The following is a 55,774-nucleotide window of genomic DNA, read 5'->3' as shown; positions in this document are numbered from 1 at the left end:
GACGCCGCCGCGGCCGCGCGGATCGCCCAGGAGTTCCACGGCTGGGCCCCTGAGCTGACCGCGCTGATCACCGACGGCGACACCCCGCTGGTGCACCGCCCGCACCACGCGTTGCCGGACGGGCACCGGTGGGCGCGGGTGCCGGGGGTGACCCTGCTCGGCGACGCCGCCCACCTCACCGCCCCCAACGGCGAGGGCGCGAACCTGGCCATGCTCGACGGCGCACAACTCGGCCAGGCCCTGGCCGCGCACCCCGGGGACGTCGAGGCCGCGCTCACCGCCTACGAGCAGGCCATGTTCCCGCGCGCCGCCGACACCGCCGCGGACAGCGATCGGCTCCAGGAGTCCCTCTTCGGCGAGGACGTGCCGCACGCCCTGCTGGCCGCCTTCCAGGCAGCCGAACCGGACTAGGCGGCCCGGAGCAGTTCGATCACCCTGGCCCAGCCGTCGCCGCCGTGGCCCTGGGCGACCGCGCGTTTCGCGTAGTCCCGCAACAACTTCGGCAGTGCGGCGTCGATGCCGCGGACCTCGCTGGCGTGCACCAGGTGCTCGATGGTGGCCGCCTGCACGTCGATGGTCGCGTCGAAGCCGGGGTAGGCCCGCTCGTCGACCTGCTGGGCGTAGGCGCGCACGAACCCGCTGACATCGCCGAGCCAGCGGATGGCCAGGGGCGTGAACTCGGCCGCGGTGGCGCCGTCGGCGGTGACCAGGGCGGCGGCGTGCAGCCAGCCGGTCATGCTCGCCCACATGATCCCCAGCAGCGCGGTGTCGTACAGCGAGGCCACGCCGGGGTCCGCGCCGAGGTAGATCGCCTCCCCGAAGGCGGACAACAGTTTCCCGGTGTCGGTGAAGGCGGTCCGGGGGCCGCTGTAGAGCAGCATGGAGGCCGGGTTGCTGATGCCGGGCGGGGTGATCATGATCCCGCCGTCGAGGTAGCCGATCCCGTGTCCGGCCGCCCAGGCCGCGGTCTCGCGGGCCTGTTCGGGGGAGCCGGAGGTGAGGTTGACCAGGGTGCGTCCGGCCAGCGCGGCCGGGTCCAGGATCTCGTGCAGGGCCGGGTAGTCGAGCACGCAGGCGATGATCACCGGACTGGCCGCCTGGGCCTGCGCCGCGGTGGCCGCGACCTGCGCGCCCTCGGCGGCCAGGGCGGTGGCCTTGGCCGCGGTGCGGTTCCACACGGTGGTCTGGTGACCGGCGCGCAGCAGGGCGGCGGCCAGTGCCGAGCCCATCTGACCCAGGCCCAGCACGGTCACGTCGGAGTTCGTCATGGTGTTGTCCCCCAAGGGTTTCGCTGACTGACCCGATCAGCCTCACACCCGGCGATCCCGATCGACAGTGGCAGAAATGCCGATATCCGCACGATTACTGCCATAGGCTGGCGGCATGAGCGTGGGAACCGTGGCGATCGTGGTCACCGACGACAACGCACCCACGCTGTGGGACGTCTACGAGGTCGGCCTGGCCTGCGTGGTCTTCGGCGTCGAGTACCCCGACCTGGCCGACCCCTGGTACGAGATGCGCCTGTGCGGCACCCGCCCCGACCTGCCCAGGGCCAGTCGTGGTTTCGTGCTCAACCCCGAGCACGGCCTGGAGGGCCTGCACGGCGCGAACACCATCCTGGTGCCCTCGGTCCCCGAGACCGTGCTGCACGGCACCGAGCCGCTGGATCCGTTGCTGGTCAAGGAACTCCAGGCCGCCGCGGACAGCGGCGCCCGGATCGCCGCGCTGTGCAACGGCGCGTTCGTACTCGCCGAGGCCGGGCTGCTGGACGGCCGCCGGGCCACCGCGCACTGGTCCTACACCGCCGAACTCGCCCGCCGCTACCCGAAGGTCGAGGTCGACGATTCGGTGCTCTACATCGACGAGGGCCAGATCCTGACCAGCGCGGGCGCGGCCGCCGGGCTCGACCTGTGCCTGTACCTGGTGCGCCAGGACCTCGGCGCGCACGTGGCCAACCAGCTCGCCCGGCGGCTGTGCGTGCCCGCGCACCGCACCGGCGGCCAGGCCCAGTTCGTCACCCGGCACGTGCCCGCCACCGACGACGACAGCATCGCCCCGGTGCTGGAATGGGCCACCCACCACCTGGACCGGCCGCTGACCGTGGCCGAACTGGCCCGCCGCGCCGGGATGAGTCAGCGCACCTTCTTCCGCCGCCTGCACGAGGCCACCGGCACCACCCCGCTGCAATGGCTGCTCAGCCAGCGCCTCGCACACGCCCAGGCCCTGCTGGAGACGACAGCGCTCTCGGTCGAGCAGGTCGGCGAGCGCTGTGGGCTGGGTTCCGGGGCGAACCTGCGGCGGCACTTCACCGCGCACGTCGGCATCGCACCCACCGACTACCGGCGCGCCTTCACCGCTTGACCTCAAGTTAACTGGAGGTAGTGGACTTCCAGTCATGACAACCAAAACGATGCGAGCCGCCGCGGCCACCAGGTTCGGCGGGATCGAAGTACTGGACGTGGTGGAGATGCCGCTGCCGGAGCCGGGCCCCGGTCAGGTCAGGGTGCGGGTGCGGGCGGCCGGGATCCAGCCCTTCGACCTGGCCGTGCGCGCGGGCTGGACCCCGCCGTATGGCGCGGTGACCTTCCCCCAGCCACTGGGCAACGAGTTCGCCGGGGTGATCGACGCGGTGGGGGAGCAGGTCACCGGGATCGCGCCGGGCGCGGAGGTGCTGGGCTTCTCCGTGCTCAACGCCCAGGCCGAGTACGTGGTGGTCCCCGCCGACGCGGTCACCCCCAAGCCCCCGGAGATGCCCTGGGAGGTCGCCGGTGGTTTCACCGCGGGCACCCAGACCGCCACCCTCGCCCTGGACCAGCTCGACATCAAGCTCGGCGACACCCTGCTCGTGCACGCCGCCGCCGGGTCGGTGGGCACCGCCGCCGTGCAACTCGCCCAGCTCCGCGGCGCCAGGGTGATCGGCACCGCCAGTGCCGCCAACCAGGACTACCTGCGCTCGCTCGGCGCCACCCCGGTGATCTACGGAGACACCCTGGCCGCGCAGCTGACGGACCTCGTCCCGAACGGGGTGGACGCGGTGCTGGACGGGGCCGGGGGAGTGGCACTGGACCTGTCGCTGACCCTGGTGTCCGAGCCGAGGCAGATCGTCACGCTGGTGGACCACGACAGGGCGGCTGACCTGGGAGTTCAGCTGGTCAACGGCACCAGGTCCGCCGAACGCCTCGGCAGGTTGGCCAAGCTCTACGCCGAGGGCAGGCTGCGGTTCCCGGTCCGCCGGGCCTACCCGATGCACCAGATCCAGGACGCCCACCGCGAGGTCGAGACCGGCCACGGCAGCGGCAAGGTCGTGCTGACCCTGGACTGAGGTCAGCCGCCGACGAGGCGGCGCACGGCTTCCCGGATCGCCTCCCGGTGCCGGGACACCCGCGCCGCCTCGTCGTGCACGCTCTCGGCCACCGCCGAGCCGAAGTGGGTGAACCAGGCCATCGCCAGCCCGATCACCAGGATCAGCAGATCCTCCGGATCCAGCCCGGCGTCCAGGGCGCCCGCCTGCTGCGCGGCGGCGAGGGGTGCCTGCTTGTAGGCCAGGTCGGCCATTCGCTCGGCCGCGGTCAGCGGCCGCTCCAGCTGCCGCCAGGCGTTGAGCCGCAACACGTCCTGGTTGACCAGCAGCGCGTCGAACAGGCGCACCGCGTAGTCCGGCAGGTCCTCAGGGGTGAACGGGACCAGGTCGGAGATGGCCGCGGTGGAGCGGGCCAGCACGATGTCGAACAGCTCGTCCTTGTTGCCGAAGTAGACGTAGATCAGCCGCTTGTTCGCCTTGGCCTGCTCCGCGATCCGGTCCACCCTGGCGCCGGCGATGCCGTAGCGGGTGAACTCGGCACTGGCCGCGTCCAGCAGACGGGCCTTGGTCGCGGTGGAGTCCGGTGGCATACCGCGACTCTACCCGGTCAACAGGGGTAACTAACCGGTTATGGACACACTGTGGATCCTGTGCTTACCTGTAACTACCCAGTTAGGTACGTCTCCTGAAGAGGTCCCCATGTCTGCCAGCACCTGGTTCATCACCGGCACCTCCACCGGCTTCGGCCGCGTGCTCACCGAACAACTCCTGGCCCGCGGCCACCGCGTCGCGGCCACCCTGCGCCGCCCCGAACAGCTCGACGACCTGGCCGCCCGCTACGGCGAGCAGCTCTGGGTGCGCCGCCTGGACGTCACCGACACCGCACAACTGCGCGCGGTGGTCGACGCGGCCTTCGCCGAGCTGGGCCGGATCGACGTGGTGGTCAGCAACGCCGGCTATGGCGTGCTCGGCGCCACCGAGGAGTTCACCGACGAGCAGCTGACCCGCCAGCTCGACACCAACCTGCTCGGCTCCATCCAGCTCGCCCGCGCCGCGCTGCCGCACCTGCGCGCCCAGGGCGGCGGGCATCTGGTGCAGCTTTCCAGCATGGGCGGGCAGATGGCCTTCGCCGGGTCCAGCCCGTACCACGCCAGCAAGTGGGGCATCGAGGGCTTCTACGAGAGCCTGGCCCCGGAGATCGCCCCCTTCGGCATCCGCACCACCCTGGTCGAACCGGGCGGCACCGCCACCGAGTTCATCGGCGCCGGCATGGCGGTGACCGAGGAGCTGCCGGCCTACGCCGACGGCCCGGTGGCCCAGCTGCGCGCGCTGCTCTCCGGTGATTCCGGCTACGAGTTCGGCGACCCGGCGCACTACGCCGAGACCATCATCGAGGCGGTCGCCAGCCCCGAACCGCCCACCCGGCTGCTGCTGGGCGCGGACGCCTACGAGCAGGTCACCACCGCGCTGGCCGCGCGGCTGGCCCAGGCCGAGGCGCAGCGGGAGACCGCGGTCAGGAAGCCGGCAGCGACCGGTCGTTGACCACCCGCTTCATCACCAGGGTGGAGTTGAGCCGCTGCACCCCGGGCAGCGCGGAGAGCACATCGTCCTCCAGCTGCTGGTAGGCGGCCAGGTCGGCGGTGACGATCCGCAGCAGGTAGTCGGGATCGCCGAAAAGCCGTTGGGCCAGCAGCACGTTCGGGATCCGGGTGAGCGCGTCCTCAAAACTCAGCAGCGTCTCCCGGTCCTCCTGGCGCATGGTGACGAAGACCAGCGCCTCGAAGTTCAGGCCCAGCGCCGCCGGGTCCACCACCGCGCGGTACCCGCGGATGGTGCCGTCGCGCTCCAGCGCCCGCAGCCGCCGGTGACAGGGCGAGACGCTGAGCTGTACCCGCTGGGCCAGCTCGGTGAGCGTCAGCCGCCCCTCTTCCTGCAACACGGCAAGGATCTTCCGGTCCACGGCGTCCATGTGGAAGATTCTTCCATGCAGCAGGTCCGCGGGGGCAATTGTTGGAAGCACCTTTGGCGAGTTGACGCATAGCTTTTCAGGCACAACCAGATCCCCCGCGGAAAGTGGAAACCCCGTGCCTGTCGCTTCGCTGCTCACCTTCTGGGGCGTGGCCGCCCTGCTTATCGCGGTGCCCGGCCCGGACTGGGCCTTCGCCATCAACGCCGGCCTGCGCCGCCAGGTGGTCCCGGCCGCCGGCGGCATCGTGCTCGGCTACCTGGCGATGACCCTGGTGGTCGCCGCCGGACTGGGCTTGTTGATCTCCGCCACCCCGGCGGCACTGGCCACGCTGACCGTCGTCGGCGGGGTGTACCTGGTGTGGCTGGGCTCCAAGATCGTCCGGAGTCCGGCCACACCACCCGGCGCGGCCGAGGTCCCCGCCGGCGGCAGGCTGCGCACCCTCGCCCAGGGCATGGCGGTCAGCGGCCTCAACCCCAAGGGCCTGCTGGTCTTCGTGGCCATGCTGCCCCAGTTCACCGACCCCGCCGCGAGCTGGCCATTGCCGCTCCAGCTCGCCGCACTGGGCCTGACCTTCACCGCCACCTGCGGCGCGGTCTACCTGGCGGTCGGCGCCGCCGCCGACGGCCTGCTGCGCGCCCGGCCCGCGGTCGCCCGCCTGGTCTCCCGGATCTCCGGCGTGGCGATGATCCTCATCGGCGCCCTGTTGCTGCTGGAACGCCTGCTCTAGCCGGCGAACCGGTCGGTCGCGGCGACCAGGGCCGCGGCCATGCCGCCGCCCGAGCCGTGTCCGGCGTGCTCGATCATGACCAGCTCGCTGCCCGGCCAGGCCTGGTGCAGCAGCCACGGCGTGCCGAGCAGGTTGGACAGATCCATGGTCCCCTGCACCAGCACGGCCGGGATCCCGGCGAGCTTTCCGGCCTCCCGCAGCGCGATCCCGTCGGCCAGGAAACTCCCGTTGGCCCAGTAGTGGGTGACCAGCCGGGCGAAACCCAGCCGGAACCGCGGGTCCCGGAACCGAGGGGACGGCGGCGAGGTGGGCACGATCGCGTCCTCCCATGCGCACCACCGCCGCGCGGCCTCGGCACACACCTCCGGGTCCGGATCGGTCAGCAACCGGTGGTAGGCGGCGGACAGATCGCCGTCGAGTCCGGCGGAGAACCGTTGCCACGCCTCGGGAAACACCGGGCCGAGACCGTGGGTGAGCAGGTCGGTCTCGGCCCGGCTGCCGGTGGCCAGGGCGAAGAACACCGCCGCGGCCACCCGTTCCGGGAAGGTCTGTGCGTAGCGCAGCCCGAGCACGCAACCCCACGAGGCGCCGAACACCAGCCACCGCCGCACCCCGAGCAGTTCGCGGAGCGCCTCGATGTCGGCGAGCAGGTGCGCGGTGGTGTTGGCCCGCAAGGCCGACTCGGATTCACCGGCGTGCGGGGTGCTGCGCCCGCAGCCACGCTGGTCGAACAGCACGATCCGGTACCTGGCCGGGTCGAGGTACTGCCGCCAGCTCGGCGTGCAGCCCGAGCCGGGACCGCCGTGCAGCACCACCGCGGGCAGGCCAGCCGGATTGCCGCACACCTCCCAGTACACCCGGTGGCCGTCGCCGACCTCCAGGAACCCGTGCTCGTGCGGCTCGATCTCCGGATACACCCCGACTCCCTCGGCTCAGGCGCGGGATTCCTGCTGGGAGAGCAGGAACTCCAGCACCGGCAGGCTGGACACCGGCACATAGTGCCCGGTCCCCGGCGACAGGTGCACCTTCGCCCGCGGCACGAACCCGGCCAGCCTGCTCTGCGTCTGCGCCGAGTCCAGCAGCACGTCCTTCCCGCCGATCCCGACCATCATCGGCAGGTCCAGCCCGGCCAGCTCCTCGTCGGTGGCCACCCGGATCTTGTCCCGGCGCGGCCGGAAGTGCCGGTTGACGAAGAGCAGGTACTCCTCCATCTCCGCGGGCAGCGTCGAGGTGCCCATGATCAGCCGGAACAGCTTGCGCCGCCCGGCTTCCCCCTGCAGTCCGTACAGCAGCGCCTTGGGCAGCCAGCCGAAGGTCTGCCTGCCGATGCCGCTGGGGCACACCAGGGCCAGCCGTTCCACCTGCTCCGGCCGGTGCACCGCCTGGTCCAGCGCGATCTGCCCGCTCAGCGAGGTGGCCACGAACGGGGCTCGCCGCACCCCCAGCGCCCCGAGCACCTCGCTCAGCCAGCGCACGTGCGCACCCGAGGTCATCGGCATCCGGTCAGGGTTGCTCAGGCCGGGCTCGCCGGGGATGTCGATGGCGTGCAGCCGGAAGTGCTCCGACCACGCCGCGGCCACCTCCAGCCAGGCGGTGGCGTTGCCGCCGGAACCGTGCAGCAGCACCAGCGGCGGCGCGTCGGCCGGGCCGCTGGAGATGACGAAGGTGTCACCGTCCGAAGTGGACACCGTCTCCTGGTCCGACGGTACCGGCCAGCGGGTCAGCAGGGCGCGGTAGCGCTCGGCGAGCAGACGTTGGCTCTCCGGGGTGCGGTAGATGGCGTTCATCGGGTCAGCAGGTGGTTGACGAGGTCGAGCAGCGCGGCGGTGTCGCCGACCGGCCCGTTGAGGATGATCTTCATGCTGGCTCGTTCCTGGTCGTAGTAGGTCTGCACGCGCATCGGCTGGGCGTGGAAGTCGCGGCCCTGCAGGGAACCGGTGATGGCGCCGCTGACCGCGCTCATCAGCTCGAAGCTGATCGCCTCGATCTGCACCACGGTGGATGCCTCGGCGTGCCGGTGCCGCACCGCGGTCTCCCTGGCGGGCGCTTCGGCGGTGCGGCCGGTGAACGCCTCCAGGTCGCGGCGGGCGATGCGGTACTGCTTGCCGATCCGGACCGCCTTGAGTCGTCCCTCGCGCACATAGTTGCGCACGGTCTTCACGTGCAGCCCGAGCACGTCGGCGACGTGGTCCACGGTGTACAGCTCGTCGTCCACAACAACTCCCTTGGTTCCCGTACGAACGCCACTGTAGCACGCGATAGGGAGTGATAGGGAAGAATGAGGCAGTCTTGGTGGCCGGATGGTGAATTCCGGCGGTCAGGCTGGTCCGAGTCAGCCCTGGACGTGGCCCTGACTAGGCACCGGAGGCGACAATGCGCACTACCGGCAAGACTGTTCTGGCTGGGGTTTCTTCCCCCCGAACGAGGCTGAGGACCATGACCAACAAGGACGACGCCGTCCGCACCGCGACCGGCCGTGACTGGACCGAGTGGCTCTCCCTGCTGGATGCCGCGGGCGCCGCCGACTGGGACCACAAGGGCATCGTCGCGCACCTGGCCGCGGTGTACCCGCAGGTCAGCAGCTGGTGGCAGCAGTCGATCACGGTGACCTACGAGCAGGCACGCGGCAAGCGGGCGGTCGGGCAGACCGCCACCGGCTTCCAGGTCGGCGTGCAGCGCAGTGTGTCCGCGGGCGCGGACGTGGTGTGGAAGGTGATCACCGAGCGCCCGGAGCTGTGGCTGGGCGGCCCGGTCCGGTTCGAGCCGGGCAACCGGTACGAGGGCGGCGGGGTCAGCGGCGAGATCCGGGTGGTCAAACCGGTGGACCGGGTCCGCTTCACCTGGCAGCCGGCCGACTGGGACACCCCGGCCACGGTGCAGGTCAGCCTGCTCGGCGAGCGCAGGACCGCGGTGCACGCCCAGGTGGAGAAGCTCCCGGACGCCGACGCCCGCGAGTGGGCCCGCGAGCAGTGGCGGGCCGCCCTGGATCGCATCGCCGCCGAGGCGGGCAGCTAGCGGCGCAGTTCGACCAGGTCGGCCAGTTCGGCGTCGGTGAGTTCGGTGAAGGCGGCCTCACCGGCGGAGAGCACCGAGTCGGCCAGGTCCTTCTTGGCCGCGATCAGCTCGGCGATCCGGTCCTCCACCGTGCCCTCGGCGATCAGCCGGTGCACCTGCACGGGCCGGGTCTGCCCGATCCGGTAGGCGCGGTCGGTGGCCTGGTCCTCCACCGCCGGGTTCCACCACCGGTCGTAGTGCACCACGTGATCGGCCCTGGTCAGGTTGAGCCCGGTGCCCGCGGCCTTGAGCGACAACAGGAACACCGGCACCTCCCCGTCCTGGAACCGCTGCACGAGCTGTTCGCGCTGGGGGACCGGGGTGCCGCCGTGCAGCAACTGGGTGGGGATGCCGCGGGCGTCCAGGTGTTGTTCGAGCAGCCGGGCCATGGTCACGTACTGGGTGAAGACGAGCACCGCGCCGTCCTCGGCCAGGATGGTGGCCAGGAGTTCGTCGAGCAGTTCCAGCTTGCCGGAGCGGTTCTCCAGCTTGGGTTCGGCCTCCTTGAGGAACTGCGCCGGGTGGTTGCAGATCTGCTTGAGCGCGATCAGCAGCGAGACGATCCGGCCCCGGCGTGCCATCGGCCCGTCGCTGTCCTTGATCGCGGCCAGGCTCTCCCGCACGGTCGCCTGGTAGAGCGCGGCCTGTTCCCTGGTCAGTGACACCGGCTGGTCGGTCTCGGTCTTGGGTGGCAGCTCGGGGGCGATGCCGGGGTCGGATTTGCGGCGGCGCAACAGGAACGGCCGCACGAGGCGGGCGAACCGGTCGGCCACCGCGGTGTCCTTGGCGCCCTCGATCCGCTTGGCCCACCGGGTGCGGAAGGCGGGCAGGCTGCCCAGCAGGCCAGGCGTGGTCCAGTCCAGCACGGCCCACAGTTCGGCCAGGGTGTTCTCCACCGGCGTGCCGGTCAGCGCGACCCGGGCCGGGGCCGGGATGGTGCGCAACGCCTTGGCCGTGCCCGAGCGCGGGTTCTTCACGTGCTGGGCCTCATCGGCCACCACCAGGCCCCAGGCGAACCCGGCCAGCACCGCGGAGTCCAGGCGCATGGTGCCGTAGGTGGTGAGCACGAACCCGCCCTCGACACCCTCCAGGCTGCGCCCGTTCCCGTGGTAGCGGCGGACTTCGACCCCTGGCGCGAACCGGTGGATCTCCCGTTCCCAGTTTCCCAGCAGCGAGGCCGGGCACACCACCAGCGTCGGTCCGGGGAAGTCCGGGCGGCGGTGCAGGTGCAGCGCGATCACCGTGATCGTCTTGCCCAGTCCCATGTCATCGGCCAGGCAGCCGCCCAGCCCGAGTTCGGTCATCCGGGCCAGCCAGCGCAACCCGCGCAACTGGTAGTCCCGCAACGTCGCGGCCAGCTCCACCGGCGGCTGCACGGGTTCGCGGCCGGTGTCGGGCTCGGCGATCCGTCCGCGCATGTGTTCCAGCCACCCGGCGGCCCGCACCGGCAGCCGCTGCCCGGCCACCACCGCCGACCCGGTGAGCGCGACCTCCAGGGCGTCCATCCCGCCGAGCACCGCGATGGTCGGCTTGTCGGCCTTGCGCCGCAGGTCCGGCGGCACCAGCGTCCACTTCTCGCGCAGCCGCACCACCGGCCGCCGCGATTCGGTGAGCTGCTCCAGCTCGGCCTCGGTCAACGGGTCATCACCCAAGGCGAGCCGCCACTGGAAGGCGAATGCCTTGTCCCCGCCGAAGAAGGACGGCCGCTCCGCGGTGGCCGCCACCTCCGCCCGCGCGCTCAGCCCGCGCCCCAGCTCCTTGGGCCAGTGCACCTCGATCCCCGGCACCCCGCCGAGCAGTCGCAGCACCTCCTCGTCGGCGAGCTGGATGTCCTCGGGCGCCTCGGTTTCCAGCAGCCGACCCACCGGCGGCCAGGCCACCGCGCTGCGCCGGATCGCGGCCAGCACCCCGGCCTTGACCTCCGGGCCCAGCCCGTCCACCCGCCCGGCCCAGACCTCGGCGGCGTCGGCGACCAGTGCCGGGTCGATGAGGCTGTGCACCTGCAGCACCGCGCGGAACAGTCGGGTGCGCCCGAACTCGATCCGCAGCGAGACCCGCACCTCGGGCGCGACCGGCGGCTCCGGCTTGGGTTTCCAGGTGGTCAGCTCGGACAGCGAGGTCAGCGCGGGCAGGGACGGCAGCACCGGCGCGGCCGCGTTCATGCCGTCGGCCACCGCGTCCAGGAACTCCCGGACCAGGTCCACCGGATCGCCGAACCCGGCCCGCTCCGGCATCGCCTCGGCGAAGCGCCGCACCCGTTCCTCATCCGCCGTGGTCAGCGCGCTGGCCCGGCCCGCGGTGACCAGTTGCAGCCCGAAGACCGCCACCGTGCCCCAGTAGGCCGCGGCCGGATGCGCCGCCGGATTGCGCCGGGCCCGGCTGAGCACCGGCAACGCCTCGGCCACCGGCAGCCACTCGTCCTCGGCCAGCCGCACCCGCCCGGTGCGCGGCGGCGAGCCCGGCCGGAACTCCGCCACCCACTGCCCGAGTTCTTCCTCAGTCAGCCGCACACCCGATCCCTACTCGAACTCGCCATGCCGCCCGGCCCCGGCGGTGAACCGCCGCGCGCCGTCCAGGGTGTCGGTGGCCAACGAGACCAGGCCGTGCCGCAGCTCGTTGCCGATCGCGGCCTCCTCGGTGAGGCCGTCCTGTTCCAGCACCGACAACCGGTCCTGGCGCAGGCAGGTCTGCGGGAACCGGGCCAGCCGCTCGGCCAGTTCCTCGGCCGCGGCCCGCGCCTGTCCCGGCGGCACCACCCGGTTGGCCAGCCCGATCCGCTCGGCCTCGGCCGCGTCCACCGGCCGCCCGGTGAGGATGAGGTCCATCGCCCGGGAGGCGCCGATCAGCCGGGGCAGCCGGACCGTGCCGCCGTCGATCAACGGCACCCCCCAGCGGCGGCAGAACACGCCGAAGGTGGCATCGGCCTCGACCACCCGAAGATCGCACCACAGCGCCAGTTCCAGCCCACCGGCCACCGCGTACCCGCTGACCGCGGCGATCACCGGCTTGCCCAGCCGCAGCCGGGTCGGCCCCATCGGCCCGTCCCCGTCCGCGCTGACCTGGTTGCCGCGCTCGGTGCCGATCGCGGTGAGATCCGCGCCGGCGCAGAAGGTGCCGCCCTCGCCCCACAACACGGCCACCGCCGCAGCCGGATCGGCGTCGAACTCCCGGAAGGCCGCGGCCAGCGCCGCCGCGGTCGGACCGTCCACCGCGTTGCGTTTGTCCGGGCGGGACAGCACCACCGTGCTGACCGGGCCCTGTCGCTCCACGCGCACCGACATGCGGAAACCCTAATGGCTGCCAGGTCGCCCCCGCCGCCACCCCTGGCGAATCAGGCGACGCTGTAGCCGCCGTCGACGGGCAGCACCACGCCGGTGACGAAGCCGGCCTCCGGTCGCACCATGTTCACGATCCACCAGGCGACTTCTTCGGGCCGCCCTGGGCGTCCGAGGGGCACCCGGCCGAGGTTCTTGTGCATCTCGGCGGTGTCCGCCTCGCCGTAGTCGTTGTTGGCGAGCATCGGAGTGTTGATGGGACCCGGTGCGACGGCGACGACCCGGATGCCCCTGGGAGCCAGTTCGACCGCCCAGGTTCTGGTGAGGAAGTCCAGGGCGGCCTTGCTCGCGCCGTAGGAGGACATCGGGACCCAGCCGCGTTGCCCAACGGCGGTGCTGACGTTCACCACCGTGCCGTGCGCGGCTTCGAGCAGGGGGAGTGCCTGCTGGGTCAGGGCGATCGGCGCGATCAGATTGACGGCCAGGTGACGCTGCAACACCGTGGGGTCGATGCCGCCGATCGGTGTCTGGTCGACGACGCCGGCGTTGTTGATCAGGATGTCGAGGCCGCCGAACTCCCGGCCGACCGTGTCGATCACCTGGGCGGCGGCGCCAGGAGCGGTGATGTCGATCGGATACGGGCGGATCGTGTCCCGATCGCCCGCCGTCCCGGTCAGCCGGGCTTGGGTGCGGCCGACGGCGAGGACCCGGCAGCCCTGGTCCGCCAGGGCACGGGCGGTGGCCCGGCCGATGCCGCTGCCCGCGCCGGTGACGATGGCGGTCCGGTTGGCGAGGCCGCTGTTCGCAGGCGTCATGGTTCAGTTCTCCGACCAGTTCTCAGTACGGATATACGAGAGAGTCGTACATTACGACAATGTCGTACGGAGGTATAGTCGGATCGTGTCCGCTCTCCATCCCGATCTCGGCCAGATGTCCGTGGACAAGGTGCTGGCCGCGCTCGGTCATCCGATCCGGCTGGCGGCCGTGCGGATCCTCGCCGCCCAGGGCGAGACCTACTGCGGGGCGATCGACGTCGGCGCCGCCCCGTCGACGATGACCACGCATTGGCGGATCCTGCGGGAGAGCGGCGTGGTCTCCCAGCGCGTGCACGGTCGGCGGCACTACCTGCGGCTGCGTTACGACGACCTGGACGTGCTGTGCCCCGGCCTGCTTGAGGCCGTACTCGCTACCGCAGCACCCGGTCCAGGTGGTAGCGCATAGTGTCCCCCGCCTCGGCCGCGCTGAGCTGACCGCAGGCCAGTTCGATGGTCAGCGCGTCGGCCAGCGACCAGATGATCCGCGCCTCCCGCTCCGGATCCAGCCCGGCCGCCCGGCCCTGCGACTGGGCGATCCGCACCACGTAGGCGGCCAGCGCGCGCAGTTCGGCGTTGTCCTGGAAGAGCACGTCGGCGATCTCCACGTCCTCCATCGCCCGGCCGAGGAAGGCCACGTTGACCCGGATCGCCTGCCGGGTGTCCGCATCGTCGCCGAGCACCTCCTCCAGTGCGGCCCGCAGCAGCTGCTCCGGTGACCCGGCCAGCCCGGTCAGTCGGTCCGCGATCCGGGTCTCCATCCGCTGCCCGGCCAGCTTGAGCCCGTAGAGCAGCATCGCGTCCTTGGAGCGGAAGTAGTGCTGCACCCGACCGACCGACACGCCGGCCTCGGCGGCCACCTCGCGCACGCTCACCGCCTCCAGCCCGGCGCGGGCGGCCAGCCGCCACAGCGCCTCGGCGATCTGCGCCTTCTGCTCCTCGACATCGGTCCGTGCCACCGGTCCAGCCTACCAATACGCTCGTATTGAAGATCCACGCGGTCTGCCCTACAGTACGACCGTATTGACCCGAGGGAGGAGTGCACATGGCCAAGAGCGTCAGCGCGATCGACGGTGCCCAGGGCGTGATCGCGATCGTCGGGATCACCCTGGGCGCGGTGCCGCTGATCCGCTGGTTCATCGAGGGACAGCACAGCGGGCCGTTCCGGTGGATCTTCGGCGAGCAGACCGGGACCATGGGCTATGTGGTGCCGCTGCTGGTGATCGGGGTCGGGTTCGGGCTGATCGCGGTGCTGGAACGCCGCAAGCGCGCCTGAAAAACCGTTTGGCCGGGGTCCAATAATCGGACCTGATGACGCTGATCGAGGTACCGCCCGCCTTCGCCGCCCTGCACCAGCAACACGACGGGGCCGACGGCCTGGCGTGGATCGAAGCCCTGCCCGCGCTGGTCGCGGACTTCCTGGACCGCTGGGAACTGCGCCTGGACGGCGATCCCGCGCACGGTATGGCCTCGCTGGTGCTGCCGGTGCGCCAGGCCGACGACAGCCTGGCCGTGCTGAAGCTGCAGCGGGTCAACGAGGAGAACATCGGCGAACCCGTCGGGCTGCGCGGCTGGGACGGCGACGGCGTGGTGCGGCTGCTCAGGCACGACGAGCCCACCTGCACCATGCTGCTCGAACGCCTGGACGCCACCCGCCCGCTCACCGTCCTTCCCGACGACGAGCAGGCCCTGACCATCCTCACCGACCTGCTCGGCCGCCTGGTCGCCCTGCCAGCCCCGCCGGAACTGCGGCGGCTGGCCGACATCGCCGCGGCCATGGTCGCCGACACCCCGGCCGCGGCCGCCCAGCTGCCCGACCCGGCCGAGGCCGAACTGGTGCGCGGGTACGCGGCCGCGGTCGCCGAGGTGCTCGACGAGCCAGGCGACCGGCTGCTGCACTGGGACCTGCACTACGACAACGTGCTGGCCCCGCTGCCCGGAACCGACCGCGAACCCTGGCTCGCCATTGACCCCAAACCCCTGGCAGGCGACCCGGGATTCGACCTGCAACCCGCGCTGAGCAACCGCTGGGCCGACCTGGTGGCCACCGGTGACCCGCACCGCGCACTGCGCCGCCGCTTCGACCTGATGACCGAACGACTCGGCCTGGACCGGGAGCGGGCCACCCGCTGGACGCTGGGCCGGGTGCTGCAGAACTGCCTGTGGGACATCGAGGACGGCAAGCTCCGGATCGACCCGGAACAGCGCACCATCGCCGAAGCGTTGACCCAATACCCGACCTGACCCACTCGACCCGATCGTGGCTGGCGTGCCACCCCGGCACAGCGCAGGCTCGGACCAGACCCACCCACCGAGCCCCGAACGGACCCCCATGCCAGAGCGCGACCCGGCCATCGTCTTCACCGAACACGGCGGCCCCGAGGTGCTGCACCCCACCGAGATCGACCGGCCCGAACCAGGCCCCGGCCAGGTCCGGCTGCGGGTGAAGGCCGCGGGCGTCAACCCCTTCGACAGCAAGGTGCGCAGCGGCGCCTTCCCCGGCCTGCCCGCCGCCTTCCCCGCCGTGCCCGGCTCCGACGTGGCCGGGGTGATCGACGCCCTCGGCCCTGACGTCACCGAGTTCGCCGTTGGCGATGAGGTGCTCGGCTCGGCCGCCACCGGCAGCTACGCCACCTACACCCTGGCCAGCCCGGCCAAACTCACCCGCAAACCCGCCGAACTCGACTGGGCCACCGCCGCCGGCCTGCCCGTGGTGGCCACCACCGCCTACCGGGTGCTCGCCCTGGTCGGCGCGCAACCGGGGGAGACGGTACTCATCGACGGCGCGGCGGGCGGGGTCGGCACCCTCACCGTGCAGCTGGCCAGGCACCAGGGCCTGATCGTGATCGGCACCGCGGGCGAGGCCAACCACGACTACCTGCGCGAACTCGGCGCGATCCCGGTCAGCTACGGCCCCGGCCTGGTGACCAGGGTCAAGGACATCGCCCCGCTGGGCGTGGACGCGGCCATCGACCTCTCCGGCCGCGGCGGCCTGCCCGCCCTGCTCACCCTGACCGGCGGCCCCGAGCGGGTGGTCACCATCGCCGACGGCCAGGCCGCCGACTTCGGCGTCCGGGCCAGCTACGGCGGCCCCGCCGAGGAGGTCCCCGAGGCCCTGGCCGACGCGGTCGCCCTGGTCGCCGAGGGCAAGATCACCCTGCCGATCGCCCGCACCTACCCACTCAAGGACGCCGCCGCCGCGCACCGGGACAGCGACAGCGGCCACGTCCGCGGCAAGCTCGTCCTGCTGACGGACTGACAAATCAGGTTGCCGACCCCGGGCGCCGCCGACACGCTGCACGCATGACTGCCGCCCGGGTCGAACTGCTGCTCAAGCAGCTCGACATCGCCTGGTCCCTGTTCGAGCACCACCTGACCGACCTGGATGACGCCGCCTGCCGGTGGGAACCCGCCCCCGGCAGCTGGTCCGTCCGCCCGGACCAGACCGGAACCTGGCACGCCGACTGGTCCGAACCCGAACCCAGTCCCGCCCCACCCACCACCATCGGCTGGCTCACCTGGCACATCGGCTTCTGGTGGACCACCACCCACGGCCACCTCTTCGCCAACGGCGCCCCGGCCCGCGCGGAGATCACCTGGCCCGGCACCGCCGAGTCCACCATCGCCTGGCTCCGCGGGCTCAAGGAGGACTGGCGGGCCAGCCTGCTCCCGCTCACCGACGCCGACCTGGACTCAAAGGAGCGCACCGCCACCCTGCCCTGGGGCCCGGACTTCACCCTGGTCGACATCGCCGGCTGGGTCACCGTCGAACTGACCAAGAACGTCGCCGAGATCGGCCAGCTCCGCCACCTGCACCAAGCCCACACCGGAGGCCTGACACCGTGACCCTGCCCGCGGAACTCCAGCACCGCCTCGACCTGGCGCACAGCCACCTGGTGCTCGAGGACATCGATCCCGCCGCGGCCGTCCACCTGGCCTGCGACCTCCTGGTCGCCGGCCAGGACGGCCCCGCCACCAAGATCCTCGCGGGGCACTCCGCCCGCACCCTCACCGCCGTGGACGCCCAGCCCCTGCTGGCGGACTTCTTCACCGAACTCGCCCACCCCGCCCCCGACCCGCGCCAGGCCGCCCGGCTGGTGACCACCGACCTGGCCGCGAAGCTGGCCGCGGGCACCCTGGACGCCAACCCCGGCGCGCACCGCCTGCTCGGCGCCATGGCCGAGACCGGCGACGAGCCCGGGGTGCGGGAGCTGATCGGCCTGCTCGACCGCCTGGCCGATCAGCAAGGCCGGCCCGACGAGCAACTCCAGGCCGAGTTCCGCCGCTTCGCCGCCACCCTCGCAACCTGACGTACCCCGGCACGTACACCCGTACGTCGAAACGCGTATCGCACCCGAGATCCACAACGGACGCCAACCCGCCCCGGACTCCCTACCGTTCTGGACACAACACACGCAGAACACCCAGGGGGACCCCATGAACCGCGCCCGACTCGCCGGCACGATCTCGATCACCTACGTCTGGGTCGCGATGATCGCCTGCGGCGGCGTGCTGGTGGAAACCGCGCTGCTCTACCCCAACATCTTCCGCGACCCACCGACCTCCCTCGCCGAGTCGATGGCCTTCTTCCAGGTCGTCGGCCCCGGCCACATCTTCCGCCCGCTCGGCATGGCCACCACGCTCACCGCGGTGCTCGCGGCGATCACCCTGTGGCGGCGCCCGCGAGCCCGCTGGTGGTTCGTGGCCAGCCTGATCACCTTGCTGGCAGGGGAGTTCGTGTTCTCCGCGCTGTACTTCTGGCCGCGCAACACGATCATGTTCACCGAGGGCCTTGCCGTGCACTCGGCGGAGTTCCTGCGCCAGACCGCCGACGAGTTCGTCTTCGGCCACTACTTCCGGATCGCTTTCACCATCGTCACCGCCGCCCTGGCCTTCACCGGCCTGCTCCGCTTCCAGCGTGGCCGGGACGTGGCGTGAGCACCCGCTCTGGTCCACAGTGGACGCCATGCTGACCCGCCGCCCGCTGCTGACCGACGCGGCCCTGGCGGTGCTGGTGGTGATCGCGGTCAGCGCGCCGATCATCGCCAACATCGGCCGCACCGGCCAGCCCAGCCCGCTCGCCTTCGTCTTCGTCGGCGTGCTGGCCGGACTGATGTTCCTGCGCCGCCGCTACCCGGTGCTGATCATGCTGCTCAGCACGGCCACGCTGATCGGCTACTACATCCTGGAACTGCCGCCGATCGGCCTGGCCGTGCCACTGGCCGCCCCGCTGTACTCCGCCGCCGAACAGGGCCGCACCCGCGCCGCCATCGGCGTGGCCGCCGCGGTCATGGTGATCTCCACAGTGGCCCGGCTCGGCGAGGGCGACGACCCGGCCTACGTGCTGGGCCTGGACTTCGGCGGCTGGATCGCCCTGTTCGCCGCGGTGATCGCCCTGGGCGACGCGGTCCGCTCCCGCCGCGGCTGGCGCGCCGAACTGGCCAAACAGGCCCACGCCGCCGAGTTGGAACGCGAACGTGAGGCCGCCGCCCGGGTTGAGCAGGAACGACTGCGGATCGCCCGCGACCTGCACGACCTGCTCGCGCACACCGTCGCGGTGATCTCCCTGCACACCGACGTGGCCAGGGAAACCCTGCGCGAGGACCCCGACCGGGCCGAACGCTCACTCACCGCCGTCCGCACCGCCTGCAGCGAGGTCGTCCACGAACTCCGCGCCACCCTGGGTGCCTTGCGCGCGGGGGAGTCCGACCCGGACGCCCCGGTCCCCGGCCTGGCCAGGCTGCCCGAACTCACCGACTCCGCCACCACCGCGGGACTGACCGTGCGGGTACGCACCGAAGGTCCCGCGAGCCCCCTGCCCGCCCTGGCCGACGCCACCGCCTACCGCGTGGTCCAGGAAGCGCTGAGCAACATCCGCCGCCACGCCGCGGCCCGCACCGTGGAGATCACCCTGACCTACCGCCCCGAACACCTGCACCTGAGCATCCGAGACGACGGCCACGGCCCGTCGGCCACCGCGGACGGCGGCGGCTGGGGCATCATGGGCATGCGCGAGCGCCTGGCCCTGCTCGGCGGCGAGTTGCGCACCAGCGCGCCGGGCGGGGGAGGATTCCTGGTGGAGGCGCAGATCCCGATGCGAGGCAGGCCATGATCCGGGTAGTCCTGGTCGACGACCAGTACCTGGTCCGCGAGGGCCTGCGCGCGCTGCTGGACCGCGCCGAGGACATCACCGTGATCGGCGACGCCGACAGCGGCGACTCGGGCCTGTCCCTGGTCCGCCAGGAACGCCCCGACGTGGTCCTGATGGACATCCGCATGCCCGGCTCCGACGGCCTGACCGCCACCCGCAGGATCGTCGCCGACCCGGCCCTGCGCGAGGTCAAGGTCATCGTGCTGACCACCTTCGACACCGACGACCACCTCCTGGAAGCCGTCCGGGCGGGCGCCGCCGGGTTCCTGCTCAAGGACACCGGCCCGGACGAACTCCGCGCCGCGGTCCGCATCGTGGCCGGCGGCGACGCCCTGCTCTCCCCGGCCGTCACCCGCCGCGTCATGCAGGCCGCCGCCGCCAGCCCACCCCGCCCCGACCCCAACCGGCTGGCCACCCTGACCGACCGCGAACGCGAGGTCCTGGCCAAGGTCGGCGCGGGCTGCTCCAACGACGAGATGGCCGCCCTGCTGCACATCAGCCCGGCCACCGCCCGCACCCACGTGAGCAGGCTGCTCACGAAACTGCACGCCCGCGACCGGGCCCAGCTCGTGGTCCTGGCCTACGAAACCGGCCTGATCACCCCGGCGCCCAGTAGTCAGCAACACCTTCCCCCGCACCAACCCCGCCTCGCTGAGCCGATGCACCTCGGCCATCTCGGCCAATCCCCGCACCGCCCCGACCTCCACCGACACCACCCGCAACAACTCGGCCAGCTGCCCCCGATCCGGCCGCGCCACCACATGCCGCGCGTTCGGCGCGTCCACCACGGTCGCCGCCGACACCAACCGCCGCCCCAGCCCCGCCAGCCGAACCCCCTCCACCGCACTGACCGGCATGAGGTTCAACACCACATCCACCGGCGAATCCACCGGTGCCACGGTGTAGTCGACCACCTCATCGGCCCCCAACCGCCGCACCGCGTCCGCACTCCGCGCACTGGCCGTAGCGATCACATACGCCCCGGCCCGCTTGACCAACTGCACCACAAACCCCCCAATCCCACCCCCAGCCCCATTCACCAAAACCCGTTCCCCCGCAACAATCCCCGCCGCCGCAACAACCTGCCAAGCGGTCAATCCCGCCAACGGAACCCCCGCCGCCGACACCAGCTCGACCGCATCCGGAACCCGCACCACCCGATCCACCGGCGCGGCCACGAACTCCGCCGCAGCACCCCCATCCACCCACCCCGCGACCCGATCCCCAACCGAGAACTCCGCGACCCCATCCCCAAGCGCAGCGACAACTCCCGAGACATCCCAGCCCAAGGTGAACGGCAACGGCACCGGGAACAACTCCCGCAACGCCCCACTCCGCAACGCCACCTCGGTCGGATTGAACGAGGTCGCCACCACCGCCACCAGCACCTCACCCGGACCGGGCACCGGCATCGGCACCTCATCCACCCGGATCACCGACGCATCACCGTGCTCATGCACGCGCACACTCAACACACCCCGAACCTAGAAGCCCCACCCAAGACGAACAATGTGTGAAAAGCGCGCTCTCCTACGCGATCGTCTCCTACCCTGACTCGCGTGGACGTACTCAGCGACGTGATCACCGCCCTGCGCACCGGCACTCCCCGGTCAGCCCACGTGACCTGGCACGGCCAGTGGCACCAGCACTACCCCGAGGTCCCCGGCGCGATCGGCTTCCACGTGATCCTGGACGGCACCTGCCAACTCCAGTCACCCACACAGCTCACCCTGTCCACCGGCGACATCCTGTTCCTACCCCACAGCCCCGCCCACACCCTCGCCGCGCTCACCCCCGAACAGAGCCTGCCTCCAGCGGCCTACCTCGCGCCGCCGAGCACCACCGCTCCGCAAGCCACCTTCTCCAACACCGCCCCCGGCAGCCAGGCCCCCGCCCCACCGGAGACCACCGACCCCAGCCTTGCCAACCCGATCACCACTCTCGGCCGCCCCATGTTCACGCCACCGGAGACCACCGGCGCCAGCCTCTTTGCCCCCGCGCCACCACAGCTCGCCTCCGCCAACTCCGGCCGCACCACCAAGTCCCCGCCCCTCCCCAAACCCCTCCCCACCCACATCCGCGCCACCACCCCCGGCACCGGCCCCATCACCACCATCACCCTCTGCGGCGCCTACGAACTAACCCCCACCCAAACCCACCCCCTCCTCCCCACCCTCCCGCCGGCCATCCACCTCCCCGCCCACACCCAATCCCCAGAACTCACCGCCGCCCGCACCCTCCTCGCCCACGAACTCACCACCCCCACCCAAGGCACCACCGCCCTCATCCCCGCCCTACTCGACACCCTCCTGCTCTACCTGCTCCGCGCCACCCTCACCGCGACCACCACCCCCGGCTGGTCCGCCGCCCTACGCGACCCCGCGACCACCGCCGCCCTGCAAGCCATCCACCAGAACCCGGCCCACCCCTGGACCGTCGCGAAACTCGCCGCCGAGGCCGGACTCTCCCGCGCCCCCTTCGCCCGCCGCTTCACCACACTGGTCGGCCAGCCCCCACTGACCTACCTCACCTGGTGGCGAATGACGACGGCCGCCCGCCTGCTGCGCACCGGCACCGACCCACTGACCAGCATCGCCGCCCGGGTCGGCTACACCTCCGAGTTCGCCTTCGCCACCGCGTTCAAGCGCGCCTTCGGCACCCCGCCCGGCCGGTACCGCCGCGGCTAACCCTTGTGCCGCTGGTAATACCGGGCCACCCGGGCCCGGTTCCCGCAGCGCTGCGCCGAGCACCACCGCCGCCGCGGATGCGCGGGCAGGAACAGCAGCACGCAGTCCTCGCTCTCGCACTCGCGCACGCTCTCCACCGGCCCGGCGAACAACTCGGCCACCGCCTGCGCCAGTTCCGCGCCCACCCGCCGCTGCGCCGACCCCGCCCGCTCCGGCGTGGCCACCACCCCGTCGTCCCAGCTCAACGCCAGGAACACCGGCGCGGCCCGCTGCAGCTCGGTCAACCCGGCCAGCACCGACTCCGGCGGCCGCGTCCCCTGACGCAGCGCGGTCAGCCCGCTCGCGGCCAGCTCCCGCACCGCCAGCACCACCGCGCGCACCGACTCGGCCTCCGCCGGGACCGTCAGCCGGTCGGCCTGGATGGCCAGCCATTCGCGCAGACCCGCCGGTGTCGCCAGCAGATCCGTCGGCCCGGTCGGCAGCACCGGACGGGTGTTGAGCAGGTCCAATGCCAGCTGCTCGCCGGTCAGCGGGAAGTCCACCATGCCCCTAATGCTACCGCACCCACTTGACCCATTAGGTCTCGACCGGCTATGACTAATGCATCCAACCGCTTGAAAGGCATGTGACATGACCGCGCTGACCCTGCCCCGGATCGCCCACCGCCACGTCGAGGTGGACGGGCTGCGGATCTTCTACCGCGAGGCCGGACCGGCCGACGCCCCGACCTTGCTGCTGCTGCACGGCTTCCCGACCAGCTCGCACCAGTTCCGCCGCCTGTTCGAGTCCCTGGGCAGCGACTACCACCTGATCGCCCCTGACCTGCCCGGCTTCGGCCACAGCGACACCCCCGACCCGGCGGAGTTCAGCTACACCTTCGACCACCTCGCCGAGGTGATCACCGGCTTCGTCGACGTCCTCGACCTGCGCAGCTACGCCCTCTACGTCTTCGACTACGGCGCCCCGGTCGGCTTCCGCCTGGCCCAGGCCCGCCCCGAGCGGGTCACCGGCCTGATCGTGCAGAACGGCAACGCCTACCAGGAGGGCATCTCCGAGCTGTTCCAGCAGCTCCTCGACCTGCGCCCCGGCCAGCCCGGCGCGGAGGAGATCATTCGCCGCGAACTCACCAGGGCCGGCCTGGACTTCCAGTACCTCACCGGTGTGCGGAACCCGGAACTGGTCGACCCGGACAGCTCCGCGCTGGACCTGCGCCTGCTCGACCTCCCGCTCAACCAGCGCGTCCAGCTCGCACTGACCTTCGACTACCACCACAACCTGACCCGCTACCCGGACTGGCAGCAGTGGCTGCGCACGCACACCCCGCCCACCCTGATCACCTGGGGCCGCCACGACCCGTTCTTCACCGAGGCAGGCGCCCGCGCCTACCTGCGCGACCTGCCCGAGGCCCAGTTCCACCTGTTCGAGACCGGCCACTTCGCCCTGGAGGAGCACCTCCAGGAGATCGCCACCCTGATCGCGGAGTTCCTGGACAAGCTCGCCGCCGGCTGAGCCGGGCTTGCGCTGGAGCGTGCTCCAGCCCCTAGCGTCGAGTCATGACCACCGCCCAGCACAAGATCGGCTCGGGGTTCGACGCGACCAGCACGGCCACCGAAGTCCTCGCCGGTATCGATCTCTCCGGCAAGTTCGCCCTGGTCACCGGCGGCTACTCGGGCATCGGACTGGAAACCACCAGGGCCCTGACCGCGGCCGGCGCCCAGGTGCTGGTCCCGGCCCGCCGTCCGGACACCGCCAGGGCGGCGCTGGCCGGGATCCCCGCTGTCGAGGTCGGTGAGGTCGATCTCGCCGACCTCGACAGCGTGCGCGCCTTCGCCGAGCGCTTCCTGGCCACCGGCCGCGGCCTGGACATCGTGATCACCAACGCCGGCCTGATGGCCGCACCGCAGACCACGGTCGGCCCCGGCTGGGAGACCATGTTCGCCACCAACCACCTCGGCCACTTCGCCCTGATCAACCGGCTCTGGCCGGCGGTGCGGCCGGGCGCGCGGATCGTCTCGGTCTCCTCCCGCGGCCACTTCTACAGCGGCATCCGCTGGCACGACCCGCACTTCGAGCAGGGCTACGAGAAGTGGGCCGCCTACGGCCAGTCCAAAACCGCGAATTCGCTGCTGGCGATCCACCTGGACGCCCTGGCCAAGGACCGCGGCATCCGCGCCTTCGCCCTGCACCCCGGCCTGATCCAGACCCCGCTGATCCGCCACCTCAGCCGGGATGAGCTGCGCGCGCACCCGGCCACCGACGAGGACGGCAACTTCATCGGCGCGGTCAAGACCATCGAGCAGGGTGCGGCCACCCAGGTCTGGGCCGCGACCGCGCCCCGGCTGGACGGCCTCGGCGGGGTCTACCTGGAGGACTGCGAGATCGCCGGACCCGCCCCGGCCGACGGCACCCGGGTGGGCGTGCGCGACTACGCGATCGACCCGGTCCAGGCCGCCCGGCTGTGGACGCTCTCCGCCGAACTCACCGGCGTGAACGCCTTCGCCTGATCCACTCCCAACCCACTCACCTGCATGAATGGCGTGGACAACGCGAGCATTGCGCTGTCCACGCCATCTACGTACACTCATACGTATAGCAAGCCAGGGGATGGGGGCTAGGATGCAGTCGTGCCGAACAAGACGATCTACGTGTCCGGTGAGGATCTGGAGCTGTTCCAGCGAGCGCAGGCACTCGCCGGGGGCAGTCTGTCCGCCGCGATCGTGGCCGCCCTGCGGCGGTACGTAGACATCGAAGAGGGCCGGGCCGCGGGCTTCGACGAGATCGTGGTCAAGGTCGGACCCGGGGTCGGCCGCAAGGTGCGCTTCTCCGGGGTGCTGCTCGGGGAGTGGGGTGCGGCCTCCGATCAGCGGATGGAGGTCTACCGCGTCTACCGCTCCCGCACCGGCAAGTTCGCGCTGCACGTGGACCGCTCGCCGGACTGGACCTCGAACTGGACGCCGGCCGACCCGGCCGGGGCGAGTTCGACCGCGGGCGGCTGGCGCGGCCTGATCGGCATGGGCCAGAACCAGAGCTGGACCAGCTTCCTCGGCCTCGGCGACCAGACCTGGGGTTTCGCCGAGGGTGAGGCCACCCTCGAGGTGGTCGAGACCGTGGAGCAGCTGCGGGAGAAGATCCCGGCGGAGCTGTACAAGCTGATCGCCCGCGCCGCCGAGCACCCGCCGGTCGAGGACCTCGACATCTGATCCGCTGTCGCACCGGCGGTTTTCGCACCCGGCCGTGAGCACGGCCGATAAACCAGGTTTCTTCGCGCTGCCCTGAGTTCGCCGTGTCCGCACTGGCGACGCCGGTTCAGCGCACCCATCGACATTCGCAAACGGAAACGAAATGGGTTCATCATGAGCATCCCGACCGGCCGGTCGGCGATCACCGCCACCGGTCTGCGCAAGTCCTACGGCGACCACCTCGTGCTCGACGGCCTGGACCTCGACGTCGCCGAGGGCACCATCTACGCCCTGCTCGGCCCGAACGGGGCAGGCAAGACCACCGCGGTCCGCATCCTGTCCACCCTGATCAGCCCGGACGGCGGGAGGCTGCGGGTGGCCGGGCACGACGTGGTCACCGAGGCGGCCAAGGTGCGCACCGCGATCGGCGTCACCGGACAGTTCTCCGCGGTGGACAACCTGCTCACCGGCCGGGAGAACCTCCAGCTCATGGCCGACCTCAACCACCTCGCCCCGGCCGCGGGCCGTTGCCGCGCCGCCGCGTTGCTGGAGCTGTTCGACCTGGTCAAGGCCGGGGACAAGATCGCGGCGGGCTACTCCGGCGGTATGCGCAGGCGCCTGGACCTGGCCATGACCCTGGTCGGCTCACCACGGGTGATCTTCCTCGACGAGCCCACCACCGGCCTGGACCCGCGCAGCAGGCACACCATGTGGCAGATCATCAGGGACCTGGTCGCCGACCAGGGCGTGACCCTGCTGCTGACCACCCAGTACCTGGACGAGGCCGACCAGCTCGCTGACCGGATCGGCGTGCTCGACCACGGCAGGCTGGTCGCCGAGGGCACCGCGGACGAGCTGAAACGCCGCATCCCCGGTGGCTTCGTCCGGCTCCAGTTCCCCACCAGCGAGGAGCTGGCCGCGGCCGCGCGGATCTTCCCGGCCGGCAGCGGCGATCCGGACGAACGCACCCTGCAGATCCCCAGCGACGGCAGCGTGACCGAGCTGCGCGCGGTGCTGGACCGCCTGGACGGCCACTCGATCGAGGTCGACCGGCTCACCGTGCACACCCCCGACCTGGACGACGTCTTCTTCGCCCTCACCGGCCACCCGGCCGAGGCTGACAAGGAACTGGCCCGATGAGCACCCTGACCTACGCCGCGCGCGACTCGATCACCATGCTGCGCCGCGATCTCCGGCACGCCCAGCGCTACCCGCTGATGACGGTCAGCTCGATCATGATGCCGCTGCTGATGATGCTGTTGTTCGTCTTCGTCTTCGGCAACGCGATGTCCCCGGTCGCCCGCACCGGCAACTACCTGGACTACCTGACGCCGGGCATCATCGTGATGGCCATCGGCAGCGCCAGCGGCAGTGCGGTGGCGATCAAGGTGTGCATGGACATGCAGGAGGGCATCATCGCCCGCTTCCGCACCATGTCGATCAGTCGCGGCTCGGTGCTCAGCGGCCAGGTGCTGGGCAGCCTGATCCGCACCCTGGTCAGCGTCGCCCTAATCATCGTGCTGGCCGTGCTGATGGGCTTCCGGCCGACCGCGGGCGTGGGGGAGTGGCTGGCCGTGCTCGGCCTGGTGTCCCTGGTGATCATCGCCTTCACCTGGCTCGCGGTGGCCATCGGCCTGGCCACCAAGACCGTGGGCGGCGCCAACACCGCGGCCTTCCCGCTCCAGTTCCTGCCGTTCCTCAGCAGTGCGTTCATCCCGACCGCGGCCATGTCCGACGGGGTGGCGCTGGTCGCCCAGTACCAGCCGTTCACCCCGATCATCGACACCCTGCGCGGCCTGCTGACCGGCACGCCGATCGGCACCAGCTGGATCTTCGCCATCGGCTGGTGCCTACTCCTGACCGCCATCGGCTACTTCTGCGCGCTCCGTCGCTACAACGCTGATACGTCACAATAACGTTTAGTCGCACCAACGCAACGCAAACCAAAGTCAACCTGACCGACCAGCTCAACCCAGCCCTGGTTGACCTCCGATAATGTTCACTTATCGGAGGTCAACCAGGGCTTTCGTCTGCATCGCCCAAATCCCCGACATCCGGTTTCGTTTCGTGTCGTTACGTGTGCTCGCGACGTAAACAACGCTACGATTCCCCGGTGAACGTCGAAGTGACCCGTGAGGCCGGAATATGCAACTACCCGGGCTGTAGCCGCCCGATCGCCCGCACCGGCGGCCCAGGACGCCCCTCGGAGTACTGCGACCTGCCCGAACACACCCGCTGGCGGGCCTGGCGAGAACGTCAACGCCAGCAACAGGGCGAAGAAGCTGCGGAATCCATCGTCACCGTGACGAAACAGGCTGGACCCGTTACCGCGGCCCGGCTACGCGCTGACGAGCTTCTGACCCAGTTCCGCACCCTGGCCGGCCAGCTCAACCAGACCCTCAACTCCGCGGTCACCGAACTGTCCACCCTGGCCGACCCCAGCGCCGCCGAGGCTCAGATGCAGGCGGTCCAGGCCGACGCCGCCCGCCGGATCGCCGAGGCCGAGTCCACCGCGCTCGCCGCCGACTCTGCCCGCCGCGAAGCCGAGGCCGCCCGCGCCCAGGCCGAAGCCGCCGCCGATGACGCGGCCGGTGCCGCCGAGTCCGCCGAGCAGGAGGCGATCACCGCCCTGGCCGCCCGCGACCACGCCGAGGCGCAGGCCCAGACCGCCACCCGTCAGGCCACCGAAGAAGTCCTCGCCGCCCGCAACGAGGCCGAGGTCCTCATCCAGGGCATCCGCCGGGACACCGCCGCGGAGATCGAGCGCGCCCGCGAGGAATCGGTGGCCCAGGCCGAACAGGCCCGCCGCCAGGCCGCCAAGGACGTCGAACAAGCCCAGCGCGACGCCGCCGCCTCCATCGACCAGGTACAACGCGATGCCGCGGCCGCGGTGGAACGCGCCCAGCGCGAGGCCACCAACACCATCGCCCAGATCAAACAGGAAGCCGCCACCGCCACCCAGCACGCCGAACGCACCGCCCAGATCCAGATCACCAAGGCCGAGCAGGCCCGCACCGAGGCCATCACCCGAGCCGACCGCGCCGACCAGTCCGCCAAGGACGCCCGCGAGGAACTCGACCACACCCGAGCCGAACTCCGCGCCCTGCGCGAAACCCACACCAGGGACCTGGCCGCCGCGGTCGAATCCGCCCGCACCACCGCCGAGGAACGCCTGGCTGCCCTGGACGAGGCCCGCGCCCAAACCCTGGCCCGCGCCGAACGCGCCGAACGCCAATTGGACCAACTCATGGCCAAGTGACTCGCCGTCAGGCCCGGTCCACCTCGCCACCGAGTGGCACTTCCTGCCGTCGTGCCTGGTAGGCATGGGCGAGGTGGTCCTGGCAGCGGGCATGACGGAACTGGTAGGCCGACCCCGCCTGCCGCAGCACACCCCGCTGACGCGCGTCGGCCAGGAAGGCGGGCAACGACCAGGGCAGCCTGCCGGTCAGCGGCAGCCACACCCGGGACAGCGCCAGCCACTGACCCCAGGCGGTCGCACTGAGCACATAGCCGAACGCCGCGCTGAGACCGGTGCTGGTGCCCACCGCCAGCGCGAAGGGCAGGTTCCAGAGGACGCCGATCCCGAACTCGGCCGCGGGTGCCCGGATGAGTGCGACGAGAGCTCCGGTGCCGAACCCCATCACCAGCAGGAACACCGGGACCACGACGAGCAGCCGGATGGTCTCGTGCTCCCGGCTGGTCCGGAGCAGGGAGGTCGGGCTGAGGGCGGCCTTGGTATCCAGCGGGGTTTCCAGCCAGGCCGTGACCAGGGCGGTGGCCGCGGCGGCGAGCCCGTACAGCGGCACATAGACGATCGCGTCCACGATCAGGACACCGAACGGCTCGAAAGTGCCCAGGACCAGCGCGGTCTGGATCTGACGCACGCAGGCGGACGCCACACCGAAGAGCAGCCCGAGCACCAGTGCCCACCGCACGCGCCGGCAGAGCTGCACACGCGGCAGACCGGCCGCCCCACGCAGTCGCATCCGCACCCTGGCCGGTTCCAGCGCGCCGGGGGCGAGCCACAGCACTCCCCAGTGCACGACACTGAAGGCTGTCCCGGTCAACAGACCCTGCAACAGCCCGTTGGCCAGCCCGCGCACGCTCCCGGACCCCAGGGTGTCCACGACCGCCACCATCAGCCCGGTCGCCAGACCGGACACCAGCCCGACCACCAGTACCCGGATCCAGCGGCGCAGGCTGCCGCCGAGTTGCCACCACTGGAGGTCGGGTTTGCCAAGCCGGTTCAGGTGCCAGGCGAGATAACCCAGCCAGCGTTCGGCCAGCTCAGGGTCCCAGCGCCGGTGGCCGGGCTCCGGCGGACGCTGGTAGGCGGCGGTGGTGAACGCGCCGATGAGGTAGGTCTCGATGGCCGCGCGGGAACCGAACCGGCCACGGTCCAGCAGTTCGGCCGGGTCCTTGCCGGGCACGTCGCTGTAGACACCCCGGGCCATCGCGACCATCAACGGGGTGCTCAGCACCGCGGCCAGCTCCGTTCCCGCCGCGCTCCGGGGGCTGTCGTGCAATTCGTGCAGGACCGCAGCCCATCCGCCGTCCGCACGAGCGATGCGTGACAGGTAGTCGGTCAGATCCGCCGGGGTCAGATCGGCCAGCTCGACCACGGCCGCGGCGGAGAGCACCCGGGCATTGGCCACCGCCGCCACGTACTGCTCGGTGCGGCCGGTGAGCAGCAGCGGCATCGCGGTGGCGTTCAGCTCGGCCAGCGCGGTGGCGTGCAGACCGTGCGCGATCTCGTCGAACCCGTCCAGCACCGGCAGCACCCGGCGGTCCCTGACCAGCTCGACGGCCGCGGACCGCCCGGCGGCCAGTACCGGGTAGTCGTTGCGCAACCGGCTGACCAGCCAGCTCTCCAGCGTGATCGCGGTCGGATCCCAGGCGGCCAGACTGAAGATGACCGGCACGGCCTCGGCGCCGGTGCGCTCCGCCAGCAGATCCAGCACGAACCGCAGGGTCAGGATTGTCTTGCCGGACCCAGGTTTGCCCAGCACCACCAGCCGCCCGGACGGCACCCGCTGGTAGACCTCCACGACCTTGTCCAGCCCGCCGTCCAGGGCCAACGGCTCGGCGGCGGCCCCGGCAGGCAGACAGCGGATGGTGGCCCAGTGGTCGGCCGGCACCTCATCCGCGCGCCGCCACCGGACCGGCAGCGGAAACGGCACCGAGATCCGCAGCCGCTCTTCCTCCGCCCGCCACTGGGCCCGCACCGCACGGGCCAGGTCCTCGGCGGCCGCCACCAGCGGGTCGGCAGGCGCGCCGACCGTCAGGTGGATGTGCTGGCCACCGTGCACCACCCCGATCTGCGTCACCTGGGACGCGGTCTTCGTGGTGATCTCGTTGTGCACCCGGTCCGGCTCTGACCTCGCCATCAAGCGATTCCCCCTCAGGCTCGCTCGGCTCCATCCTCCCGCCCGCAGCACTGAGGCAGCTTGGGCCGTTCAGGCGACTCGCCATTTACTGTTATGCCAATTGACACAGCAGCAAAGACCGAACTACGGTTTCCCCATGGATGAGGCCAGGGGAAGGGGACGACCCCGCAAAGATCCGGCCGCGCTGGCCCGGTGGACGCCACCCGAAGGCTGGTCGCGGCTGGTCGCCTGGATCTCCCCGGCGGAGAAGAAGGCGCTCAAGCACGTCGCCGTCGAGGCGGACACCTCGGTGGCGGACCTGGTGCGGGCGCTGGCCGCCGGGCTGGTCGGCGGGGTCATCACCTATGAGGAACTGATCGGGCAAGTCTCGAAGGGAAAGCAGGTCATGGAGAAGATCCCCACGCTCTTCGAGCGGGACGAACGATTCCGGGTGGTGGACCGGCCGCGGGCGGAGTGCGCGTGGGTCTTCGACGGCGCGGGCGTCGGCACCGAGAAGCTCGACGGCACCAACGTCCGGCTCACCGTGCGGGCAGGCAGGCTGGTCCGGGTGGAGAAGCGGCGCAACCCGAGCAAGGAGCAAAGGAAACTCGGCATCGTCGACGGCTGGTACGTCGACACCAGCGAGGACTCGGCCGAGGACAAGTGGATCCACACCGCGGCCGACAACACCGACGTCTCCGGCTGGCCCGACGGCGAGCACCCGTGCGAGGCACTCGGCCCCCGGGTCCAGGGCAATCCCCTCGCCCTGGCGGAGCACCTGTGCGTGCCGTTCAACCTCCAGGCGCCGACGATCTCGGAGGTGCCGCGTGACTTCGAGCAGCTCCGGGAGTTCCTGGCGACGCTGGACAGCAGGTTCGCCCCGGGACAGCTCGCCGAGGGCATCGTTTTCCACCACCCGGACGGTCGCCGGGCCAAGATCAAGCGCAAGGACTTCGGGCTCGGCGCGAAGTAGGGGTCCGGGTTTACCCGAACCGCCAACGGCGCAGGTCAACGCGACCTAGCATCCGGCCATGATGCTTCGACGGGTATTACGCGCGCTCACGGCCGCCGCGCTGGCCGTCCCGCTCGCCCTCACCGGTGTCACCGGGACGGCCTCGGCGGAGACCCCCGGACGGCAGCTTTTGTTCTTCAACCACGGTTACGGGGTGCTCGACCGGGAGACCGCTGACGCGATCGAGCACTCCGCGTACATGAAGGAGTTCGCCAACTTCAGTGTGCGCACCACCACCGGCGCCGGTGGGCAGAAGTGGACCGGGCGCTACCTGATGGGCCGGGAGACCTACGTCGAACTGTTCGGCGTGGGTGACCTGCCGGGCGAGGACGGCAAGCTCGGCGCCACCGGTTTCGGTGTCTCCCCCGAGCACGCGGGCGACCTCAAGACGGTCCGCCAGCGCCTGATCGACCAGGGCGGCAAGCCGGTGGACTTCCTGCAGACCATTGACTGGGGCGACGGCAAGCCGGTGCCGTGGTTCGACGCCATCTTCACCAGCGCCGAGAAGTACGAGTCCTTGAACGCCTGGGGCATGGAGTACCGGGAGGAGTTCCTCAGCGATCCGCGCGCCAAGATCGGACCGCCCGCCTACCCCGGTGACGTCAGCCGGGACCGCTACCTCTCGGAGAAGTACCGCGACTTCCTGATGCGAGACGTCTCCGCCATCCACCTCGCCATCACCGCGCGGGACCTCAACGTCACGCTGCCGCTGCTCAAGAACGGCGGCTTCGTGGTCGTGCCGACTCCCAGCGGGGTGCTGGTGACCCGCGGTGGCACCACGATGCGCCTGGACGCCGTGCCGCCGGCCGAGATCGGCCTGCGCAGCATCGACTTCACCCTGAACCGGCCCCTGGGCACGCGGCAGGAGCACCGGCTCGGCAACTCGACCCTCACCGTCGGCCCCGGCGCCCGCGCTTTCTGGACCTTCCAGCGGTGATCCGTCGTCACTGAGGTGACCGGGGTGGTGGCGGCGCTGGCCAGGGGTGCGGCGGTGGTCCTGCCCAACCCGTACCCGCTGACCTCGGTGGTGGCCGCCACCACCGCCGAGGCGGTCAACGCCGCCAAGGGCCGCCCCGCCGGCCAGGCGGTGGCGTTGTGGCTGGTCGGGGACGGGCCGTGGGCGGAACTGGCCGCGGCCCTCGACCTCGACTCCCGCGGCCTCGCCCTGGCCAGGCACCTCCTGGTCGAGGAGCGGGTGACGGCGCTGCTCCCGATCACCCCGGCCGCGCCGCGCTGGGTCCTGGACGCGGCGCGGGAGGGGTTCGTGCTGGTCTTCGGCTCCTGCTGGGCACCGCTGCGGCCGCTGCTCACCCAGCCACTGCGGGTGAGCAGCGCCAACCGCACCGGCCACGCACCGGTGGCCGACCCGGCGAGTGCGCGAGCGGAGTTCCCGCCGGAAGTACACGTCCTGGACGCCGGAGACGGCCACCCCAGCTGGGGCAGACGCGCCACCACCACCCTGCGGCTCACCCGGGCCGGGATCGAACACGTCCGGCCCGGGGCGCAGTGCCACGCCCGCGGTGGACCGGCCGCCTACCTGGCACACCTGCGGATCAGCTGAGCTTGCCGCAGAAGACCAGGTTGACCAGCTTCTCCTGCGCCTGCTGGAAGACCGCCGACGGGTCGGCCGCGGAGTCCCCTGCCGTCAGCGATGCCTCCATGGTCCGGCTGCCGTCGGGCGTGCTGTAGAGCAGCGTGCCGGAGCCGATGACACCACCGTTGTGGTACAGCAGGGTGCCGCCGCAGCTCGGGCCCGCTTCCAGCACCCGCAGGCCGAGGCCGAAGCCGCTCTTGGGGTGCGGGGTGCGCATCTGGGTCAGCAGCGGGGCCGGGAGCAGCCTGCCGCCCAGCAGTCCGGCGAAGAAGGTGCGCAGGTCCCTGGTGGTGGAGATCATGTCACCGGCGCTGGAGATCCAGGACGGGTTCTGCCGGGTGACGTCGATCAGCTGCCACTGCCCGGCGTCCTGGTAGCGGTAGTAGCTGTGCGCGTGCGGTCCGGTGATCTCCGGTGCGGCGCCCGGGGACACGGTGTCGCGCAGGCCGAGCGGGCGCAGGATGCGTCGCTGGAGTTCCTCGGCGAATGGGCGGCCGGTGACCTGTTCGACCAGCAGCCGGGCGGCCACGTAGTTGGTGTTGGCGTAGTTCCAGTCCGTGCCGGGGGCGAACCGCGGCGGCTTGGCCAGTGCGTAGCGGAGCAGCTCGGCGGGCTGGTAGGTGTGGAAGCGCAGGTCCACCCATTCCTTGCCCTGCCAGGGGATTCCCGGTACGACCGTGCCGTCGGGGTAGTACTCGCCGGTGTGGTTGAACAGTCCGCTGGTGTGCGCCAGCAGCATCCGCACGGTGATCCGCCGGTCCAGGGCGAACTGCGGCAGGTAGTCCGCGGCCGGGGAGTCCAGGCCGACCTTGCCCTCGGCCACCAGTTGCAGCACCAGGGTGGCGGTGAAGACCTTGGTGTTGCTGCCGATCCGGAACCGCCCGTTGGTCGGCGGCTTCCCTGGCTCGCCGAGCTTGCGCAGTCCGGCGCTGCCGACCCAGTCGCCGCGCTGGTCGTGCACCCGCAGCTGCACCCCGCCGAAACCGGCGTCCACCAGGGATTCGATGGCCTGCTGCAGCTCGGGGCGGTGCGGCTGGCCCGCGGCCGCCGGCAACGCACTGCCGACGGCCGCTCCGGCCAGCAGGGTGACGGCCAGCGCGGTGGCCCCCACCCGCCGGGAGATCCGGGAGTTGATGTTGTGTGTCATGCGCTTCAGGATTGGGCTTGACCCAAGGTCAAGGTCAAGCGCGGCCGGTCAGTAGGCCACGGTGAACCGGCCCCGGTGCCGCGGCTGCTCGGCCTCGTCCAGCAGTGCCACCGCGAAGTCCTCCATGGAGATCGCGGACTCGCCCTGCTCGTTGATCAGCAGGTCGTCCTTGCCGACCCGGTAGCGGCCGGTGCGCACCCCGGGCTCCAGCAGCATCGGCGGGCTCAGGTAGGTCCAGTCCACCCCGGTGCTCGCCTCGGCCACGGCGTGCTGGTCCTTGCAGGCCAACGCGATCGGCCGCAGGTGGGTGGGGAACTCGGCGGTGTCGACCAGCAGTTCGCCGGTGGCCACCCGCAGGCTGGCCGAGCCGCCGACCAGCAGCAGCCGGACACCGCGCTCGCGCAGGCCGGTGAACAGGGCTTCGGTGACCTGGACCAGTTCGGGTTCCCTGCCTGGTCGCGGGCGGGTCGCGGTGATCACCAGGTCCGTCTCGGCGGCCAGGGCGGCGATCGCGGCCGGGTCGGTGGCGTCGGCGGCGCGGTGGGTGGCGCCGGGGTGCAGGTCCGGGAAGCGGGCGGCCGAGCGGGCCACCGCGGTGACCTGGTGGCCGCGGGTGACGGCCTCGGCGACAACGCGGCTGCCGGTGGCTCCGGTGGCGCCGAACACGGTGATACGCAAGGGAGATCAGCTCCTGACGAGAGTGCGGGAGGGGAGTTGGGCGGTGACCACCGCGGCCAGTACGACCAGGCCGCCGAGGCCCTGGACCGGGGTGAGTTGCTGGCCGAGCACGAGCCAGCCGAGCAGGGTGGCCACCAGTGGGCTGAGCAGGCCGAGGAAGGTGACCTCGGTGGGGGAGAGGGCGTGGATGCCGCGGAACCACAGCGCGTAGGCGATGGCCGAGCCGATGATGGCCAGGTAGGCGTAGCCGAGCAGGTTGGGCCCGGTCAGCACCGCGGGCGGTGGGCCCTCCACGAACAGGGTGACCGGGACCAGCAGCAGTCCGCCGAAGGCCAGTTGCCAGCCGGTGACCGCGAGCATCGGGGCGTCGGCCCGCCAGCGCTTGCTCAGCACCACGCCCAGGGCCATCACCACCGCGCCGCCGAGTGCGGCCGCGATGCCGACCCCGTCCAGGTGGGCGTCGGCGCGCAGTACCAGCAGGCTGACCCCGGCGAACCCGGCCAGCCCGGCGACCAGGGTCCGGGTGGTGAGCTTCTGGCCGAGCAGTCCGGCGGCGAAACCGGCCACCAGCAGCGGCTGGATCGCGCCCAGGGTGGCCGCGACACCCCCGGGCAGCCGGTAGGCGGCGATGAACAGCATCGCGTTGAACACGCCGATGTTGAGCGCGCCCAGGATCGCCGCCCGCCACCACCACTGGCCGCGCGGTAATCGCCGGGTGATCAGGATGAGCAGCAAACCCGCTGGCAGGGCGCGGAGCACCGAGGCCAGCAGTGGTCGGTCGGGTGGCAGTAGTTCGGTGGTGACGAGGTAGGTGGATCCCCAGACTGCGGGGGCGAGTGCGGTGGCCAGCACGACCCCCAGGCGATTGCTTAGCACTAAGACAATGTATCTCATCGCTAAGACATCTAGGATGGAGATGTGACAGATCACGTCGACCGCGTGCTCGCCCAGTGGGCCGCCCAGCGTCCTGACCTCGATGTCTCACCCATGGCCGTGCTCGGCAGACTGGCCAGGGCGAACCGGCTCACCGGCGCCTCGATGGACAAGACCTTCGCCGCGCACGGCCTGGACCGCCCCTCCTTCGACGTGCTGGCCACCCTGCGCCGCAACAACCCGCCGCACCGGCTCACCCCGGCCGAGCTGATGCGCTCCTCGATGGTCACCTCCGGCGCCATCACCCAGCGCCTGGACCGCCTGCAGTCCCGCGGCCTGATCACCCGCGAACCCAGCCCCACCGACGGCCGGGTGGTGCACGTCCAGCTCACCCCTGAGGGCAAGGCGCTGATCGACCAGGCCCTGCCCGATCACCTCGCCACCGAGGAATACCTGCTCGCCGCGCTCACCCCGGCGCAGCGCACCGATCTCGCCGCCATCCTGCGCACCCTGCTGATCTCCTTGGGGGACAGTGTGTTCTGACAGCCTCGAACAGGAAGGACGGCGAACCGACGTTCGGACGCCGGCTCGCCGCCCGCCTGCTCGCCGAGGGGCGACCGGCGCGGGTGCTGGCGCCGCCGTCGGAGACAGCGGGCTGGCCGCCGGGCACGGAGATCGTGGTGGGCGATGTCGCACGGCCAGGGGAAACTCCGGCCGCCTTCGCCGGGATCGAGCGGCTGTTCCTGGCCGGGGCACTCCCGGCAACGGTCCGGGAGGCGGTCACGCTGGCCAGGGCGGGCGGGGTGGCGCGGATCGCGGTGCTGTCCTCGCACGGGCCCGACATGGAGATCGAGTTCGAGCCGGAGTCGTGGTACTGGCTGGCGATCGAGGTGGTGGTGGAACGCAGCGGGGCGTGGTGGACCCACCTGCAACCCTCGCCGATCATGAACCAGACCCTGCGGGCGGGCTATCCGCGTTCCCGCGCCAGCCTGGCGGCGGCGATCCGCGCGGGCGAGGTCATCCGCGAGCCGTACCCGGACAGCGCGGTTCCCTTCATCGACGAGGACGACCTGGCCGCGATCGCGGTGGCGGCACTGTTCGAGGACGGGCACGCCGGTCAGACGCTGACGGTGCACGGCGAGCCGATCAGCCTGCGCGAGCAGCTCCGGCTGATCGGACAGGCACTCGGCCGGGACATCCCCTTCGCGGAACAGACCCCGGAGCAGGCCGCCGAGCACGCCCGGCGGCAGGGGATGGCCGAGCAGGAGATCGAACAGTGGCTGGCCGCCAAGGCGACGTGGGCGGCGACCCTGGACGACCCGGACTACCGCCGCTGGCTCGACCTCGGGATCACCACCGTCACCCGCGTGCTCGGCCGCCCACCACGAAGCTATGCCGACTGGCTGGCCGACCAGGTCGAGGTCTTCGGCTCAGGCCGGCCTGCCAACCGTGGCGGCCGCCGGGTCGAGGCGGCAGGCTGATCCGTCGTGCGCATCCTGTTCACCTTCGCCGGCGGCAACGGCCACTTCGACCCGCTGACCCCACTGGCCGCCGCGGCACTGGCGGCCGGGCACACCGTGGCCTTCGCCAGTGGTCCCGGACTGCGTGCGGTGGTGGCCGCGGCCGGGTTCACCGCCTTCGCGGTCGGCTCCGGCAGCCCGGACAACGCCGCCGCGATCACCGCGCTGGCACCCCTTGACCCGGAACGCGAACGCCGCGACCTGCGGGAGGGCTTCGCCCGGCGGCTCACCGGCGAACGCCTGCCCGGCCTGCTGGACCTGCTCGCGCAGTGGCAGCCGGATGTCCTGGTCCGGGACGAGACCGACTACGCGGCGGCCATCGCGGCCGACCGGCTCGGGCTGCCCTGCGCCTCGATGACCTGCATGCCCGCGGGCGGCTTCGCCACCGACGCGGTCGTCGGCGGACCGTTGCACGAGTGGCGGGCCGCCCAGGGACTGCCGCCGGATCCCGGGCTGGACATGCTGCGCCACCTGGTGCTGACCGGGCTGCCGCTGTCCTTCCGCGATCCGGCCGACCCACTGCCCGCCACCGCCCGCGCCTTCCGCCCACTCCTCCCTCGGCCGCGGACCGAGGTCCCGGACTGGGTCATCCCCGGCCGGCCGGGCTTCTACTTCACCCTGGGCACGATCTTCAACCGCGAGTCCGGCGACCTGTTCACCCGGGCACTGGCCGGATCGCCGCGTTGCCGGGTCCGGACAGCGCGCTGGAGTGGATCACCGCACTGCGCCGCGGACGTGTTCAATGGCGAGGGCAATGATCCACAAGGTGAAGGACGTGCGGATGCGGACCCGGCGATCGTTTCTCGGACTGGCCACCGGCGCGGCACTGGCCGCCGCCATCCCCGGCGGGATCGCCGCGGCCGCGGCCCCTGGCGCGACCGGACGGCTGCGCGAGCTGGAACGCGCACACGGCGCCCGCCTGGGTGTCTACGGCCGCAACCTGGGCACCGGCCGGACCGTGGCCTACCGGGCCGACGAGCTGTTCCCGCTCTGCTCCAGCTGGAAACCGCTGGTCTCGGCCGCGATCCTGCGTGACCTTGACCAGCACGGCGAGGTGCTGGCCAAGCGGATCCACTACACCCAGGCCGACCTGGTCACCTACTCGCCGATCACCGGCACCCCGGAGCACCTGGCCAACGGCATGACCATCGCCGAACTCAGCGCGGCCAGCATCTGCTACAGCGACAACTCCGCGGCCAACTTCCTGCTCCGCGAGATCGGCGGCCCCACCGGCATCACCCGGTTCTGCCGCTCCATCGGTGATCACCGCACCCGGCTGGACCGGTGGGAGACCGAGCTGAACACCGCCGAACCCTGGCGGATCACCGACACCACCAGCCCGCGCGCCATCGCGGGCACCTACCGCCGCGTGCTGCTCGGCGACGCGCTCACCGCACCCGACCGGCAGCGGGTCACCGACTGGATGCTGGCCAACACCACCAGCGGCGACCGCTTCCGCGCCGGACTGCCCAAGGACTGGAAGCTGGCCGACAAGACCGGCACCGGCTCCTACGGCACCAACAACGACGTCGGCATCGCCTGGACCCCGGCGGGCACGCCGATCCTGCTCGCGGTCTACACCACCAAACCCGAGCAGGCGGCCAAGCCGGACAGTCCGCTGGTCGCCAAGGCCGCCGCGGTGCTGGCCGACACGCTGGGCTGAGTTGTCCGGCGCGGGGTGTCGATCTGCGGCAGGCTCGTTCGTCGGGTGAGCGACACCCGAACTCGAAGGGGACCTCCGTTGACCGAGCCGCAGATCCAGACCCGCGCCGCCCAGCCCTACCTGGGGGTGACCGCCACGGTCACCATGACCACCTTCCATCTCGTCGCCGACCGGATCGGCGAGATCGTCGGCCTGCTCCTGGGCCGTGGTCAGGAGATCGCCGGTGCCCCGTTCCTCCGCTACCACGTGATCGACATGGAGGCCGAGCTGGTGGTGGAGGCCGGGGTGCCGGTGGCCGAACCACAGCCCGGCGAGGGCGAGATCAAACCGGGCGAGCTGCCCGCCGGGCGCTACGTCACCCTCATCCACCACGGGCACGTGGACGGGCTGATCGAGACGATCACCGGCCTGTTCGCCTGGGCCGAGACCCAGGGCCTGACCTGGGACATGACCACCTCCGAGCGGGGTGAGCACTGGGGCTGCCGGATGGAGAGCTACCTGACCAACCCGCAGGTCGAACCCGACATGAACAACTGGGACACCGAACTGGCCTACCGGCTCGCGGACTGAGGGCGCGAGGCGAGCATGCCGAACACGGTGACCGTCAACGGAGTCCCCACCTGGTACGAGGTCCGCGGTGACGGCGAGCCGCTGGTGCTGCTGCACGGCGGCATGACCGACGCCCGCTGCTTCGCGGGCAACCTGGACGGCCTGGCCGAGCACTTCCGGGTGCACCTGCCCGAACGCCGCGGCCACGGCCACACCCCCGACGTCGGCGGGCCGATCAGCCACGACCTCATGGCCGAGGACATGATCGCCTTCATCGACACCGTCATCGGCGCCCCGGTGCACCTGGCCGGGTACAGCGACGGCGCGGTGGTCGCGCTGCTGCTGGCGCACCGGCGGCCGGACCTGGTGCGCAAACTGGTGCTGGTCAGCGGGGTGCACGAGCACACCGGCTGGCTGTTCACACCCGAACCGGGCGGCGAGATCCCCGAGGTGATCACCCGGGCCTACGCCGAGGTGGCCCCGCACCCACCCGAGCACCTCCAGGTGGTGGCGGGCAAACTCGCCGAGTCCGCCAGTCAGGAGACCCTGCTCGGCACCGCGGAGCTGGCCGGGATCAGCGCGCGCACCCTGGTCGTGGCCGCCGACGACGACATCATCAGCCTGGAACACACCCTCGCCCTCTACCGCGGCATCCCGGCCGCGGAGCTGGCCGTGGTGCCCGGCACCTCGCACGCGCTGCTGGAGGAGAAACCCCTGCTGTGCCGGGAGATCGTCGGCGAGTTCCTGCGTAACGACGCCGTGTCCACCTGGATACCGATCCGACGCGCGAGCTGAACTCGCGAGGTGGATGATCTCGCCCATGGGCGATGTCGCGATCGAGATCGACAGCCTCACCAAGGACTACGGGCGGCGGCGCGCACTGGACGCGCTGACCCTCCAGGTCCGCACCGGCGAGGTTTTCGGTTTCCTGGGTCCCAACGGGGCCGGTAAGACCACCACCATCAGGATCCTGCTCGATCTGCTGCGCCCCACGTCCGGCCGGGCCACTGTGCTCGGCCTGGACGTGCGGCGGCAGGCGATGGCCCTGCACCAGCGGATCGCCTACGTGCCAGGCGATGTCGCGCTCTGGCCGCAGCTCACCGGTGGCCAGGCCATCGACACCCTGCTGCACCTGCACGGCACCCCCGGCGACCAGGCCCGCCGCGCCGAGCTGATCGAACGCTTCCAGCTCGACCCCTCGCTGCGCTGCCGCACCTACTCCAAGGGCAACCGGCAGAAGGTCGCCCTGGTCGCCGCCTTCGCCACCGGCGCCGAACTGCTCATCCTGGACGAGCCGACCAGCGGACTGGACCCGTTGATGGGGGAGACCTTCCGGGAGTGCGTGCGTGAGGCCCGTGCGGAAGGCCGCACGCTGTTCCTGTCCTCGCACATCCTCGGCGAGGTCGAGTCCATCTGCGACCGGGTCGGCGTGGTCCGCGCCGGACAGCTCGTGGACAGCGGCACGCTCAACGAGCTGCGGCACCTCTCCGCCTACACCGTGGAGGCCGAACTGGCCGGACCGGTGCAGGTCGACGGGCTGCCAGGGGTCACCGAGGCGATCCTCACCGAACCGGAGACCGGCCGCTACCGGCTCACCTGCCGCGCCCAGCCCGGCACCATGGACCGGTTGCTGGCCGCACTCGCGACCGCGGGCGTGCACACCCTGACCAGCCGCCCGCCCACCCTGGAGGAACTCTTCCTCGGCTACTACACCGAGGCGGGGAAGTGAACGCGCTGCTGCTGCGGCTGACCCTGGGCCGGGTCTGGGTGCGCACCCTGTCCTGGGGCGCGGCCATCGCGGTGCTGATGATCGTCGGCATCGCCGCCTACCAGGAGGCATTCCCCGACCCGGCCCAGCGCGAGGCCGCCATCGCCGGACTGGCCAGTCAGCCCGCGCTGTACGCCACCCTGGGCAAACCCGGCGACATCGGCAGCCTCGGCGGGTTCGTGACCTGGCGGATGGGCCAGTTCGAGTGCGTGGTCATCGCGCTGTACGCCGCCCTCACCCTCGCCGTGCTGACCAGGGGCGATGAGGAGAACGGGCTGCGCGAGGCGGTGTGGGCCGGATCCGTGCGGCGCACCGCCCCGCTGACCGCCGCACTGCTCGTGGTCGGCGCGGGCACGCTGCTGCTGGGCGCGGTGATCACCCTGGTCATGCTCGTCGAGGGCACCCCCGCGCTGGGCGCGGTGCTCTTCGGCGCGGCCTGCGCCGGGGCCGGACTCGCCCACCTCGGCATCGCCGCGCTGTTCAGCCAGCTGGCCACCTCCCGGCGCGCGGTCAGCGGCCTCACCGGCGCGGCGCTGGCCACCGGGTACGTGCTGCGCACCCTGGCCGATGCCAACACCGAGGTGTCCTGGCTGCGCTGGCTCAGCCCACTCGGCTGGGCCCAGTACGTCGACGCCTACACCACCAACCGCGCCTGGCCCCTGCTGTTGCTGCTCGGCCTGGCCGTGCTGACCACCACCGCCGCACTGGCCATGGAGGCCCGCCGCGACCTGGGCGCCGGACTGCTGCACGCCCGCCCCGGCCCCGCGCACGGCCGCTCGCTGCGCACCATCGAACTGCTCACCCTGCGCCTGCACACCGGCATGATCCTGGGCTGGGCCGCCGGACTGGGTGTGCTGGCCGCCTCCATCGGCGCGATCGTGGACGGCGTCTCCACCGTGCTGGCGGGCAACCCGCAGTTCAGCGCCATGCTCGCGGCCGTGGCCGGTGGCGAGCGCCGGTTCACCGAGGCGTTCCTGGCCACCCTGTTCCAGATCATCGCCCTGCTCATCGCGCTGGTCGCCGCCCAGGGCGTGGTCAGCGCCAGGGAGGCCGAACGCACCGGCCAGGCCGAGGTGCTGCTGGCCCGCCCGCTGACCAGGGCCCGCTGGCTCGGCGCGCACCTGCTCACCGGCCTGCTGGCCGCGACCCTGGTGGCCACCCTGGCCGGGTCGGCGGCCGCGCTGTCCTGGTGGGCCACCGGCGGCCACGACACCTCGGTGCTGGTGGCCGCGGCACTCAACAGCCTGCCCGCGGCCGCGGTCTTCGCCGGACTGGCCACCCTGCTCATCGCGGTACTGCCGCGCTGGGCGGTCACCCTGGGCACCACGCTGCCACTGGCCGGGTTCGTGCTGGCCCTGTTCGGCCCGCTGATCGACCTGCCGACCTGGCTGCTGGACCTCTCCCCGTTCCGGCACCTGGCCCTGCTGCCCGCCGAGTCCTTCGACCTGCCCTCCGCCCTGGTCCTGCTGGCGGTGGCCGCGGTGCTGGCGGGCGCCGGACTGGTCCTGGTGCAGCGGCGGGACCTGCGGATCGGCTGAATACTGAAAAACCAGCGACCAAAGAGCCATGTTCCGTTCACCTGTTCCCCTCCTACGGTCGGCACAATCCCGCCGTTCCCGAACTAGGAGGCAGGTAGCAGGTGAATCTCATCGACAACGGCGATGTCGAACGCGGCACCGGCGGCACGGGGGAGCCGACCCCGGCGGTGCCGGGCTGGCAGACCGTGGAGGGCGCGCCCGCGATCATCCGGTACGCCGCGGGCGGCGGCTACCCCACCGCACTGGACCCGGGCCCGGCCGAACGCGGCGCCCAGTTCCTCGGCGGCGGCACCAGCCCGCGCACCCGGCTCACCCAGACCGTCCGGCTGCCAGCGGGTGCGGTCTTCCGGCTCGCCGGCTGGCTCGGCGGGTTCGCCACCCAGCAGGACGGGGTCCGGTTGTCGGTGGAGTTCCTCGACCGCACCGGCTACCCGATCGGCCTGGCCGTGCTCGGCCCGGTCACCGCCCAGGAACGCGGCCTGCGCACCGGACTGTTCGAGCAGACCACCACCGGACCGGTGCCCGCAGGCAGCACGCACGCCCGGATCACGCTGCTGTTCACCCGCTCCGGCAGCGGCAGCTCCAACGACGGCTACGCCGACAACCTCAGCCTGACCGTGGGAGCCCGCTGATGCTGAACCGACGCACCCTGCTCCGCGGCGCCGCCACCGCAGGCGCCCTCGGCGCGGTCTGGCCGCTCTCGGCCGCGCTCAGCCCGGCCCAGGCCTACGCCGCCGCGGCCGATCTCGGCGTGAGCTGGGACCCCAAGCCGTTCACCCTCGGCGTGGCCTCCGGCGACCCGATGCCCACCAGCGTGGTGCTCTGGACCCGCCTGGCCCCGGACCCCCTGGCCGCCGAACAGCCGCTACCGGCCGCGGTCGAGGTCAAGTGGACCGTGGCCGAGGACCGCGAGCTGCGCCGCAAGGTCGTCTGCGGCACCGCCCCGGCCACCTCGCTGCTGGGCCACGCGGTGCACGTCCCGGTGCACGGGCTGCGCCCCGGCCGCACCTACTACTACGCCTTCGAGGCCCTCGGCCAGCGCAGCCGGGTCGGCCGCACCCGCACCGCCCCGGTCGGCAAGGTGGACAAGGTCCGGTTCGCCTCGGCCAACTGCCAGGCCTTCCACGACGGCCTCTACGCCGCGCACCGCGGCATCGCCAGGGAGAACCTGGACTTCGTGGTGCACCTCGGCGACTACATCTACGAGCACGGCCAGGTCGGCGGCAGCCACATCCGCGACCACGACGGCCCGGAGATCCTCACCCTGGCCGACTACCGCAAGCGGCATGCCCTCTACAAGGGCGACCCGTCGCTGCGCGAGGCGCACGCCGCGCACCCGTGGTTCCTGACCTGGGACGACCACGAGGTGGTCAACGACCACAGCGGCACCACCGGCGACGCCCCGTTCGTCAAGCGCCGCGCCGCGGCCTACCAGGCCTGGTACGAGCACATGCCCGCGCGCGCGGAGACCGGCCTGCCCGACATCCGGATCCACCAGCAGCGCCGCTGGGGCGACCTGCTCGACCTGACCATCCTGGACCTGCGCCAGTACCGCTCGGCGCAGAACCTGGCCGATGGCACCATCCTGGGCGCCGACCAGCGGGCCTGGCTGGGCCGCCAGATCGACTCGCCCAGCGACGCCTGGCACTGCTGGGTCAACTCGATCATGCTCAGCCAGCTGGCCAAACCCGCGGGCGGCTACTACTTCACCGACCAGTGGGACGGCTTCCGGACCGAGCGCAACAGCGTGCTCGGCCAGGCCCACCGCAAGAACCTGCAGGACCTGGTGGTGATCACCGGCGACTGGCACTCCGCCTTCGTCGATGACATCCGCCCGGACTTCGACAACCCCGACGCCCCGGTGATCGGCACCGAGTTCACCGCGCACTCGGTCACCTCCGGCGCCTACTCCGCGGAGTGGAACGCCACCAACGGGCCGGTGATGGGCAAGGCCAACCCGCACCTGAAGTACTTCGAGGGCAACCGCTACGGCTACGACGTCTACGAGGTCACGCCGCGGCGCTGGTCAACGCACATGCGGGTGATCGGCGACCGGAAGGTGGCCGACTCGCCGGTGAGCACGCTGACCACCTTCCACGTCGACCGCGGCAAGCCGGGCAGCTACGAGGACCCGGCCACGATCGGCTCGGCCGCGCAGTACCGGCGGCGCTGAACCCCTGGTCACGATGGCCGTCACGCCGAGGCGCGCACGGCCATCGTGACCCCAAGGACCAGCATGGTCACCGCGATCAGCGAGTCCAGCACCCGCCAGGCCACCGGCTTGGCGAACAACCCCGACAGCGAGCGCGCGCCGAAGCCCAGCGCGCCGAACCAGAGCAGGCTGCCCGCGACCGCGCCGGCGGCGAAGACCCAGCGGGCCGCGCCGTAGCCGTTGCCGACCGAGCCGAGCAGCAGCACCGTGTCCAGGTAGACGTGCGGGTTGAGCCAGGTCAGCACCAGACAGGTGAGGATCGCCGCGCGCGGCGATCCGCTGGTGCTGACCCCGGCCTGCATGGCCGAGGGGTTCAGGGCGCGGCGGGCGGCGAGCAGGCCGTAGCCGAGCAGGAAGATCGCGCCGGCCCAGCCGACCACGGTCAGCGCGCTCGGCCACAGCTGCACCAGGCCGCCGATGCCGCTGACCCCGGCGGCGATGAGCACCGCGTCGGAGATCCCGCAGATGGCCACCACCGGCAGCACGTGCTCGCGGCGCAGCCCTTGGCGCAGCACGAAGGCGTTCTGCGAACCGATCGCGATGATGAGGGACAACCCGGTGCCCAGACCGGCGGCCAGCGGTGTCAAGTATCCGTACACGTTCTTGACGCTAAGGAGTGAAGATCCAGCAGACCAGCTAAAGATTCTTCACTATCATTAGCCATCGTGATGGACGACCTGCCGTTCGACCAGGTCCGCACCCTGCTCGCCGCGGTCGACGAGGGCACCTTCGAGGCCGCCGCTCGAGCCCTGCACGTCACCCCGTCCGCGGTGAGCCAGCGGATCAAGGCCCTGGAACAGCGGGTCGGCCGGGTGCTGCTGCAACGCGCCAAACCGATCCGGCTCACCGACTCCGGCGAGGTGGTGGCCAGGTTCGGGCGCCAGCTCGCGCTGCTGGCCCAGGACGCCCGCGCCGAACTGGGACTGCCCGAGGACGGGCGGCCGAACGTGCTGCCGGTGGCGGTCAACGCCGACTCCCTGGCCACCTGGTTCCTCACCACACTGACCAGGGTCCCCGAGCACCTCCAGGTGTGCTTCGCGCTGCGCAGGGAGGACCAGGACCACACCACCGACCTGCTGCGCGAGGGCCTGGTGCTGGCCGCGGTCACCTCCACCCCCGAACCCGTGCAGGGCTGCTCGGTGCGCCCGCTGGGCCGGATGCGCTACCAGGCGATGGCCAGCCCGGCCTTCATCCGCCGCTGGCTCACCGGCGGCCCGCTGACCGAGTTGCTGCCGCAGGCGCCGGTGGTGGTCTTCGACGGCAAGGACGACCTGCAGCACCGCTTCGCCCGCGACCTCACCCGGCGCGAGCCGAGCAGCCGCCAGCACCTGGTGCCCGCCTCGGACATCTTCCTGGCCGCGGTGCTGCGTGGCCTTGGCTGGGGGATGATCCCGGACGTGCAAGGCGATGAGCAGGCCGCAAACGGACTGCTGGTCGCCCTCGCCCCGGAGCACCCGGTGGACGTGCCGCTGTACTGGCAGCAGTGGAAACTGGACTCACCCCCGCTGTCCGCACTGGCCGACGCGGTGGTCCGCACCGCGGCCGAACACCTCACCCCACTGCCTTGACCCAGCGCTCTTGACCTCCACCTCGCTGGAGGTAGCACCCTTCTGACATGCCGATTTCCGAGGATCTCCCGCCGGATACCCCAGCTGTGGTGGTCGAGTACTTCTTCGCGCTGGAATGCCCCTGGCTCGGCTGGTTCGAGCCCGCGCCCGGTACCGAGGCGACCGCGGCCGCCTGAGCCGATATTGAGCGGCGCCGTCCGCCCGGACTGCCTACGCTGCGCCCATGCGGGACCTGCTGACGCTGCCGAAGACCCACCTGCACGTGCACCTGGAGAGCACCCTGCGCAGGGAGACCCTCCAGGAGATCGCCACCACCCACGGCATCGAGCTGCCGGACAGCCTCACCAGTGACGGCGCTTCCTTCCAGGGCTTCCGCGCCTTCGCCGACGCCAACTCGCACATCCGGGACTGCCTGCGCATCCCGGCCGACTTCCGCCGGATGGCCCGGGAGTTCTGCGCGGACGAGGCCGCCCAGGGCACCCGTTACGCCGAGATCCGGTTCACCGCGGCTGCGCACGGCGAACGCCTCGGCGACCTGGCCATGCCGCTGACCGCTGTGCTCGAAGGACTCGACGAGGGCCAGGCCGAGCACGGCATCGAGGTCGAGATCATCCTGGACCACTCCCGCCGCCGCTCGGTCGAACGAGCCCAGCGCACCCTGGAGCTGGCCCGCCGCTTCCCCGGCCGGGTCATCGGCCTGGACATGGCGGGGGAGGAGAGCTACTCGCTCGCGCCGTTCGCCCAGGTCATCGCGGAAGCCAGGGACGCGGGCCTGCACCTGGTGCATCACGCGGGCGAGTCCTGCGGCCCGCCCAGCGTCCGCGAGGCCCTCACCCTCGGGCTCACCGAACGCCTCGGCCACGGCTTCCGCGTGCTGGAAGACCGCGAACTCGCCGCCGAGGTCGCCGACCGCGGCATCCCCCTGGAGGTCTGCCCCTCCTCCAACGTCACCCTCGGCCTGGTCCCCGACCTGCCCAGCCACCCGCTGCCCGAACTGCTGGCCGCCGGCCTGGTCGTCACCCTCAACACCGACGTCCCCAACTTCACCGGCGTCACCCTCACCGAGGAGTTCCAGCGCGTCCGGGACACCTTCGGCCTCACCGACCCGCAACTGGCCGACCTGGCCCGCGACGCCGCCGATGCCTCCTTCGCCCCGCCGGAGACCAAGGCCGAGCTGCACCGCGGCATCGATGCCTGGCTCGCCGCCCCGCCGGTGACCGCGATGCGATAGACAAGGCGCCGTGCCCAACCTCGTGCTCGGACCGCTGCTGCGCCACGTCGACGACAACTCGGCCACCGTCTGGGTGGAGACCGACGGCCCCGGCACGGTCCGGGTTCTCGACGCCGAGAGCGGCACCTTCCAGGTCGGCGGCCACCACTACGCGCTGGTCGTGCTCAGCGGCCTGACCCCGGACACCGAACACGAGTACCAGGTCCACCTCGACGGCGAACCCGCCTGGCCGCTGCCGGAGTCCGACTTCCCGCCCAGCGTCATCCGCACCCTGCCCGGCCAGGCCGACCACTCGGTGCGGGTCTCCTTCGGCTCCTGCCGCTTCGCCCGGCCAGAAGACCCGGCCCAGCGCGCCAAGATCGGCCACTGCGCACTGTCCGCCCTGGCCACCCGCCTGCTTGAGCTGCCGGTGCGGGAACGCCCCGAGGCACTGCTGCTGCTCGGCGACCAGATCTACGCCGACGAGACCACCGACCGCACCCAGCAGTACCTCAAGCAGCGCCGTGACCTGGCCGAACCGCCCGGCATCGAGGTCGCCGACTACGAGGAGTACACCCAGCTCTACCACGAGAGCTGGTCCGAACCCGAGATCCGCTGGCTGTTCTCCACCGTCCCGACCTCGATGATCTTCGACGACCACGACGTCCGCGACGACTGGAACACCTCCGAGACCTGGCGCACCGAGATGGCGGCCAAGTCGTGGTGGGCCAAGCGGGTCCGCGGCGCGCTGGCCTCCTACTGGGTGTACCAGCACCTGGGCAACCTCAGCCCCACCGCACTGGCAAAGGACGAGGTGTACCAGCAGGTCCAGGCCCTGCACGGGGCGGACGCGCAGGAGTTGCTGGAAGCACACGCGCAGCGCTGGGACACCGAGATCGGCGAACACAAGCACGCCCAGTGGAGCTTCTGCCGCGACTTCGGCCCGGTCCGCCTGCTCATGGTGGACAGCCGGGCGGGCCGCATCCTGCGCGACGGCCGCCGCAAGATGCTCGACGACGAGGAATTCGCCTGGCTCACCGCCCAGCTCGCCGGTGCCGGCACCGAGTACCGCCACCTGCTCCTGGGCAGCTCCCTGCCCTGGCTGCTGCCCCCGGTGATCCACCACCTGCAGGCCCGCAACGAGCACGCCGCCACCCGCCCCGGCCGGCGCGGCAGGCTGGCCGAACGCATCCGCCAGCTCGGCGACTTCGACCACTGGGCCAGCTTCCGCGAGTCCTTCGACCAGCTCTCCCAGGTCCTGCACGAGGCAGCGGCCAAGACCGAGGGCACGGTCGCGGTGCTCTCCGGCGACGTCCACCACAGCTACGTGGCCCGCACCACCAGCAAGACCCCCGTGCACCAGCTGACCTGCTCGCCCCTGCGCAACGCCGAACCCGCGCTGTTCAAACCGGCCCTGCACCTCGGCTGGTGGCGCCTGCCCGCCGCGCTCATGCACGCGTGGACCCGCCTCTCCGGCGTCCCAGCCCAACCCACCCACTGGCACAAAACAGCAGGCCCCTACTTCGGCAACCTGCTCGCCACCCTGGACCTGACCAGCACCGAGGCGACCATCACCTTCGAACGCGCCACCGAGACCACCCTGACCGAGGTAACCCGCCAACGCCTGCACTGACAGCTGGCCCCACCACCTCAAGCGGGCCCGGACGCCTCAGCTCAGCCCCGCTCCAACACCTCGGGCAGGTGCAACACCGTCGGCCGGTCAGCCTCGAACGCCCGCGCCAGCTCCACCCGCAACGAGTCGGCATCCGCCACCCGAACCCCATGACACCCCAGCGCCCGCCCCAACGCCGCGAAGTCCGGCGAGGGCAGATCCACCGCGTGCACCGGATCCTCCCGCTCCACCATCTCCGCCCGGATCTCCCCGTACCCCGCGTTGTCCACCACCAGCACCGGCAACGCCAGCCCAAGCTGCGCGGCGGTGGCCAACTCGGCCACGGTGAACATCACCCCACCGTCCCCGAGCAACGCCGCCGTCCGCACCCCCGGACAAGCCACCGCGGCCCCAATGGCAGCGGGCAACCCATACCCCAAGGTGCCAAACCCGGTCGGATACAAGAACCCACCCGGCCGCTGCACCGGCAAGTTCGTCAATGCCCCGTAGTAGCAGGCCATCGCACTGTCCGCGCCCAAGATCCCATCCCCAAGGGCCTCACCCAGCACCTCCAGCAACCACAACCACCGAGCCCCCTCAGCCCGCCCCTGCCCCCGCAACCGCTCCCGCCACCAGGCGGCCCGCTCTACCCCGCCACCCGCCAGCACCCCATCGCCTGCCGACACCCCACCGCCCGATGACCCCCCGATCCCCAATGAGACCTCGGCGCCAGGTGACGACTCATCGCCCAACCCGGCTCCACACCCAGGCCCGCCCCCCGCCAGCCCCCCGCTGCCCAGCCGATCCCCGCCACCGTCATCCCGCCGTTCCCGTCCGGCGAGCCGGGGGAGCAGCTCGGCCAGCACCGCCCCGACATCCCCCACCACCTCCACCTCCGGCATGGCGTTGACCCGCAACTGCCCCGGATCCACATCCACCCGCACCAAACACCCCGGCCGGGCCAACGGCTCAACCCAGAAGTCACTGGGCGCCAGCTCACTGCCCAGGACCACCAGCACATCGCAGTCCCGCACGAACTCCGCGACCCCCGGCAAATGCACCCCCGCGCCCAGACTCAACGGATGCCCCTCGGCCAGCACCCCCTTCCCATTGGCCGTGCTGATCACCGACGCCCCCAGCGACTCCGCCAGCTCGCGAACCAGCCCCGCCGCCCCCTTGGCCCCGCCACCGACCAGGAGCCCAGGCCGCCGAGCCGCCCCCAGCACCTCGACCACCCGCGCCAGCACCCCCGACTCCGGCAGCACCCGCCCCACCGCCACCGGCCCCCCGATCACGACCTCGGCGACCTCGCCCAGCACGTCCACCGGGATCTCCAGGTGCACCGGCCGCGGCCGCCCGGCCCGGAAGTACGCGAACGCCTCCGCCACCGCCCCCGGGATCTCCGCCACCGAGGTCACCCGCAGGCTGTAGCCCGCGATCGCCTGCATCGCCGCCGACTGGTCCTTCATCTCGTGCAGGTAGCCGTTGCCACGGCCCGGATGCCGCAGTGGCAGGCCGGGAGAGATCAGCAGCACCGGCACCGAGTCGGAGTAGGCCTGCCCGATCGCCGCCGCGGCGTTCAGGGTCGCCGGTCCCGAGGTCACCAGGCACACTCCCGGCCGGCCGCTGGCCCGCGCGTACCCGTCGGCGGCATAGGCGGCGCCCTGCTCGTGCCGGGTGCTCACATGCCGCACGCCCTCGGCGGCCAGGTGCCGGTAGATCTCCAGGTTGTGCGTGCCCGGGATCCCGAACACGGTGTCCACCCCGTGCGCGAGCAACGCCTGCACCACTGCCTGCCCGCCGGTCACCTTCACCACGACACCCCTGGCATCCGCTCTCCCCGCCAGCTCGTCCCAGTCACGTCCGCCCCAGCCACATCCGCCCCAGTCAGGTCCAGCCCGGTCACATCCAGCCCAACCACATCTGGCCGCGCCGAATCCGCCCCGGCCGTATCCACCCCGGCCGTATCCGCCTGAGCATCATCCATCTGCGCTTCAGCCGCCCCAGTCACATCCATCTGCGCTTCGACCGCCCCGGCCAGGTCCATCCGCGCCTCGGCCACCCCGGCCACATCCGCCCGAGCTTCGGCCGCCTGCTGATCCCGCCCCGCCATCGGCACGAGCAGCGCGTCCACCGCGACCGCCTCCGACGGCCCGACCCGCAACGGGTTGATCTCACCCTCCGCCAGGTCACCCCGCGTCAGCGCGACCCGGGACACCGCGGCCACCACCCGGGCCGCCGCCTCGACGTCCACCGCCGGACGACCCCGCCATCCCGCCAGCAACGGCCACCCCCGCAACCGCCGCAGCATCGTCCCGGCCAGGTCCGCATCCACCGGCGCCAGTTCCACCGTGACGTCCCGGTACACCTCGGCCAACGTGCCTCCGATCCCGACCAGCACCACCGGCCCGAACGCCGGATCCCGCCGGAACCCCACGATCAGCTCGACCACCCCGGCACGCTGATCCTGCACCTCGACCACGTACCCGTGCTCGCCGAGCCGTCCGGCCAGCTCGTCGTAACCGGCCAGCACCGCCACCGGATCGGCCAGCCCGACCCGCACCGCGTCCTGCTCGGTGCGGTGCTCGATCCAGCCCGCCTTGAGCACGAACGGCCCGCGCAGCCGTGCGGTCGCTGCCAGAACCTCGGTCCGGGAGGCCACCGGTTGAGCGGCCGGATACGGCACGCCGGACGCGGACAGCAACTCCCGAGCACTCCAGTAGGTGATGACACTCGGCGCTGAGTCACTCCAGGAGGTGTTCACCGTTGCCGTGGTGCTCTGGGTTCCGTGACCCACCGCCCTGGCGTCCACGCCACGCACCGACAGGTCCCGCGCGGCCCCGGCTCGCCACTGCGCGGCCAGGCTGAGGGCCTCGACCGCCATGTCGATCTCGGCGTGCACGGTCACCCCGCCGGCCCGCAGTACGGCCACGGCGGGTGAGTCCGGTTCGTGCGCGGCCATGCTGTGCACCACCAGTGGACACCCACCGCGACCCAGCTCGGCCAGGCGTCGCGCCACCGCGATCTCGGCGGCGGCCTGGCCTGGCGAGTCCACCGCGTAGCGGCCGAAGTAGCCGGTCAGCAGCACCGCGTCGACATCCCCGCCGCCCAGAACCCGCTCGATGGCCACCGCGTAGCTGCCCAGGTCCCCCTCGCCGGCCCCGGCCAGGTCGACCGGGATGCCTGGGGTCAGGCCGGCCTCGCTGATCAGGTCGGCGGCCAAGGCGCCCTGGCCGCCGCTGTCGCTGACCACGCCGACGCGGTCGCCGCGCGGGATCCCCGCGGCGAGCTGGGCGGCGGCGCGGACCGCCTCGGCCGGGGTGCGGGCCAGGATCGCGCCCGCCGCGCGCAGGGCCGCGCGCACCACATCGGTGGTGGAGCTGAGCGCGCCGGTGTGTGAGCGGACCGCGGCCGCGCCGACCGGGCTGGCCCCGGCGGTCAGCACCACGACCGGTTTACCGGCCGCACGCAGGCGGGCCAGGGCCGTGTGCACCGCGCGGCCGTCGCCGAAGCCCTCCAGGTACAGCAGGACCACCCGGGTGCGGGCGTGACCGGCCAGGCCGTGCAGCAGGTCGGTCGCGGTGACATCGCACTGGGCGCCAACCGAGACGAACCGCGACACCCCCAGACCCGCCGCGGCGGCCAGGCCGGCCACTTCCAGCCCGAGCTGACCGCTCTGCGAGACGATGGCCAGCGCACCCGGCGCGCATTCGCCCCACAGCAGCCGCAGCTCGGTGTCGGCGTCGTAGAGACCGAGGCAGCTCGGGCCGATCAGCCGGGCCCCAGCCCGCCGGACCCGGTCGGCCAGAGCCGCCTCGGCCGCGGGGGTGAACCCGCTGGTGATCACCAGGAACGCCCGCACCCCCAGCGCGAGGGCCTCCTCCACCACCTCTGATACGGCCCGCGCGGGTACGCACACCGCCACCAGCTCCGGCACCTCGGGCAGTGCCCGCACACTCGTCAGGCACTCCCGCCCGGCGACCAGGCCACCGCGGTGGTTGACCAGGTGCACCCGGCGCCGGTGCGCGCCCGCCAGCGCGCCAAGGGCCAGCCAGTGACCCCATTTGGCCGGGTCGGCCGACGCGCCGACCACCGCCACCGAGGCCGGATCGGTGAATCGGGCCAGCGTGCTCACCTCGGCCTGGCCAGCGACCTGGCGATGATCAGTCGCTGGATGTCGGAGGTGCCCTCCTCGATCTCCTCCAGCTTGGCGTCACGCAGCCATTTCTCGACCAGGAACTCCCGCGAGTAGCCCCAGCCGCCCAGGGTCTGCACCGCGGCCCAGGCACACCACATGGCGTTCTCCGAGGCGGTGACCTTGGCGATCGCCGACTCCGCCGCCACCGGCTCACCCCGGTCGAAGAGCTGGGCCGCGCGCACGGTCAGCAGGTGCGAGATGTCGACCTTGGCCGCCATGTCGGCCAGCCGGAAGCCGACCGCCTGGTGCTCGATGATGGGCGTGCCGAACTGCACCCGCTGCCGGGCGTAGTCGGTGGCCGTGTCCAGGGCGGCCCTGGACAGGCCGGTGCAGGCCGCGCCGATGAGGATCCGCGAGGCGTCGAAGGTCCGCATGAGCCCGCGGAAGGCCTCGCCCTCCCCGCCGAGCCGGTGCTCCACCGGCACCCGCACCTCGTCCAGGAAGACCTCGGCGTTGACGATCGCCCGCTGCCCGAGCTTGCGCATGGGCGGGCCGACCGTCAGCCCCGGCCGGTCCCGTTCCACCACGAAGGCGGTGACACCACGCGAGCGCAGCGCCGGGTCCACCGTCGCGAACACCACGAAGAACTCGGCGTAGGGCGCGTTGGAGATCCAGGTCTTCTGCCCGGTCAGCACGTACTCCGCGCCGTCGCGCACGGCCCTGGTCCGCAGGCCTGCGGCATCGGAGCCGATGTCCGGTTCGGTCACCGCGACCGCGGTCAGCGGTGGGTTCTTGCCGCACAGCGGCCCCAGCCAGCGGGCCTGCTGTTCCGGGGTGCCCAGCGCGAGCAGCGGACCGGCGGTGAACCCGCTGGAGGTCAGCAGGTTGCCGATGCCGATGTCGCCGTAGCAGAGTTCCTGCTGGATGAGGGCCTGGGTGAGCAGGTCCTCGATCCCGCCGCCACCCAGCCGGGCGGGCAGCATCAGGTCGGTCAGGCCCAGCGCCGCGGCACGAGTCCACAGTTCAAGCGGGCTCTCCGTGTCAGCCTCATCCACCGTGCGCGCAGCCGGACGGATTTCCGTCGCGGCGAAATCCCGGGCGAGGCTGATGAAGTCCCGTTGTTCCGCGGTGAGATCGAGCCCGTCCCGCACCTGCCGCACAGCCACCTCCGCCACTAAGTGACTGATCAATCAGTCAGCAGCAATCTGGTATGGCTGTAGCGGGATGTCAAGAGGGACGGAGACCCATGCTTGACCACCTCGTGCTGGCGACGCCGGACCTGGCCGGCACCGTTGACCTGATCCACCTCCTTTCCGGTGACCGCCCGGTACCAGGCGGTCACCACGCTGCGTGGGGAACCGCGAACTACTTGCTCGGCCTGGGTGAGCAGGCCTTTCTCGAGATCATCGGGCCGGATCCGGCCGGCGGGACCGAGCCCACGATCTTCGGACTCGACACGCTGACCGGCCCCAGCCTGGTGACCTGGGCCGCCCGCACCACGGACATCGATGCGAGCGTGGCCGCCGCCCGTGCCCGCGGCGCCGATCCGGGCGCACCGCAGGCGATGGGGCGACTCACCACCGACGGACGACAACTGAGCTGGCGGCTCACCCCGCCAGGCACTGGAGTCGTCCCGTTCCTGATTGATTGGGGCGGCACAACACACCCAGCGGCCAGGAACCTTCCGATGGCGACGCTGGTGGAGCTGCACGCGATGTCTCCGGATCCAGACCCGCTGCGCGCCACCCTGGCTGCACTGGACGAGGCACTGCCGATCCGTCCAGCCAACCGCGTCGGCCTGAGAGCAGTTGTACACGGCCGCAAGGGCCAATTCGACCTGACTACAGCTCCCTGAGCCCATCAGCCCCAATCGAGTTATTCAGCGTTCGCCCTTGGCGCAATGGCGGGCAAGAATCGAAACTCAGCGTGTTCGATTGGGGCATGCGTGCCCGATACGATGACATCGCGGACTGGTACGAACACGACTTCCTCGCCGCCCAGCAGGGCGCTGACCTGCTGGAACTGGCCAGGCTGCTGGCCGACCTGCTCGGCCCCGGAAGTGGCCCCTGCCTGGAAATAGGCTGCGGAACCGGTGCGAACGCGGGTCGACTCCGGGCGCTGGGCTGGACGCCGGTCGGACTCGACATTTCCTGGGGTATGCTCGGTCACGC

General features: G+C 71.7%; 59 protein-coding genes and 2 pseudogenes (2 of these 61 running past the window's edge). 41 read left to right on the top strand and 20 right to left on the bottom strand.

The genetic code is table 11. The features are described 5' to 3' along the window. Window positions 1–411, top strand: partial view of an FAD-dependent oxidoreductase gene (locus tag HNR67_RS27320; RefSeq protein WP_185005071.1) — the end only. It extends 717 nt beyond the left edge of the window; only the last 411 of its 1,128 coding nucleotides appear in the window; its start codon lies off the left edge, out of view; the stop codon is at window positions 409–411. Here the strand turns inward: HNR67_RS27320 and HNR67_RS27315 are convergent. Next, the gene (locus tag HNR67_RS27315) at window positions 408–1,268 is read right to left on the bottom strand and encodes an NAD(P)-dependent oxidoreductase (RefSeq protein WP_185005070.1); all 861 of its coding nucleotides are present in this window, start codon (window positions 1,266–1,268) and stop codon (window positions 408–410) included. The genes HNR67_RS27320 and HNR67_RS27315 overlap by 4 nt on opposite strands. 121 nt (window positions 1,269–1,389) lie before the next feature. On the opposite strand from HNR67_RS27315, the gene HNR67_RS27310 reads away from it, so the two are divergent. Next, complete coding sequence (locus HNR67_RS27310) at window positions 1,390–2,361, top strand: GlxA family transcriptional regulator (protein ID WP_407645186.1); 972 nt, start codon at window positions 1,390–1,392, stop codon at window positions 2,359–2,361. Between the two features lie 49 nt (window positions 2,362–2,410). Then, complete coding sequence (locus HNR67_RS27305) at window positions 2,411–3,322, top strand: NADP-dependent oxidoreductase (RefSeq protein WP_185011165.1); 912 nt, start codon at window positions 2,411–2,413, stop codon at window positions 3,320–3,322. A gap of 2 nt (window positions 3,323–3,324) precedes the next feature. Here the strand turns inward: HNR67_RS27305 and HNR67_RS27300 are convergent, their stop codons facing one another. Next, window positions 3,325–3,891 (bottom strand): TetR family transcriptional regulator, encoded by a 567-nt coding sequence (locus HNR67_RS27300; RefSeq protein ID WP_185005068.1) that lies wholly within the window; start codon window positions 3,889–3,891, stop codon window positions 3,325–3,327. Between the two features lie 109 nt (window positions 3,892–4,000). Here HNR67_RS27300 and HNR67_RS27295 point away from each other — a divergent pair, with 109 nt between their 5' ends. Beyond that, window positions 4,001–4,843, top strand: a complete 843-nt coding sequence (locus HNR67_RS27295) for an SDR family oxidoreductase (RefSeq protein WP_185005067.1) — start codon at window positions 4,001–4,003, stop codon at window positions 4,841–4,843. Here HNR67_RS27295 and HNR67_RS27290 read toward each other — a convergent pair. Continuing rightward, window positions 4,815–5,270, bottom strand: coding sequence for an Lrp/AsnC family transcriptional regulator (locus HNR67_RS27290; protein WP_185005066.1), 456 nt, complete (start codon window positions 5,268–5,270; stop codon window positions 4,815–4,817). The genes HNR67_RS27295 and HNR67_RS27290 overlap by 29 nt on opposite strands. Window positions 5,271–5,385: 115 nt before the next feature. On the opposite strand from HNR67_RS27290, the gene HNR67_RS27285 reads away from it, so the two are divergent. After that, a complete protein-coding gene (locus HNR67_RS27285; protein WP_221490068.1) occupies window positions 5,386–5,997 on the top strand; it encodes a LysE family translocator in 612 nt (203 codons plus the stop codon). Here HNR67_RS27285 and pip read toward each other — a convergent pair. From pip to HNR67_RS27270, 3 genes are read right to left on the bottom strand one after another with little or no spacing between them, the layout of a single operon-like run. Further along, entirely contained in the window at window positions 5,994–6,914 is a 921-nt protein-coding gene (pip, locus tag HNR67_RS27280; protein ID WP_185005064.1) for a prolyl aminopeptidase, read from the bottom strand. The two genes, HNR67_RS27285 and pip, sit on opposite strands and share 4 nt — an antisense overlap. Window positions 6,915–6,929: 15 nt before the next feature. Beyond that, the gene (locus HNR67_RS27275) at window positions 6,930–7,784 is read right to left on the bottom strand and encodes an alpha/beta fold hydrolase (RefSeq protein ID WP_185005063.1); all 855 of its coding nucleotides are present in this window, start codon (window positions 7,782–7,784) and stop codon (window positions 6,930–6,932) included. Further along, the gene (locus HNR67_RS27270; protein ID WP_185005062.1) at window positions 7,781–8,212 is read right to left on the bottom strand and encodes a helix-turn-helix domain-containing protein; all 432 of its coding nucleotides are present in this window, start codon (window positions 8,210–8,212) and stop codon (window positions 7,781–7,783) included. Before HNR67_RS27270 ends, HNR67_RS27275 begins: the two co-directional genes overlap by 4 nt. Window positions 8,213–8,433: 221 nt before the next feature. On the opposite strand from HNR67_RS27270, the gene HNR67_RS27265 reads away from it, so the two are divergent. Further along, window positions 8,434–9,012, top strand: a complete 579-nt coding sequence (locus HNR67_RS27265) for an SRPBCC domain-containing protein (RefSeq protein WP_185005061.1) — start codon at window positions 8,434–8,436, stop codon at window positions 9,010–9,012. On the opposite strand, the gene HNR67_RS27260 is transcribed toward HNR67_RS27265, so the two are convergent. The 3 genes from HNR67_RS27260 to HNR67_RS27250 form a co-directional block, all read right to left on the bottom strand. Continuing rightward, window positions 9,009–11,480, bottom strand: coding sequence for a DEAD/DEAH box helicase (locus HNR67_RS27260; protein ID WP_221491052.1), 2,472 nt, complete (start codon window positions 11,478–11,480; stop codon window positions 9,009–9,011). The genes HNR67_RS27265 and HNR67_RS27260 overlap by 4 nt on opposite strands. Before the next feature lie 90 nt (window positions 11,481–11,570). After that, entirely contained in the window at window positions 11,571–12,332 is a 762-nt protein-coding gene (locus HNR67_RS27255) for a crotonase/enoyl-CoA hydratase family protein (RefSeq protein ID WP_185005059.1), read from the bottom strand. A 50-nt stretch (window positions 12,333–12,382) separates the two neighbouring features. Next, complete coding sequence (locus tag HNR67_RS27250; RefSeq protein WP_185005058.1) at window positions 12,383–13,141, bottom strand: SDR family NAD(P)-dependent oxidoreductase; 759 nt, start codon at window positions 13,139–13,141, stop codon at window positions 12,383–12,385. Window positions 13,142–13,226: 85 nt separating this feature from the next. On the opposite strand from HNR67_RS27250, the gene HNR67_RS27245 reads away from it, so the two are divergent. Beyond that, window positions 13,227–13,547, top strand: a complete 321-nt coding sequence (locus HNR67_RS27245; protein WP_185005057.1) for an ArsR/SmtB family transcription factor — start codon at window positions 13,227–13,229, stop codon at window positions 13,545–13,547. On the opposite strand, the gene HNR67_RS27240 is transcribed toward HNR67_RS27245, so the two are convergent. Next, window positions 13,513–14,097 carry a TetR/AcrR family transcriptional regulator gene (locus HNR67_RS27240; protein WP_185005056.1) on the bottom strand — a complete coding sequence of 195 codons (585 nt, stop codon included), beginning with the start codon at window positions 14,095–14,097 and terminating at the stop codon, window positions 13,513–13,515. The genes HNR67_RS27245 and HNR67_RS27240 overlap by 35 nt on opposite strands. Window positions 14,098–14,183: 86 nt before the next feature. Here HNR67_RS27240 and HNR67_RS27235 point away from each other — a divergent pair, with 86 nt between their 5' ends. From HNR67_RS27235 to HNR67_RS27200, 8 genes and pseudogenes are all read left to right on the top strand, one after another. Then, window positions 14,184–14,414, top strand: coding sequence for a hypothetical protein (locus HNR67_RS27235; RefSeq protein ID WP_185005055.1), 231 nt, complete (start codon window positions 14,184–14,186; stop codon window positions 14,412–14,414). A gap of 35 nt (window positions 14,415–14,449) precedes the next feature. Continuing rightward, window positions 14,450–15,382 (top strand): aminoglycoside phosphotransferase family protein, encoded by a 933-nt coding sequence (locus HNR67_RS27230; RefSeq protein WP_185005054.1) that lies wholly within the window; start codon window positions 14,450–14,452, stop codon window positions 15,380–15,382. Between the two features lie 88 nt (window positions 15,383–15,470). Next, window positions 15,471–16,397 carry an NADP-dependent oxidoreductase gene (locus tag HNR67_RS27225; RefSeq protein ID WP_185005052.1) on the top strand — a complete coding sequence of 309 codons (927 nt, stop codon included), beginning with the start codon at window positions 15,471–15,473 and terminating at the stop codon, window positions 16,395–16,397. Between the two features lie 44 nt (window positions 16,398–16,441). Continuing rightward, complete coding sequence (locus HNR67_RS27220) at window positions 16,442–16,984, top strand: DinB family protein (protein ID WP_185005051.1); 543 nt, start codon at window positions 16,442–16,444, stop codon at window positions 16,982–16,984. Next, window positions 16,981–17,448, top strand: a complete 468-nt coding sequence (locus tag HNR67_RS27215) for a hypothetical protein (RefSeq protein WP_185005050.1) — start codon at window positions 16,981–16,983, stop codon at window positions 17,446–17,448. Before HNR67_RS27220 ends, HNR67_RS27215 begins: the two co-directional genes overlap by 4 nt. A gap of 127 nt (window positions 17,449–17,575) precedes the next feature. Continuing rightward, window positions 17,576–18,076: a DUF1772 domain-containing protein gene (locus HNR67_RS27210; protein ID WP_185005049.1), complete on the top strand. Its 501-nt coding sequence runs from the start codon at window positions 17,576–17,578 to the stop codon at window positions 18,074–18,076. After that, window positions 18,057–19,250, top strand: a complete 1,194-nt coding sequence (locus HNR67_RS27205) for a sensor histidine kinase (protein WP_185005048.1) — start codon at window positions 18,057–18,059, stop codon at window positions 19,248–19,250. The genes HNR67_RS27210 and HNR67_RS27205 overlap by 20 nt, the downstream gene beginning before the upstream one ends. Continuing rightward, window positions 19,247–19,894, top strand: a pseudogene (locus tag HNR67_RS27200) (response regulator transcription factor); the annotation flags it as partial. The gene HNR67_RS27205 and the pseudogene HNR67_RS27200, both read left to right, overlap by 4 nt. A gap of 594 nt (window positions 19,895–20,488) precedes the next feature. Here HNR67_RS27200 and HNR67_RS44930 read toward each other — a convergent pair. Then, a pseudogene (locus HNR67_RS44930) lies at window positions 20,489–20,701 on the bottom strand (alcohol dehydrogenase catalytic domain-containing protein); the annotation flags it as partial. A gap of 147 nt (window positions 20,702–20,848) precedes the next feature. Here HNR67_RS44930 and HNR67_RS27190 point away from each other — a divergent pair. Then, complete coding sequence (locus HNR67_RS27190) at window positions 20,849–21,976, top strand: AraC family transcriptional regulator (RefSeq protein WP_185005045.1); 1,128 nt, start codon at window positions 20,849–20,851, stop codon at window positions 21,974–21,976. On the opposite strand, the gene HNR67_RS27185 is transcribed toward HNR67_RS27190, so the two are convergent. Beyond that, entirely contained in the window at window positions 21,973–22,521 is a 549-nt protein-coding gene (locus tag HNR67_RS27185; RefSeq protein ID WP_185005043.1) for a CGNR zinc finger domain-containing protein, read from the bottom strand. The two genes, HNR67_RS27190 and HNR67_RS27185, sit on opposite strands and share 4 nt — an antisense overlap. An 85-nt stretch (window positions 22,522–22,606) precedes the next feature. Between HNR67_RS27185 and HNR67_RS27180 the strand changes: the two genes are divergently transcribed. From HNR67_RS27180 to HNR67_RS27155, 6 genes are all read left to right on the top strand, one after another. Then, a complete protein-coding gene (locus HNR67_RS27180; protein WP_185005042.1) occupies window positions 22,607–23,485 on the top strand; it encodes an alpha/beta fold hydrolase in 879 nt (292 codons plus the stop codon). 44 nt (window positions 23,486–23,529) lie between these two features. After that, complete coding sequence (locus tag HNR67_RS27175; protein ID WP_185005041.1) at window positions 23,530–24,480, top strand: SDR family NAD(P)-dependent oxidoreductase; 951 nt, start codon at window positions 23,530–23,532, stop codon at window positions 24,478–24,480. Between the two features lie 120 nt (window positions 24,481–24,600). Beyond that, entirely contained in the window at window positions 24,601–25,176 is a 576-nt protein-coding gene (locus tag HNR67_RS27170) for an EXLDI protein (RefSeq protein ID WP_185005039.1), read from the top strand. 153 nt (window positions 25,177–25,329) lie between these two features. Then, a complete protein-coding gene (locus HNR67_RS27165) occupies window positions 25,330–26,295 on the top strand; it encodes an ATP-binding cassette domain-containing protein (RefSeq protein ID WP_185005038.1) in 966 nt (321 codons plus the stop codon). Beyond that, the gene (locus tag HNR67_RS27160; RefSeq protein WP_185005036.1) at window positions 26,292–27,071 is read left to right on the top strand and encodes an ABC transporter permease; all 780 of its coding nucleotides are present in this window, start codon (window positions 26,292–26,294) and stop codon (window positions 27,069–27,071) included. Before HNR67_RS27165 ends, HNR67_RS27160 begins: the two co-directional genes overlap by 4 nt. A 197-nt stretch (window positions 27,072–27,268) precedes the next feature. Further along, window positions 27,269–28,414, top strand: a complete 1,146-nt coding sequence (locus HNR67_RS27155; RefSeq protein ID WP_246492605.1) for a coiled-coil domain-containing protein — start codon at window positions 27,269–27,271, stop codon at window positions 28,412–28,414. A 7-nt stretch (window positions 28,415–28,421) separates the two neighbouring features. On the opposite strand, the gene HNR67_RS27150 is transcribed toward HNR67_RS27155, so the two are convergent. Further along, window positions 28,422–30,542 carry an NACHT domain-containing protein gene (locus HNR67_RS27150; RefSeq protein WP_185005035.1) on the bottom strand — a complete coding sequence of 707 codons (2,121 nt, stop codon included), beginning with the start codon at window positions 30,540–30,542 and terminating at the stop codon, window positions 28,422–28,424. A 136-nt stretch (window positions 30,543–30,678) separates the two neighbouring features. On the opposite strand from HNR67_RS27150, the gene HNR67_RS27145 reads away from it, so the two are divergent. Genes HNR67_RS27145 through HNR67_RS27135 form a run of 3 tightly spaced genes read left to right on the top strand, consistent with a single transcriptional unit; the run spans window position 30,679 to window position 33,094 of the window. Beyond that, window positions 30,679–31,494, top strand: coding sequence for an RNA ligase family protein (locus HNR67_RS27145; RefSeq protein ID WP_185005034.1), 816 nt, complete (start codon window positions 30,679–30,681; stop codon window positions 31,492–31,494). 58 nt (window positions 31,495–31,552) lie between these two features. After that, window positions 31,553–32,470 (top strand): DUF5829 family protein, encoded by a 918-nt coding sequence (locus HNR67_RS27140; protein ID WP_221490067.1) that lies wholly within the window; start codon window positions 31,553–31,555, stop codon window positions 32,468–32,470. Between the two features lie 15 nt (window positions 32,471–32,485). Continuing rightward, window positions 32,486–33,094, top strand: a complete 609-nt coding sequence (locus HNR67_RS27135; protein ID WP_185005033.1) for a hypothetical protein — start codon at window positions 32,486–32,488, stop codon at window positions 33,092–33,094. Here HNR67_RS27135 and HNR67_RS27130 read toward each other — a convergent pair. From HNR67_RS27130 to HNR67_RS27120, 3 genes are read right to left on the bottom strand one after another with little or no spacing between them, the layout of a single operon-like run. Continuing rightward, window positions 33,087–34,274 carry a serine hydrolase domain-containing protein gene (locus HNR67_RS27130; protein ID WP_185005032.1) on the bottom strand — a complete coding sequence of 396 codons (1,188 nt, stop codon included), beginning with the start codon at window positions 34,272–34,274 and terminating at the stop codon, window positions 33,087–33,089. The genes HNR67_RS27135 and HNR67_RS27130 overlap by 8 nt on opposite strands. A 48-nt stretch (window positions 34,275–34,322) precedes the next feature. After that, window positions 34,323–34,952 (bottom strand): NAD(P)-dependent oxidoreductase, encoded by a 630-nt coding sequence (locus HNR67_RS27125; RefSeq protein ID WP_185005031.1) that lies wholly within the window; start codon window positions 34,950–34,952, stop codon window positions 34,323–34,325. Window positions 34,953–34,958: 6 nt separating this feature from the next. Then, window positions 34,959–35,828: an EamA family transporter gene (locus HNR67_RS27120; protein WP_185005030.1), complete on the bottom strand. Its 870-nt coding sequence runs from the start codon at window positions 35,826–35,828 to the stop codon at window positions 34,959–34,961. 42 nt (window positions 35,829–35,870) lie between these two features. On the opposite strand from HNR67_RS27120, the gene HNR67_RS27115 reads away from it, so the two are divergent. From HNR67_RS27115 to HNR67_RS27070, 10 genes are all read left to right on the top strand, one after another. Beyond that, window positions 35,871–36,368 carry a MarR family winged helix-turn-helix transcriptional regulator gene (locus HNR67_RS27115; RefSeq protein WP_185005029.1) on the top strand — a complete coding sequence of 166 codons (498 nt, stop codon included), beginning with the start codon at window positions 35,871–35,873 and terminating at the stop codon, window positions 36,366–36,368. Next, window positions 36,275–37,306: an NAD(P)H-binding protein gene (locus HNR67_RS27110; protein ID WP_185011159.1), complete on the top strand. Its 1,032-nt coding sequence runs from the start codon at window positions 36,275–36,277 to the stop codon at window positions 37,304–37,306. Before HNR67_RS27115 ends, HNR67_RS27110 begins: the two co-directional genes overlap by 94 nt. 6 nt (window positions 37,307–37,312) lie before the next feature. Further along, entirely contained in the window at window positions 37,313–38,380 is a 1,068-nt protein-coding gene (locus tag HNR67_RS45860; protein ID WP_281403255.1) for a glycosyltransferase, read from the top strand. Further along, complete coding sequence (gene bla / locus HNR67_RS27100; RefSeq protein ID WP_281403471.1) at window positions 38,265–39,008, top strand: class A beta-lactamase; 744 nt, start codon at window positions 38,265–38,267, stop codon at window positions 39,006–39,008. Before HNR67_RS45860 ends, bla begins: the two co-directional genes overlap by 116 nt. Before the next feature lie 78 nt (window positions 39,009–39,086). Further along, window positions 39,087–39,578, top strand: a complete 492-nt coding sequence (locus HNR67_RS27095; protein WP_185005027.1) for a GyrI-like domain-containing protein — start codon at window positions 39,087–39,089, stop codon at window positions 39,576–39,578. A gap of 15 nt (window positions 39,579–39,593) precedes the next feature. Further along, window positions 39,594–40,352 (top strand): alpha/beta fold hydrolase, encoded by a 759-nt coding sequence (locus HNR67_RS27090; protein WP_185005026.1) that lies wholly within the window; start codon window positions 39,594–39,596, stop codon window positions 40,350–40,352. 25 nt (window positions 40,353–40,377) lie between these two features. Further along, window positions 40,378–41,286 carry an ABC transporter ATP-binding protein gene (locus tag HNR67_RS27085; protein WP_185005025.1) on the top strand — a complete coding sequence of 303 codons (909 nt, stop codon included), beginning with the start codon at window positions 40,378–40,380 and terminating at the stop codon, window positions 41,284–41,286. After that, window positions 41,283–42,863 carry an ABC transporter permease gene (locus tag HNR67_RS27080; RefSeq protein WP_185005024.1) on the top strand — a complete coding sequence of 527 codons (1,581 nt, stop codon included), beginning with the start codon at window positions 41,283–41,285 and terminating at the stop codon, window positions 42,861–42,863. Before HNR67_RS27085 ends, HNR67_RS27080 begins: the two co-directional genes overlap by 4 nt. Window positions 42,864–42,964: 101 nt before the next feature. Continuing rightward, entirely contained in the window at window positions 42,965–43,495 is a 531-nt protein-coding gene (locus tag HNR67_RS27075) for a phosphoesterase (RefSeq protein WP_185011157.1), read from the top strand. Then, the gene (locus HNR67_RS27070; protein WP_246492604.1) at window positions 43,495–45,036 is read left to right on the top strand and encodes an alkaline phosphatase D family protein; all 1,542 of its coding nucleotides are present in this window, start codon (window positions 43,495–43,497) and stop codon (window positions 45,034–45,036) included. Before HNR67_RS27075 ends, HNR67_RS27070 begins: the two co-directional genes overlap by 1 nt. A gap of 20 nt (window positions 45,037–45,056) precedes the next feature. Here the strand turns inward: HNR67_RS27070 and HNR67_RS27065 are convergent, their stop codons facing one another. Further along, window positions 45,057–45,674, bottom strand: a complete 618-nt coding sequence (locus tag HNR67_RS27065) for a LysE/ArgO family amino acid transporter (protein ID WP_185005023.1) — start codon at window positions 45,672–45,674, stop codon at window positions 45,057–45,059. A gap of 69 nt (window positions 45,675–45,743) precedes the next feature. Here HNR67_RS27065 and HNR67_RS27060 point away from each other — a divergent pair, with 69 nt between their 5' ends. Genes HNR67_RS27060 through HNR67_RS27050 form a run of 4 tightly spaced genes read left to right on the top strand, consistent with a single transcriptional unit; the run spans window position 45,744 to window position 49,486 of the window. After that, window positions 45,744–46,643, top strand: coding sequence for a LysR family transcriptional regulator ArgP (locus HNR67_RS27060; RefSeq protein ID WP_185011153.1), 900 nt, complete (start codon window positions 45,744–45,746; stop codon window positions 46,641–46,643). A 47-nt stretch (window positions 46,644–46,690) separates the two neighbouring features. Then, the gene (locus HNR67_RS45855) at window positions 46,691–46,819 is read left to right on the top strand and encodes a hypothetical protein (protein ID WP_281403254.1); all 129 of its coding nucleotides are present in this window, start codon (window positions 46,691–46,693) and stop codon (window positions 46,817–46,819) included. Between the two features lie 47 nt (window positions 46,820–46,866). Continuing rightward, on the top strand, window positions 46,867–47,874 hold the full coding sequence (add, locus tag HNR67_RS27055; protein WP_185005022.1) for an adenosine deaminase: 1,008 nt from the start codon (window positions 46,867–46,869) through the stop codon (window positions 47,872–47,874). Between the two features lie 10 nt (window positions 47,875–47,884). Then, entirely contained in the window at window positions 47,885–49,486 is a 1,602-nt protein-coding gene (locus HNR67_RS27050; protein ID WP_312988140.1) for an alkaline phosphatase D family protein, read from the top strand. A 41-nt stretch (window positions 49,487–49,527) separates the two neighbouring features. On the opposite strand, the gene HNR67_RS45850 is transcribed toward HNR67_RS27050, so the two are convergent. From HNR67_RS45850 to HNR67_RS27035, 3 genes are read right to left on the bottom strand one after another with little or no spacing between them, the layout of a single operon-like run. Further along, window positions 49,528–51,279 carry a thiamine pyrophosphate-binding protein gene (locus tag HNR67_RS45850; protein WP_221490064.1) on the bottom strand — a complete coding sequence of 584 codons (1,752 nt, stop codon included), beginning with the start codon at window positions 51,277–51,279 and terminating at the stop codon, window positions 49,528–49,530. Further along, window positions 51,276–53,600 carry an acetate--CoA ligase family protein gene (locus tag HNR67_RS27040; protein ID WP_185005021.1) on the bottom strand — a complete coding sequence of 775 codons (2,325 nt, stop codon included), beginning with the start codon at window positions 53,598–53,600 and terminating at the stop codon, window positions 51,276–51,278. Before HNR67_RS27040 ends, HNR67_RS45850 begins: the two co-directional genes overlap by 4 nt. After that, complete coding sequence (locus HNR67_RS27035) at window positions 53,597–54,763, bottom strand: acyl-CoA dehydrogenase family protein (RefSeq protein ID WP_185005020.1); 1,167 nt, start codon at window positions 54,761–54,763, stop codon at window positions 53,597–53,599. Before HNR67_RS27035 ends, HNR67_RS27040 begins: the two co-directional genes overlap by 4 nt. Window positions 54,764–54,849: 86 nt before the next feature. Between HNR67_RS27035 and HNR67_RS27030 the strand changes: the two genes are divergently transcribed. Then, the gene (locus HNR67_RS27030; protein ID WP_185005019.1) at window positions 54,850–55,458 is read left to right on the top strand and encodes a VOC family protein; all 609 of its coding nucleotides are present in this window, start codon (window positions 54,850–54,852) and stop codon (window positions 55,456–55,458) included. Window positions 55,459–55,544: 86 nt separating this feature from the next. Next, window positions 55,545–55,774, top strand: partial view of a class I SAM-dependent methyltransferase gene (locus HNR67_RS27025; protein ID WP_185005018.1) — the start only. Its footprint extends 430 nt past the window's final position; the window shows 230 of its 660 coding nt (coding positions 1–230); its start codon is at window positions 55,545–55,547; the stop codon falls past the right edge of the window.

The sequence above is a fragment of the Crossiella cryophila genome, from assembly GCF_014204915.1.
Lineage (GTDB): Bacteria > Actinomycetota > Actinomycetes > Mycobacteriales > Pseudonocardiaceae > Crossiella > Crossiella cryophila.
This window is presented reverse-complemented; position numbering and strand designations above follow the sequence as displayed.

What these genes read in the sequence shown, in the direction of transcription:
- HNR67_RS27315 (WP_185005070.1), bottom strand. Translation starts at nt 1,268, where the DNA reads ATGACGAACTCCGACGTGACCGTGCTGGGCCTGGGTCAGATGGGCTCG.
- HNR67_RS27305 (WP_185011165.1), top strand. Translation starts at nt 2,411, where the DNA reads ATGCGAGCCGCCGCGGCCACCAGGTTCGGCGGGATCGAAGTACTGGAC.
- HNR67_RS27300 (WP_185005068.1), bottom strand. Translation starts at nt 3,891, where the DNA reads ATGCCACCGGACTCCACCGCGACCAAGGCCCGTCTGCTGGACGCGGCC.
- HNR67_RS27295 (WP_185005067.1), top strand. Translation starts at nt 4,001, where the DNA reads ATGTCTGCCAGCACCTGGTTCATCACCGGCACCTCCACCGGCTTCGGC.
- HNR67_RS27290 (WP_185005066.1), bottom strand. Translation starts at nt 5,270, where the DNA reads ATGGACGCCGTGGACCGGAAGATCCTTGCCGTGTTGCAGGAAGAGGGG.
- HNR67_RS27275 (WP_185005063.1), bottom strand. Translation starts at nt 7,784, where the DNA reads ATGAACGCCATCTACCGCACCCCGGAGAGCCAACGTCTGCTCGCCGAG.
- HNR67_RS27265 (WP_185005061.1), top strand. Translation starts at nt 8,434, where the DNA reads ATGACCAACAAGGACGACGCCGTCCGCACCGCGACCGGCCGTGACTGG.
- HNR67_RS27255 (WP_185005059.1), bottom strand. Translation starts at nt 12,332, where the DNA reads ATGTCGGTGCGCGTGGAGCGACAGGGCCCGGTCAGCACGGTGGTGCTG.
- HNR67_RS27250 (WP_185005058.1), bottom strand. Translation starts at nt 13,141, where the DNA reads ATGACGCCTGCGAACAGCGGCCTCGCCAACCGGACCGCCATCGTCACC.
- HNR67_RS27235 (WP_185005055.1), top strand. Translation starts at nt 14,184, where the DNA reads ATGGCCAAGAGCGTCAGCGCGATCGACGGTGCCCAGGGCGTGATCGCG.
- HNR67_RS27230 (WP_185005054.1), top strand. Translation starts at nt 14,450, where the DNA reads ATGACGCTGATCGAGGTACCGCCCGCCTTCGCCGCCCTGCACCAGCAA.
- HNR67_RS27225 (WP_185005052.1), top strand. Translation starts at nt 15,471, where the DNA reads ATGCCAGAGCGCGACCCGGCCATCGTCTTCACCGAACACGGCGGCCCC.
- HNR67_RS27220 (WP_185005051.1), top strand. Translation starts at nt 16,442, where the DNA reads ATGACTGCCGCCCGGGTCGAACTGCTGCTCAAGCAGCTCGACATCGCC.
- HNR67_RS27210 (WP_185005049.1), top strand. Translation starts at nt 17,576, where the DNA reads ATGAACCGCGCCCGACTCGCCGGCACGATCTCGATCACCTACGTCTGG.
- HNR67_RS27185 (WP_185005043.1), bottom strand. Translation starts at nt 22,521, where the DNA reads ATGGTGGACTTCCCGCTGACCGGCGAGCAGCTGGCATTGGACCTGCTC.
- HNR67_RS27180 (WP_185005042.1), top strand. Translation starts at nt 22,607, where the DNA reads ATGACCGCGCTGACCCTGCCCCGGATCGCCCACCGCCACGTCGAGGTG.
- HNR67_RS27175 (WP_185005041.1), top strand. Translation starts at nt 23,530, where the DNA reads ATGACCACCGCCCAGCACAAGATCGGCTCGGGGTTCGACGCGACCAGC.
- HNR67_RS27165 (WP_185005038.1), top strand. Translation starts at nt 25,330, where the DNA reads ATGAGCATCCCGACCGGCCGGTCGGCGATCACCGCCACCGGTCTGCGC.
- HNR67_RS27160 (WP_185005036.1), top strand. Translation starts at nt 26,292, where the DNA reads ATGAGCACCCTGACCTACGCCGCGCGCGACTCGATCACCATGCTGCGC.
- HNR67_RS27150 (WP_185005035.1), bottom strand. Translation starts at nt 30,542, where the DNA reads ATGGCGAGGTCAGAGCCGGACCGGGTGCACAACGAGATCACCACGAAG.
- HNR67_RS27145 (WP_185005034.1), top strand. Translation starts at nt 30,679, where the DNA reads ATGGATGAGGCCAGGGGAAGGGGACGACCCCGCAAAGATCCGGCCGCG.
- HNR67_RS27140 (WP_221490067.1), top strand. Translation starts at nt 31,553, where the DNA reads ATGATGCTTCGACGGGTATTACGCGCGCTCACGGCCGCCGCGCTGGCC.
- HNR67_RS27130 (WP_185005032.1), bottom strand. Translation starts at nt 34,274, where the DNA reads ATGACACACAACATCAACTCCCGGATCTCCCGGCGGGTGGGGGCCACC.
- HNR67_RS27090 (WP_185005026.1), top strand. Translation starts at nt 39,594, where the DNA reads ATGCCGAACACGGTGACCGTCAACGGAGTCCCCACCTGGTACGAGGTC.
- HNR67_RS27085 (WP_185005025.1), top strand. Translation starts at nt 40,378, where the DNA reads ATGGGCGATGTCGCGATCGAGATCGACAGCCTCACCAAGGACTACGGG.
- HNR67_RS27070 (WP_246492604.1), top strand. Translation starts at nt 43,495, where the DNA reads ATGCTGAACCGACGCACCCTGCTCCGCGGCGCCGCCACCGCAGGCGCC.
- HNR67_RS27060 (WP_185011153.1), top strand. Translation starts at nt 45,744, where the DNA reads ATGGACGACCTGCCGTTCGACCAGGTCCGCACCCTGCTCGCCGCGGTC.
- HNR67_RS45855 (WP_281403254.1), top strand. Translation starts at nt 46,691, where the DNA reads ATGCCGATTTCCGAGGATCTCCCGCCGGATACCCCAGCTGTGGTGGTC.
- add (WP_185005022.1), top strand. Translation starts at nt 46,867, where the DNA reads ATGCGGGACCTGCTGACGCTGCCGAAGACCCACCTGCACGTGCACCTG.
- HNR67_RS27030 (WP_185005019.1), top strand. Translation starts at nt 54,850, where the DNA reads ATGCTTGACCACCTCGTGCTGGCGACGCCGGACCTGGCCGGCACCGTT.